51 protein-coding genes and 1 pseudogene (1 of these 52 only partly in view) are annotated in these 55708 nt (G+C 70.0%); 26 read left to right on the top strand and 26 right to left on the bottom strand.

The window, feature by feature from the left end; translation table 11 throughout:
• The 3 genes from GTZ93_RS21055 to GTZ93_RS21065 all read left to right on the top strand — a co-directional run.
• Nucleotides 1–1303 carry the 3' portion of a peptidase MA family metallohydrolase gene (locus GTZ93_RS21055; protein WP_167548262.1) on the top strand. Its footprint begins 458 nt before the window's first position, so only the last 1303 of its 1761 coding nucleotides appear in the window; its start codon lies off the left edge, out of view; the stop codon is at nt 1301–1303.
• Between the two features lie 334 nt (nt 1304–1637).
• The gene (locus GTZ93_RS21060) at nt 1638–2351 is read left to right on the top strand and encodes a DUF4142 domain-containing protein (protein WP_139920927.1); all 714 of its coding nucleotides are present in this window, start codon (nt 1638–1640) and stop codon (nt 2349–2351) included.
• 79 nt (nt 2352–2430) lie between these two features.
• The gene (locus GTZ93_RS21065; protein ID WP_120598838.1) at nt 2431–2709 is read left to right on the top strand and encodes a hypothetical protein; all 279 of its coding nucleotides are present in this window, start codon (nt 2431–2433) and stop codon (nt 2707–2709) included.
• A 55-nt stretch (nt 2710–2764) separates the two neighbouring features.
• Here GTZ93_RS21065 and GTZ93_RS21070 read toward each other — a convergent pair whose 3' ends face one another.
• Entirely contained in the window at nt 2765–4795 is a 2031-nt protein-coding gene (locus GTZ93_RS21070) for a S9 family peptidase (protein WP_139920925.1), read from the bottom strand.
• Between the two features lie 182 nt (nt 4796–4977).
• On the opposite strand from GTZ93_RS21070, the pseudogene GTZ93_RS21075 reads away from it, so the two are divergent.
• Nucleotides 4978–5541 (top strand): annotated as a pseudogene (locus GTZ93_RS21075) (DsbA family oxidoreductase); the annotation flags it as partial.
• Between the two features lie 4 nt (nt 5542–5545).
• Here GTZ93_RS21075 and fliB read toward each other — a convergent pair.
• Both fliB and GTZ93_RS21085 read right to left on the bottom strand, forming a co-directional pair.
• Nucleotides 5546–6907: a flagellin lysine-N-methylase gene (gene fliB, locus GTZ93_RS21080; RefSeq protein ID WP_139920923.1), complete on the bottom strand. Its 1362-nt coding sequence runs from the start codon at nt 6905–6907 to the stop codon at nt 5546–5548.
• Nucleotides 6908–6917: 10 nt separating this feature from the next.
• Complete coding sequence (locus tag GTZ93_RS21085) at nt 6918–10634, bottom strand: TIGR02266 family protein (protein ID WP_161662951.1); 3717 nt, start codon at nt 10632–10634, stop codon at nt 6918–6920.
• A 179-nt stretch (nt 10635–10813) separates the two neighbouring features.
• Here GTZ93_RS21085 and GTZ93_RS21090 point away from each other — a divergent pair, with 179 nt between their 5' ends.
• From GTZ93_RS21090 to GTZ93_RS21105, 4 genes are all read left to right on the top strand, one after another.
• The gene (locus tag GTZ93_RS21090; RefSeq protein ID WP_139922839.1) at nt 10814–11956 is read left to right on the top strand and encodes a hypothetical protein; all 1143 of its coding nucleotides are present in this window, start codon (nt 10814–10816) and stop codon (nt 11954–11956) included.
• A gap of 121 nt (nt 11957–12077) precedes the next feature.
• The gene (locus GTZ93_RS21095) at nt 12078–13103 is read left to right on the top strand and encodes an aldo/keto reductase (protein ID WP_139922840.1); all 1026 of its coding nucleotides are present in this window, start codon (nt 12078–12080) and stop codon (nt 13101–13103) included.
• A gap of 55 nt (nt 13104–13158) precedes the next feature.
• Nucleotides 13159–14154, top strand: a complete 996-nt coding sequence (locus GTZ93_RS21100; RefSeq protein WP_139922842.1) for an aldo/keto reductase — start codon at nt 13159–13161, stop codon at nt 14152–14154.
• A gap of 30 nt (nt 14155–14184) precedes the next feature.
• A complete protein-coding gene (locus GTZ93_RS21105) occupies nt 14185–15012 on the top strand; it encodes a helix-turn-helix transcriptional regulator (RefSeq protein ID WP_257979491.1) in 828 nt (275 codons plus the stop codon).
• Nucleotides 15013–15073: 61 nt separating this feature from the next.
• Here the strand turns inward: GTZ93_RS21105 and GTZ93_RS21110 are convergent, their stop codons facing one another.
• Both GTZ93_RS21110 and GTZ93_RS21115 read right to left on the bottom strand, forming a co-directional pair.
• Nucleotides 15074–15469 carry a winged helix-turn-helix transcriptional regulator gene (locus tag GTZ93_RS21110; protein ID WP_139922845.1) on the bottom strand — a complete coding sequence of 132 codons (396 nt, stop codon included), beginning with the start codon at nt 15467–15469 and terminating at the stop codon, nt 15074–15076.
• The gene (locus tag GTZ93_RS21115) at nt 15415–16428 is read right to left on the bottom strand and encodes an NAD(P)-dependent alcohol dehydrogenase (protein ID WP_139922847.1); all 1014 of its coding nucleotides are present in this window, start codon (nt 16426–16428) and stop codon (nt 15415–15417) included. The genes GTZ93_RS21110 and GTZ93_RS21115 overlap by 55 nt, the downstream gene beginning before the upstream one ends.
• A 67-nt stretch (nt 16429–16495) precedes the next feature.
• On the opposite strand from GTZ93_RS21115, the gene GTZ93_RS21120 reads away from it, so the two are divergent.
• The gene (locus GTZ93_RS21120; protein ID WP_161662952.1) at nt 16496–17413 is read left to right on the top strand and encodes a LysR family transcriptional regulator; all 918 of its coding nucleotides are present in this window, start codon (nt 16496–16498) and stop codon (nt 17411–17413) included.
• Between the two features lie 19 nt (nt 17414–17432).
• Here GTZ93_RS21120 and GTZ93_RS21125 read toward each other — a convergent pair whose 3' ends face one another.
• Nucleotides 17433–18713, bottom strand: a complete 1281-nt coding sequence (locus GTZ93_RS21125) for a hypothetical protein (protein WP_161662953.1) — start codon at nt 18711–18713, stop codon at nt 17433–17435.
• Between the two features lie 378 nt (nt 18714–19091).
• On the opposite strand from GTZ93_RS21125, the gene GTZ93_RS21130 reads away from it, so the two are divergent.
• The 4 genes from GTZ93_RS21130 (at nt 19092) to nagZ (ending at nt 24312) form a co-directional block, all read left to right on the top strand.
• The gene (locus GTZ93_RS21130; protein ID WP_120561185.1) at nt 19092–20120 is read left to right on the top strand and encodes an AAA family ATPase; all 1029 of its coding nucleotides are present in this window, start codon (nt 19092–19094) and stop codon (nt 20118–20120) included.
• Nucleotides 20121–20133: 13 nt separating this feature from the next.
• Entirely contained in the window at nt 20134–21015 is an 882-nt protein-coding gene (locus GTZ93_RS21135; protein ID WP_120580093.1) for a DUF58 domain-containing protein, read from the top strand.
• On the top strand, nt 21012–23111 hold the full coding sequence (locus GTZ93_RS21140) for a BatA domain-containing protein (protein WP_139919550.1): 2100 nt from the start codon (nt 21012–21014) through the stop codon (nt 23109–23111). The genes GTZ93_RS21135 and GTZ93_RS21140 overlap by 4 nt, the downstream gene beginning before the upstream one ends.
• 136 nt (nt 23112–23247) lie before the next feature.
• On the top strand, nt 23248–24312 hold the full coding sequence (nagZ, locus tag GTZ93_RS21145) for a beta-N-acetylhexosaminidase (RefSeq protein WP_167548300.1): 1065 nt from the start codon (nt 23248–23250) through the stop codon (nt 24310–24312).
• On the opposite strand, the gene GTZ93_RS21150 is transcribed toward nagZ, so the two are convergent.
• From GTZ93_RS21150 to GTZ93_RS21165, 4 genes are all read right to left on the bottom strand, one after another.
• Nucleotides 24309–24683, bottom strand: coding sequence for a hypothetical protein (locus GTZ93_RS21150; RefSeq protein ID WP_139919552.1), 375 nt, complete (start codon nt 24681–24683; stop codon nt 24309–24311). The genes nagZ and GTZ93_RS21150 overlap by 4 nt on opposite strands.
• 136 nt (nt 24684–24819) lie before the next feature.
• The gene (locus GTZ93_RS21155) at nt 24820–25341 is read right to left on the bottom strand and encodes a hypothetical protein (protein WP_126933910.1); all 522 of its coding nucleotides are present in this window, start codon (nt 25339–25341) and stop codon (nt 24820–24822) included.
• Nucleotides 25342–25570: 229 nt separating this feature from the next.
• Entirely contained in the window at nt 25571–26218 is a 648-nt protein-coding gene (gene bcp, locus GTZ93_RS21160; protein ID WP_139919553.1) for a thioredoxin-dependent thiol peroxidase, read from the bottom strand.
• Between the two features lie 57 nt (nt 26219–26275).
• Nucleotides 26276–26779 (bottom strand): hypothetical protein, encoded by a 504-nt coding sequence (locus GTZ93_RS21165; RefSeq protein WP_139919554.1) that lies wholly within the window; start codon nt 26777–26779, stop codon nt 26276–26278.
• A 57-nt stretch (nt 26780–26836) separates the two neighbouring features.
• On the opposite strand from GTZ93_RS21165, the gene GTZ93_RS21170 reads away from it, so the two are divergent.
• The gene (locus GTZ93_RS21170) at nt 26837–27478 is read left to right on the top strand and encodes a hypothetical protein (protein WP_139919555.1); all 642 of its coding nucleotides are present in this window, start codon (nt 26837–26839) and stop codon (nt 27476–27478) included.
• 62 nt (nt 27479–27540) lie between these two features.
• On the opposite strand, the gene GTZ93_RS21175 is transcribed toward GTZ93_RS21170, so the two are convergent.
• A complete protein-coding gene (locus GTZ93_RS21175; protein WP_120580085.1) occupies nt 27541–28863 on the bottom strand; it encodes a response regulator in 1323 nt (440 codons plus the stop codon).
• A gap of 125 nt (nt 28864–28988) precedes the next feature.
• Here GTZ93_RS21175 and GTZ93_RS21180 point away from each other — a divergent pair, with 125 nt between their 5' ends.
• From GTZ93_RS21180 to GTZ93_RS21195, 4 genes are read left to right on the top strand one after another with little or no spacing between them, the layout of a single operon-like run.
• The gene (locus GTZ93_RS21180) at nt 28989–29321 is read left to right on the top strand and encodes an MXAN_6627.5 family MYXO-CTERM protein (RefSeq protein ID WP_120594458.1); all 333 of its coding nucleotides are present in this window, start codon (nt 28989–28991) and stop codon (nt 29319–29321) included.
• Between the two features lie 33 nt (nt 29322–29354).
• Entirely contained in the window at nt 29355–30395 is a 1041-nt protein-coding gene (locus GTZ93_RS21185) for a class I SAM-dependent methyltransferase (RefSeq protein ID WP_120594459.1), read from the top strand.
• A gap of 51 nt (nt 30396–30446) precedes the next feature.
• Entirely contained in the window at nt 30447–31028 is a 582-nt protein-coding gene (locus tag GTZ93_RS21190; RefSeq protein WP_139919556.1) for a Uma2 family endonuclease, read from the top strand.
• A 52-nt stretch (nt 31029–31080) separates the two neighbouring features.
• On the top strand, nt 31081–31671 hold the full coding sequence (locus GTZ93_RS21195) for a Uma2 family endonuclease (RefSeq protein ID WP_139919557.1): 591 nt from the start codon (nt 31081–31083) through the stop codon (nt 31669–31671).
• Here the strand turns inward: GTZ93_RS21195 and GTZ93_RS21200 are convergent.
• The 4 genes from GTZ93_RS21200 to pdxR form a co-directional block, all read right to left on the bottom strand.
• Entirely contained in the window at nt 31668–32570 is a 903-nt protein-coding gene (locus tag GTZ93_RS21200) for a tetratricopeptide repeat protein (protein WP_161662954.1), read from the bottom strand. The two genes, GTZ93_RS21195 and GTZ93_RS21200, sit on opposite strands and share 4 nt — an antisense overlap.
• A complete protein-coding gene (locus GTZ93_RS21205) occupies nt 32557–33642 on the bottom strand; it encodes an MBL fold metallo-hydrolase (RefSeq protein ID WP_139919559.1) in 1086 nt (361 codons plus the stop codon). The genes GTZ93_RS21200 and GTZ93_RS21205 overlap by 14 nt, the downstream gene beginning before the upstream one ends.
• On the bottom strand, nt 33615–34190 hold the full coding sequence (locus GTZ93_RS21210) for a hypothetical protein (protein ID WP_139919560.1): 576 nt from the start codon (nt 34188–34190) through the stop codon (nt 33615–33617). Before GTZ93_RS21210 ends, GTZ93_RS21205 begins: the two co-directional genes overlap by 28 nt.
• Before the next feature lie 197 nt (nt 34191–34387).
• Nucleotides 34388–35926 (bottom strand): MocR-like pyridoxine biosynthesis transcription factor PdxR, encoded by a 1539-nt coding sequence (gene pdxR / locus GTZ93_RS21220; RefSeq protein WP_139919561.1) that lies wholly within the window; start codon nt 35924–35926, stop codon nt 34388–34390.
• A gap of 66 nt (nt 35927–35992) precedes the next feature.
• Here pdxR and GTZ93_RS21225 point away from each other — a divergent pair, with 66 nt between their 5' ends.
• The 4 genes from GTZ93_RS21225 to GTZ93_RS21240 all read left to right on the top strand — a co-directional run bounded on the left by GTZ93_RS21225 (nt 35993) and on the right by GTZ93_RS21240 (nt 38324).
• Nucleotides 35993–36700, top strand: a complete 708-nt coding sequence (locus GTZ93_RS21225) for an NIPSNAP family protein (protein WP_139919562.1) — start codon at nt 35993–35995, stop codon at nt 36698–36700.
• A gap of 13 nt (nt 36701–36713) precedes the next feature.
• Nucleotides 36714–37202 (top strand): hypothetical protein, encoded by a 489-nt coding sequence (locus GTZ93_RS21230; protein ID WP_139919563.1) that lies wholly within the window; start codon nt 36714–36716, stop codon nt 37200–37202.
• Nucleotides 37203–37280: 78 nt separating this feature from the next.
• Complete coding sequence (locus tag GTZ93_RS21235) at nt 37281–37520, top strand: hypothetical protein (RefSeq protein ID WP_139919564.1); 240 nt, start codon at nt 37281–37283, stop codon at nt 37518–37520.
• Nucleotides 37521–37640: 120 nt separating this feature from the next.
• Nucleotides 37641–38324, top strand: a complete 684-nt coding sequence (locus GTZ93_RS21240) for a RibD family protein (protein ID WP_139919565.1) — start codon at nt 37641–37643, stop codon at nt 38322–38324.
• A 47-nt stretch (nt 38325–38371) separates the two neighbouring features.
• Here GTZ93_RS21240 and GTZ93_RS21245 read toward each other — a convergent pair whose 3' ends face one another.
• The 8 genes from GTZ93_RS21245 to GTZ93_RS21280 all read right to left on the bottom strand — a co-directional run bounded on the left by GTZ93_RS21245 (nt 38372) and on the right by GTZ93_RS21280 (nt 46381).
• Nucleotides 38372–39823, bottom strand: coding sequence for a DNA/RNA non-specific endonuclease (locus GTZ93_RS21245; RefSeq protein WP_139919566.1), 1452 nt, complete (start codon nt 39821–39823; stop codon nt 38372–38374).
• 145 nt (nt 39824–39968) lie between these two features.
• Entirely contained in the window at nt 39969–40529 is a 561-nt protein-coding gene (locus GTZ93_RS21250) for a gamma-glutamylcyclotransferase (protein ID WP_120575879.1), read from the bottom strand.
• A gap of 90 nt (nt 40530–40619) precedes the next feature.
• On the bottom strand, nt 40620–41717 hold the full coding sequence (locus GTZ93_RS21255) for an NAD(P)/FAD-dependent oxidoreductase (RefSeq protein WP_139919435.1): 1098 nt from the start codon (nt 41715–41717) through the stop codon (nt 40620–40622).
• Between the two features lie 13 nt (nt 41718–41730).
• Nucleotides 41731–43488, bottom strand: coding sequence for a fatty acyl-AMP ligase (locus GTZ93_RS21260; protein ID WP_139919434.1), 1758 nt, complete (start codon nt 43486–43488; stop codon nt 41731–41733).
• A complete protein-coding gene (locus GTZ93_RS21265; protein WP_167548303.1) occupies nt 43485–43745 on the bottom strand; it encodes an acyl carrier protein in 261 nt (86 codons plus the stop codon). The genes GTZ93_RS21260 and GTZ93_RS21265 overlap by 4 nt, the downstream gene beginning before the upstream one ends.
• A 7-nt stretch (nt 43746–43752) precedes the next feature.
• Complete coding sequence (locus tag GTZ93_RS21270; RefSeq protein ID WP_139919432.1) at nt 43753–44328, bottom strand: isoprenylcysteine carboxyl methyltransferase family protein; 576 nt, start codon at nt 44326–44328, stop codon at nt 43753–43755.
• Nucleotides 44322–45407 carry a type III polyketide synthase gene (locus tag GTZ93_RS21275; protein WP_139919431.1) on the bottom strand — a complete coding sequence of 362 codons (1086 nt, stop codon included), beginning with the start codon at nt 45405–45407 and terminating at the stop codon, nt 44322–44324. The genes GTZ93_RS21270 and GTZ93_RS21275 overlap by 7 nt, the downstream gene beginning before the upstream one ends.
• Before the next feature lie 179 nt (nt 45408–45586).
• A complete protein-coding gene (locus GTZ93_RS21280) occupies nt 45587–46381 on the bottom strand; it encodes an SDR family NAD(P)-dependent oxidoreductase (RefSeq protein WP_139919430.1) in 795 nt (264 codons plus the stop codon).
• A 110-nt stretch (nt 46382–46491) separates the two neighbouring features.
• On the opposite strand from GTZ93_RS21280, the gene GTZ93_RS21285 reads away from it, so the two are divergent.
• Nucleotides 46492–47430, top strand: coding sequence for a LysR family transcriptional regulator (locus tag GTZ93_RS21285; protein ID WP_139919429.1), 939 nt, complete (start codon nt 46492–46494; stop codon nt 47428–47430).
• 114 nt (nt 47431–47544) lie between these two features.
• On the top strand, nt 47545–48762 hold the full coding sequence (locus GTZ93_RS21290) for an FAD-dependent monooxygenase (protein WP_139919428.1): 1218 nt from the start codon (nt 47545–47547) through the stop codon (nt 48760–48762).
• On the opposite strand, the gene GTZ93_RS21295 is transcribed toward GTZ93_RS21290, so the two are convergent.
• Nucleotides 48759–50432, bottom strand: coding sequence for an SH3 domain-containing protein (locus GTZ93_RS21295; protein ID WP_139919427.1), 1674 nt, complete (start codon nt 50430–50432; stop codon nt 48759–48761). The genes GTZ93_RS21290 and GTZ93_RS21295 overlap by 4 nt on opposite strands.
• A gap of 132 nt (nt 50433–50564) precedes the next feature.
• Complete coding sequence (locus GTZ93_RS21300; RefSeq protein ID WP_139919426.1) at nt 50565–53774, bottom strand: beta strand repeat-containing protein; 3210 nt, start codon at nt 53772–53774, stop codon at nt 50565–50567.
• A gap of 342 nt (nt 53775–54116) precedes the next feature.
• Here GTZ93_RS21300 and GTZ93_RS21305 point away from each other — a divergent pair, with 342 nt between their 5' ends.
• Nucleotides 54117–54809, top strand: coding sequence for a lysoplasmalogenase (locus GTZ93_RS21305; protein ID WP_139919425.1), 693 nt, complete (start codon nt 54117–54119; stop codon nt 54807–54809).
• 15 nt (nt 54810–54824) lie between these two features.
• Nucleotides 54825–55100, top strand: coding sequence for a hypothetical protein (locus tag GTZ93_RS21310; RefSeq protein WP_139919424.1), 276 nt, complete (start codon nt 54825–54827; stop codon nt 55098–55100).
• A 63-nt stretch (nt 55101–55163) separates the two neighbouring features.
• On the opposite strand, the gene GTZ93_RS21315 is transcribed toward GTZ93_RS21310, so the two are convergent.
• Nucleotides 55164–55691, bottom strand: coding sequence for a hypothetical protein (locus GTZ93_RS21315; protein ID WP_139919423.1), 528 nt, complete (start codon nt 55689–55691; stop codon nt 55164–55166).
• Nucleotides 55692–55708: the final 17 nt, after the last annotated feature.

Genomic DNA, 55708 nt, shown 5'->3' on the forward strand with positions numbered 1-55708 from the left:
CGCGGAGGACCTGGGCTGGACGCCGCCGGGCAAGGTGCGCGTGGAGGTGGTGAACAACGCGCGCGAGCTGTCCCGCGTCAGCACGCTGACGGAGAAGCAGATCCGCACCACGGGCACCATCGCCATCTGCAAGTTCAACAAGCTGATGGTCACGAGCCCCAAGGCCGTGGCGCAGGGCTACGACTGGCAGGACACGCTGGCGCACGAGTACGTGCACCTGGTGGTCAGCCAGATGTCCCACAACACCGTGCCCATCTGGCTGCACGAAGGCCTGGCCAAGTTCCTGGAGTCGCGCTGGCGCGGCAAGGGTGGCCTGGCCATGACGCCCTCCACGCAGGCGCTCTTGGGCAAGCGCGTGAAGGAGGACAAGCTCATCCCCTTCGAGAAGATGCACCCCTCCATCGCCATGCTGCCCACGGCGGAGGACGCGGCCACCGCGTTCGCGGAGGTGTTCTACGCCATCGACTACATCCACGGCACCAAGGGCACCGCGGGCCTGCGCGCCCTCTTGCAGGAGCTGAAGGCGGGCCAGCCGGACAAGAAGGCGGTGGAGGTGGCGACGGGCATGCCCTTCCCCCTCTTCGAGAAGACCTGGCTGTACTACGTGAAGAAGCAGCCCTTCCCCCAGGAGCTGGTGCCGCGCGACGACCGCGTGGTGCTCAAGGAGGACGCCAAGGGCGCGCAGAAGGACAGCGAGAAGAAGGGGCGTGAAATCTCCTTCGGCGGCTTCTCCGAGGTGACCGAAGTCCCCGCGCGCAAGTTCGCGCACCTGGGTGAGGTGCTGCGCGAGCGCAACCGCGTGAAGGCCGCCGCGGAGGAGTACTCGCGAGCGCACAAGCTGGTGGGCGACAAGTACGAGTCGGTGTCCAACAAGTTCGCGCTCGCGCTGCTGGAGCTGCGCCGGCTGGATGAGGCGGAGTCCGTGCTGCGCGGCTCGCTGCGCATGCACCCGGGCTCGCCCTCCACCAACGTGCACCTGGGCCGCATCCTGCTGTTCCGCAAGGACTACCCGAAGGCGAAGACGGCGTACCTGGAGGCGCTGGCGTCGGATCCGTTCGACCCGGAGATCCATGTGGCCCTCACGCGCATCCACGGCGCGCTGGGGGAGACGGCGCTCGCGGCGCGCACGCGCGGGGCCGCCGCCAACCTCACGGGCCTCAAGCCCGACGACGTGGACCGCGCCGCCCAGGCCTTCCTGCGCGCAGAGGACGAGCTGTCCGAAACGAAGAACGTCCCCGCCGGCACGCCCGACGCCCCGAAGCCGAAGGCCGCTCCGAAGCCGGCGCCGCAGCCCGCGAAGTAGCCCTCCTCCCCGGCGGCCAGCCAGCCGGGGCCCTGCCTCCGTTCTCTTCCCTCCCTCGCGGGATGCCTGGCTTTCCGGGCACGAGGAGGACGGGATGGCGTTCCCAGACAGCCGTGTGGTGCTGAACGTCCGCGCCCGCTCCCGGGGGCAGTGGTGCTGTCCACTGCCGCACCGGGTCCGGGACGCAACGTGAATTGGCACACGTCCGTCCTCCCACCCTCTGGGTTCGCTGTCGCGCCCTGCTCCAACGTGCGCCGCGCGGATCCGGAAGTGTGTCCGGTCCACCGGCCTTGACCCGCCTCACATCCGAGGCTCTGAAAAGGAGCAGCACCCAATGAAGCGCACCCTGCATGGAGTCACCCTCGCCGCGGTCCTCTTCACCGGCGGCGTCTCGCTGGCCCAGAGCGCCACGTCCGCCAACCCGCCAGTCGGAGAGAAGACGCCCACCGTCGCCAAGGGCACGGTGGAGTTCAAGGGCTTCATCGTCCCCGCGGATCCCAAGGCCTTCCTGGAGCGCCTGCACTACATCAACCAGTCGGAGATCAAGCAGGCGAAGCTCGCGCAGCAGAACTCGCAGAACCCGGACGTGCAGAGCTACGCCAAGATGATGGTGGACGCGCACACGACCGCTGACCAGAAGGTCATGGACTATGCGAAGTCGCAGAACATGAAGCTGGCGGAGATGCCCAAGGCCACCAACGACATGGAGAAGAAGGCCATGGCCGCGGACAAGGCGGACATGGAGAAGCTCCAGGCGCTGAAGGGCGCGCCGTTCGACTCGACGTACATGGCCGGACAGGTTGGCGCGCATGACGCCGCCATCGGCAAGGTGATGGCCGCCCAGCAGGGCATGGGCGCCACGGGCGAGCTGGCCACGCTGCTCACGAACCTCACCCAGGAACTGCCCCGGCATCGCGACATGGCCTACCAGACGCTGGGCAAGCTGGACGACGCCATGGGCGTGGGCGGCGCCGGCACGCAGGGCGGCACCATGGAGCACGGCTCCATGGACCACGGCTCCACCGGCGGTGCGACGAAGACGAAGTAATGCAGCAGCGGTGAAGTGCGCGGCGCCTCCCTTGAAGTGCATTCACGGGAGGCGTCATCCGCGTGCATAGTGCCGGGCCATGTCCCGACTGATTGCCCTGGCCTCCTGTGTCTCCGTGCTGCTCCTCACCGGCTGCTCCAACGACGCCGACGCCATCTGCGACTACCGCAAGCAGTGCTTCGACTCCGACCTGGACACTGGCAAGTGCGCCGAGAAGGTTGGCGCCTGGGAGGAAGAGAAGGAGAGCGAGCAGGACAAACGCCGCGAGCGCACCGCGGAGTGCTCGCAGTGCATCTCCGACCGCACCTGCGCGGAGGTCATCGCCAGCTGCATCGACGACTGCTTCGGCATTCCCTGAAACGTGCATGAAGCCCTGGGGCGCAACGCCCCAGGGCTCACTTTCGCCGGGCGCGCTACTTGCGCGTCCAGCGGTCCAGCCAGCCCAGCACCTCGTCGTGCCACTGGATGCTGTTCTGCGGCTTGAGCACCCAGTGGTTCTCGTCCGGGAAGTAGAGGAAGCGGGACGGGATGCCGCGGCGCTGGAGCGCGGTGAAGGTGGCGATGCCCTGCGTATCCACCACGCGGTAGTCCTTGCCGCCGTGGATGACGAGCATGGGCGTCTTCCACTTCGCCACCTGGTTCACCGGGTTGAACTTCTCGTACGACTCCGGCTTCTCCCAGGGCAGCGCCTTGTGCTCCCACTCGGGGAACCACAGCTCCTCGGTGTCGTAGTAGGCGGCGCGCTCGTCGAAGATGCCGTCGTGGTTCACGAGGCACTGGAAGCCGTCCGCCCAGTTACCGGCGATCCAGTTGATCATATACCCGCCGTAGCTGCCGCCCAGCGCGCACCGCTTCGTCTTGTGGATGAAGGAGTACTTCTGGAGCGCGGCGTTCAGGCCCTTCTGCAGGTCCTCCAGCGGCTTGCCGCCCCAGTCCCCGGAGATGGAGTCCGTGAAGGCCTGGCCGTAGCCGGTGGAGCCGTGGAAGTCGATCATCACCGCCACGTAGCCGCGGCCCGCGTACACCTGCGGGTTCCACCGGTAATGGAAGTGGTTGCCGAAGCTGCCCTGCGGTCCGCCGTGGATGAGGAAGGCCAGCGGGTACTGGCGCTTCGGGTCGAAGTCCACGGGCTTCACCACGTAGCCGTGCACCGTCTCGTTGTTCCAGCCCGGGAAGTTGAACTGCTCGAAGGCGCCGAACTTCAGGCCCGCGAGCGCGTCCTTGTTCACCTGGGTGAGCTGCCGCGTGCCGGTGCCGTCCGCCTTCACCGCGTACAGGTCCGCAGGCGAGTCCAGGTCATCCATCGCGTAGACGACCTGGCCGTCCGCCGCAGGCTGGGCGCCGTCCGCGTTGCCACCCTGGGTGAGGCTGCGCGCCTTGCCGGTGGCCACGTCCAGGGCGAACACGGTGTTCTGCCCCACGTCGTTGGCGGTGGTGAAGAGCGTGGCGCCGTCCTTGCTCCACGCGAGCGAGCCAGCCGAGCGGTCCCAATCCTGGGTCAGCACGCGCTCCTGGCCACCCGGCCACGTGCGCAGGATGACGCGGAAGCGGTCGGCCTCGAAGCCAGGGCGGGACATGGCCACGTACGCGAGCGTCTTGCCGTCCGGGCTGAACACGGGGCTGGTGTCCGTGGCGCGGTTCTTCTCCGTGAGCTTGCTAGGCTTCGTCTTGCCGTCGACGGACGCGAGGAACAGGTCCAGGTCGGTGGACCACGACTCGGTGCGGCCCACGTCGCGCGCGGCGAAGACGATGCCCTTGCCGTCCGGAGTGAAGGTGAACTCCTCCGCGCCGCCAAAGGGCTTGCTGGGCGCGTCCGCGTCCATGCCCTTCATCACGTCCACGGCCGTGCCGCCGGCCACGGGGACGACGAACAGGTGCGAACGCGTGCCGTCCTTCCAGGTGTCCCAGTGGCGGGCGAAGAGCTGATCATACGCGCGGCCGGTGGTCTTCTTCTTGGAGGCCTCCGCAGCGCGCTGGGTGCTGCACGCGAGGTCCGCGCAGTCAGGGCGCGCGTCCAGCGCCACCGCGAGCTGCTGGCCATCACGCGACAGCACGAAGCTGTTCACGTCCAGCGGCAGCTTCGTGACCGGAAGCGGTTCGCCGCCATCCAACGGCAGGCGCCACACCTGTGACGAGCCGCCGCGCGACGACAGGAAGAAGAGGCTCTTGCCGTCCGGAGCCCAGACGGGGTCGGTGTCGCTGTCCGGGTGGGAGGTGAGCTGGCGCGGCGCGGAGCCATCCAGGTTGGCGAGCCACAGGTCGGTGCGGCCGCGGTTCGCCTCCATATCGGTGGAGCGCAGGACGTAGGCGACCTGACGGCCGTCGGGCGAGACGCGCGGGCTGCTGAGCCGGCGCAGCGTGACCAGGTCCTGTTGATTGAACGGATGAGGCGCGGGCGCGGGGTTGGCGCCGAGCGCCAGGGCCGCGAGGAGCGACAGGGGCACGGAAGGTTCCTCCGGAGAAATGGAACCCGGACCGTGCCTTCGGGAGGGCGGACTGTCCACCGATGGATGCGGGCCCCGGTGGAAGGGGTGGAAGGCCCTGACGCACGGTGCTAGAGATTCAGCCCATGAGCGCACCCATCGTTGTCCACATCTGGTCCGACTTCGTTTGACCCTGGTGTTACGTCGGCCTCGGTGAGGTCGAGAAGCTGAAGAAGGAATACGACGTCCAGGTGGAGTGGCACCCCTACTTCCTGCGCCCGGAGACGCCTCCGGAAGGGCTGCCGTTGCCCGACTACGTGCGCCAGGGGATGAAGGATCCCAACAACCCGCTGAAGCTCCGAGCCGCGAAGGCCGGGCTGACGATGGTGCAGCGGGACATCATCCCGTCCACGCGCCGAGCGCACGAGGCGGCGGAGTACGCGCGCGCCCAAGGCAGGCTGGAGCCCTTCCAGGCCGCCATCCTGCGGCGCTACTGGAGTGAAGGTCAGGACCTCTGGCAGTGGGACACGCTGCGGGCCGCGGGCGTGGAGGCCGGGTTGGATCCGGACGAACTCCAGCGCGCGGTGGAGGAAGGCCGCTACCGGCAGGTGGTGGAGGAGTCCGTGCGCGAGGCCCAGGAGATGGGCATCCGCGCGGTGCCGACCTTCATCCTGGGGGAGAAGGTGGCCATCCAGGGCGCGCACGAGTACCCGTCATTCCAGCGGGCCATGCAGCAGTTGGGCGCGAAGCCGAAGCAGCAGGGCTGAGGAGCTACAGGCCCTTCACCAGGATGAGCAGCCGCGCGAAGGTCTCCGGACCTTCGCCGGCCAGCCCCTTGGCGAAGTCCAGGAACGAGGGCGCCTGTTCCACGTGCTTGGCGACGACCTGGAACGCCTCCACGGCGGCGTCGTCCAGCGCGGCCTCGGGCGTGCCAGGAGCCTCCAGCAGCGCCACCACGGCCGGGTGCCCCAGCAGCACCCAGCGCACCACGGAGGCGCGCAGCACGAGCAGGAACACGGCGTTCAGGAGGCTCTCGGCCTCGGTGAACGGGTGGCGCAGGAAGTGGTTGAGCGCGTGGTGCAGGAAGTACTGGTGCACGCGCTCGCCGTGCAGGGACTCCAGGGCGGAGCGCCGGGCGGCATGGAGTTCCCACGCCTGGTCTGGATGCGTGTCCGCGCCACCGTAGGACGCGCGCACGGCGCTCATGAGCGAGAGGAAGCGCGGACTGCTCACGGCGGCCTCACGTGAACGGAGCACTGCGCCGCAGATGCCGGCCCACGGGCCTCCGGGCAACTCCAGCGCTTCGAGCTGCGCGCTCAAGGACGCGAGGGTGTCCGTGGATTCGTACTCGCGCAGGACACGCGCGAGCCGCGCTTCGGCCGCTTCCGCGCGGGTCTCGCTCGCATCCGGTGCGGAGTCCGTCATGGGCCCGCGCACCTCGGGCTCGGAGGCGTCGCTCGCGCTGGGATGCCGCGATTCCTCGCCTGCCGCTGAAGCGAACGCCGTGGTCCCCGGGAAGTAGAAGTCGCCCAGGTCCAGCGCCATGCGGCCCAGCGCGTACAGCCTCGCGGCGAACGGGACTTCGCGCCGCTGTAGGAGCCGCAGCATCGCTTCGCGCACGGTGTCCGCGTGGGCCGTCCACGCGTCGTCTCCGGCCGCCACCTGCCGCGCGACCTGCGGGCGCAGGGCCTGTTCCTCGGGCACGGGCTCGCGCACCAGCGCGTCCTCCGCCAGCAGGCACAGGCGCGCCGTCTCCGGACACGCGAGCGACCCGGCCATCTCCACCTGCGCGCCCCAGCGCGTCAGCACTCGCGGGAAGACCGAGCAGCCGTCCGGCAGCACTGCTTCACCGTAGCGGCGCTGGAGCGAGCACAGCTTCGCCTCATCCAGGAAGGCGCAGTGCCCGTCCGCGCGCTTGCCCAGGATGCCCGCCTGCTGACCCGTGGCTCCATCCGGGTTCGGCTTGATCAGCGCCGCGACGTTCGCTTCGTCCGGTGTGCCCGCGACCTTCTGGCGCAGCAGGCTCCAGCGCGACTCGCTGATGGGCACGGTGAGCCCCGCGCAGCAGGTGTCCTCGCACGCTTCCGCGATGCAACGGAAGCGCGCCATGTAGCGGGGGGCCGAGGCGGTCATGGAGCCCAGTCTACTTGCGACCCAGCGCCTTCTTCACGAACCCCCAGAAGCGGCCCGCGCGATCCTTGAGATCCGCGCCCCGGCGCTCCTCGGCGGCGCTCACCGCCTCCTTGCTCACCTGGAGCTGCTTCTGGAGCTCCTCCGGCGAGTAGCGCGTGGCGAGCGTCGCCTTCACTTCCTTGCGCGTCGAGTACTCACGCGCCTCCACGTGCAGCACGCATTCGGAGTCGAGTTTGAGCGTGACGGCGACGCGCACGGAGCCCTTGGGGCCTTTTGGGAGACCTTCCATGCGCACAGTGCCCAGGTACTCGTTGGCGGAGATGTGGTTGTCCTCGCCCTGGAAGACGGACAGCTCCATCCGCTCCTCGTTGTCCTGCGACGTGCTGATGGCGAACGAGCGCTGCGTGGGCAGCGGGCTGTTGCGCTCGATGACGCGCTTGAAGCCGCCACCGGGCATGGCCACGCCAATGGTCATGGGCAGCACGTCGATGAGCACCACGCTGCTCACCTTGTCCACCGAGCCCGAGTACAGCGCCGCGCCCAGCGCCACGGCCTCGTCCGCGTTGACGCTCGCCTGCGCGTTCTTGATGAAGAGGCCCTTGAGCTTGTCGCGCACCAGCGGCATGCGGCTCATGCCGCCCACCAGGATGATGTCGTCCACCTCCGAGGCCTTCAGCTTGGAGTCCAGGAGCACGTCGCGCACCACGTCGATGGTGCGGTTGAGCAACGGGTCGCAGATCTTCTCCAGGTCCTGGCGCGACATCGTCACGCGCAGGTCCCGGGGACGGCCCGCGTCGTCCATCATCAACATGGGGATGTGGACCTCGAACGTGCTGCGCTCGGACAGCGCCATCTTCGCGCGCTCGGCGGCGTCACCCACGCGCGACAGGGCGATGCCGTCCCCGTTGAACGCGATGCCTTCCTTCTCCTGGAAGCGCTCCAGGAGGAAGTCGACGATGAGGTTGTCGAAGTCGATACCGCCCAGGAAGATGTCGCCGCCGGTGCCCAGCACCTCGAAGACGTTCTTCTCGATGCGCAGGATGGTCGCGTCGAAGGTGCCGCCGCCCAGGTCGTAGACGAGCACCTTCTTGTTGAGCTCGCGGTTGAGGCCGTACGCGAGCGCCGCGGACGTGGGCTCGTTGAGGATGCGCTCCACCTTGAGGCCGGCCATCGCGCCTGCCTTGCGGACCGCTTCACGCTGGGGCTCGGAGTAGTAGGCCGGCACCGTCACCACGGCGCGCTCCACCTTCTGGTTGAGATGGGTTTCAGCCATCTCCTTGCACTCGCGCAGGATGAGGCCCTGCACCTCTTCCAGCGACAGCACGTCGGTGCCCAGGCGCACGGCGGCGCGGCCGGCGGCATCCGGAGTGATTTCGTAGTGGAAGCGCTCGCGCACCTGCTTCACCACGGCGCTGTCGTAGGGACGGCCCACCAGGCGCTTCGCGCCGTAGATGGTGTGCGTGGGCCGCAGGACGAGCTGGTTCTTCGCGCGGTGGCTGATGAGCAGCTTGTTCTGCGCGCTCAGCGAGATGACGGACGGGATGGTGTTGTAGCCCTCGCGCGAGCGCAGCACGACGGGACGGCCGTTGGACAGGAGCGCCACGCAGGAGTTGGTGGTGCCCAGGTCGATGCCGATGACCGGCCCCGTACCGGCGATTGTCTGCGGCGGCGTGAGGTAGATGGGACGCACCTGCCCATTGGCATCCAGGGGAGGCGGCGCGGAGGCCACCGGCGCGGCGGCGGGCGCGAGCGTCGCGGGGGCCACCGGAGCAGCGGGCGCGGGCGGGGCCTGACGCACAGAGGGAGGAAGCGTGCTCGGTGGCGGCTGCGGCGGAGGAGCCATGGGCCGCGCGGCGGGACGGCCCGCCGAGGACACGGGCTCGCGCGCCAGTTCCAGCGGCCCGTCGTCGTCGATGGACAGGTCCAGGTCGAACTCGGCGCTGCCGCCGGACGGGCGCGGCGCGGGAGGCGGCTGCGGCGCGGGAGACTGCTGCGGGACAGCGCGGCCCCAGGACGACGCAGGCTCCTGGGAGAGGTCGGGAGCGCGGCCCGCGGCGGAACCGGGCTCGCGGCCCAGGCCGGGCGCCGCGGGACGATTGGCGAAGGAGCCGGGCTCCAACGGCAGCTCACCGGGAGCGCGCGCCGCGGGACGTCCCGCCACGGATCCAGGCTCGCGGCCCAGTCCAGGTGCACGCCCCGCCGCGGATCCAGGCTCCAGTCCCAGACCCGGCACGGAGGGACGTCCGGCGGCGGATCCGGGCTCACGTCCCAGGCCCGGCGCTGCGGCACGGCCGGCGGCGGAGCCAGGCTCAAGTCCCAGGCCTGGCACCGCGGGACGACCTCCAGAAGAGCGAGGCTCAAGTCCCAGACCCGGCGCCGCGGGACGACCTCCAGAAGAGCGAGGCTCAAGTCCCAGGCCCGGCACGGTGGCGCGACCCGCCGCGGATCCAGGCTCGCGTCCAAGACCCGGAGCACGGCCGGCGGCGGATCCAGGCTCACGCCCCAGACCCGGCGCCGCGGCACGGCCGGGCGAGGACGCGGGCTCACGCCCCAATGGCCGCTGACGGCCCGGCGAGGACGTGGGTTCGCGCGCCAGCTCCAGCGGAGCCTCGTCGTCCAGGGACGACAGGTCGAAGTCGAACTCGGCGCTGCCGCCGGAGGGCTTGGCGGGAGCCACCGGCGGCACGACCGGCATCGCGGCGGGCGGAGGCGGAGGGGCCGCGCGCTGCACAGGCGGCGGAGGCACCGGGGCGGCACGAGGCGGCGGCGCGGGGGCGACATCCGAGAAATCCAGCTCGAAACCACCCGCGTCGCCCGCGTCCAAAGCCGCGTCGTCCTCCACGGAGAGCCCCACTTCGATGGGCACCTCCTCCAGGGGCTGGCCCATGGCGATGGGCTCATCCACGACCGGAACCTCGAACTCGAAGTCGAGCCCCGGCAGCGGCTCGTCGCCTCCCGACAGCACGCCCTGCACGGTGGGCGGAGGCGTTCCCGCGATGAGCTCATCCAGCGGGATGTCCACGTCGTTCGCGGAGTCCGCCTGCGCCAGCCCCATGTCCTCGTCCGGAGACCCCAACGAGAACGGCTCGTCCTCGCCGCCCAGCGACAGCGGCTCGTCCGCGGAGGGAGCGGGGCTGGAGGACGGGGCATCCAGATCATCGAACAGCGAATCGAGCGCGGCACCACCCGCGGCCGGCTGCGCGGGACGCGTGGGCGGTGCGACGGCGGCGGGGCGCGCGGGGACGGCGGCGGGTCGGGGCGCGGCGGCGGCAACCGGCGGACGCACCGGCGCGGTCAACGGCGCGATTCCTGGCGCGGCCAACGGCGCGATGCCCGGCGCCACGACCGGAGCAATGGACGGCAGCGGCGCGGCGGCGGGCACGGCACCGCCGCCCGGCTTGCGCTGGAGCATCAGATCCACGAGCGCGCGGCTCGCGGTATCCAGCTCCTGGAACTGCAACCCCATGCCCGGAGGCCCCGCGGGGTCGTTCACATCGCGCACCCAGCGCACGGTCGCGGTGCCCTGGAGCACGCGCACGCCGTTGGCGATCTGCACCTCGAAGCGCACGGGCGTGCCCACCGGCTGCGGCGTGCGCGAGCGGATGAACATGCCCCCAGGGCTGAGGTTGGTGGCGAACTCCTCGGTGAAGCTCCCCACGGTCTCATGCTTGAGCTTCACCAACAGACCGACCGACTTGCGGTCCGAGGTACGCCGACCTTGATCCATGGTTCAGCACTGTCGCGTCCGGGGGCCATTCCCTCAAGGGGGTTCTGGCCCCCTGCCCGTCCGGCCGGTGCCCGTTCGAGACCTTCAGGTGCGCATCTGACTTACCTGTATGTCCCCGCTATCCTGGGACTTCGTTTCCCCCAGGAAGAAGTCCGGGTCCGCCGGACGGGAGTCCCCCGATGAACGTGGTTCCCCATTTCGCCCCGGTTCCCCTGCAAGCGCGGTGGTTGGTGGACCGACGGCACGACCTGCTCTCCACGGTCGGGGGACTGGGCGCGAGCCTGGCGCTGATGGCGTTGCACGTGCTGGGGGGCGTGAGCGGTCCACCGCTGTGGTGGGCCTGGGTGCTGCTGTTGGATGGGCCGCACCTGTTCGCGACGGTGTCGCGCACGTACCTGGACGCTCGGGAGCGGAAAGCGCGAGCCCGGTTGCTCTGGGGCAGCCTGGCGTGGTTCGCGGCGGGGCCGACGGTGTTCGCGGCGTCGGTGCTGTCCGGGCAGCGTTGGCCGTTCGCGGTGTTCGTGACGATGGCGGCGCTGTGGGCGTACTGGCATGTGGTGCGGCAGCACTACGGCATCATGGTGCTCTACCAGCGCAAGGCCGGAGAACGGGACGAGTGGGACCGGCGGCTGGACAGCGTGACCCTGTACGTGGGGTTGCTCGCGCCGTTCGTGGCGTTCGCGCTGACGCATCCGGGGGCGCGGCGCCGGTTGGGGCTGATGGCGGAGCCGACCTGGGAGGTCGGGGTGGCGCACGCGTGCTTCGCGCTGGTGCTCGCGGTGGTGGGGATGCTGGCGGCAAGGCAGGTGTGGCGATGGCGCCAGGGGCTGGGGGTGAACGGGCCCAAGTTGTTGATGCTGGGCGCGGCGCTGGGGCTGACGTCGCTGGTGTTCTGGCCGTCGGTGTCGCGGCGGATGGACTTCCTGATGTTCACCGTGGCGGTGACGGCGTTCCACAACGTGCAGTACCACGGCATCGTCTGGTTCTTTCACCGCAACCGCTACCACTCGGAAGGCGTGGACCGCGCCGCGTTCGGTTGGGCGCCGAAGGTGAGCCAGCGCTTTGTCATCTACGCGCTCTGCGGGCTCGCGTTCACGCTGGCGTACCGGACGCTGGGCTGCGGCATGGGCGTGCACCCGGGCTGCGGCGCGTTCGACGCGAAGGTGGCGCTGGGAGGCAGCGGGCTCACGCTGCGAGATTTGATGGAAGGCTTCATCTGGGGCTTCGCGCTGCACCACTACTTCCTGGACCAGTACATCTGGCGCGTGCGCAAGGACGCGGGGCTGAACCAGGACCTGAAGCTGGACACCGCGGCGGCTTAGCCTGGTGGTGGCAGTCCCAGGATAAAGTCTCCCTCTGGCAACCCTTCACGCCGGGCGCATCATGAGCGCCGTGAACAGGCCGACCGGGTCATCCGGTGGCCTGCGTGAAGGAGCATTTCGCATGCGTTATAGACTGTTCGGCCGCACTGGCCTTTACGTCTCTGAACTCTGTTTCGGAGCGATGACATTCGGCGGGAAGGGCTTCTACGAGCCCATTGGCAAGACGGCCCAGGCCGAGGCCGACCAACTCGTGTCAATCTCGCTCGAGAGCGGCATCAACTTCTTCGACACCGCTGACGTCTACTCCGAGGGCGAGTCCGAGAAGATCCTCGGCAAGGCCCTCGGCGCGCGCCGCAAAGACGTCGTGCTCGCCACGAAGGTGCGCGGCAAGGTCGGCCCGGGTCCGAACCAGCAGGGCCTCTCCCGCGCTCACATCATGAGCTCCATCGATGGCAGCCTGAAGCGCCTCGGGACCGACTGGGTCGATCTCTACCAGATCCACGGCTTCGACCCGGTGACCCCCTTCGACGAGACACTGCGCGCCCTCGACGACGTGGTCCGTTCAGGCAAGGTGCGTTACGTCGGCTGCTCGAATCTCGCAGCATGGCAGCTCGCCAAGGCCAACGGCATCGCGGCGCGCCATGGTTGGGCCCGCTTCGAGTCATTGCAAGCCCACTACACGATCGCCACCCGCGATCTCGAACGCGAACTCGTGCCTCTCCTGAACGACGCCCAGATGGGGCTTATGGTCTGGAGCCCGCTCTCCGGGGGCCTGCTGTCCGGAAAGCATGGTCGTGACGGCAAAGGCCCTGACGGCTCGCGCCGAGCCAGCTTCGACTTCCCGCCCGTCAACAAGGACCGCGCCTTCGACTGCATCGACGCAATGCGGAAGATTGGCGACGCCAAGGGCGCGAGCGTCGCATGCGTCGCGCTTGCGTGGCTGCTCGCAAAGCCCCACGTCTCTGCAATCATTGTCGGCGCGAAGAACGAGGAGCAGCTCAGGGACAACCTGAAGGCGAGCGACTTCGTGCTCGACCCCGCCGAGATCGCCGAGCTCGACAAGGTGAGCGCACTGCCCGCCGAGTACCCGGGCTGGATGATCGATTTCCTAGGCAACCTGGGCAGAGCGCCGAAGAACGCTCGCTAACGTCAACGGTTGCCGTCTGGAAGGCATTCGAGCAGTCAATAACAAGTGAGGATGTATGACTCAAAAGCGCAAGCTTGGACGGGGACTGGAAGTATCAGCTCTCGGCCTCGGCTGTATGGGCATGAGCTTCTTCTACGGTCCGCCCAAGGACACCGCGGAAATGACGAAGCTGCTGCGCGCGGCGGTTGACCGCGGCGTCACGTTCTTCGACACCGCGGAAGTCTACGGACCTTTTCTCAACGAGGAGTTGGTCGGTGCGGCACTTGCGCCAGTGCGCGACCAGGTGGTGATCGCCACCAAGTTCGGCATCAAGCACGGCGAGAACGGGCCGAGCCCGCTGTCGGGGGTTGACAGCCGACCCGAGCAGATACGTCGAGTGACGGACGCATCCCTGAAGCGTCTGCGGACCGACAGAATCGACCTGCTCTACCAGCATCGTGTCGACCCGGAGGTGCCCATCGAGGACGTAGCCGGCACCGTGAAGGACCTCATCGCCGAAGGGAAGGTCAAGCACTTTGGCCTATCGGAGGCCGGCGCGGCGACGATCCGCCGCGCGCACGCCGTGCATCCCGTGACGGCGTTGCAGAGCGAATACTCGCTCTGGATGCGAGAGCATGAGGCCGAAATCATTCCGACTCTGGAAGAGCTGGGCATCGGGCTGGTGCCCTACAGCCCCCTTGGGAAAGGCTTTCTGACCGGCAAGATGGACGCCAGCACGCCGTTGGCCGACGACGACCTCCGCCGGCTGCTGCCGCGCTTCTCCCAGGACGCGATGGAGGCGAACCAGGCGCTGGTCAGCCTGCTCCAGCAAATCGCCGACGACAAGCGAGCCACGCCGGCCCAGATTGCGCTTGCCTGGGTGCTGGCCCAGAAGCCTTGGTTCGTTCCAATCCCTGGCACTACGAAGCTGCACCGGTTGGAAGAGAACCTGGGCGCGCTCGACGTCGAGCTGACGCAGGGCGACTTGCAGCGCATCGAGGAGGCCTCAGCTAAAATCCGCATTCAGGGCGCGCGCGTGCCCGAACGGCTCCAGGCTCGGTTTGGACGATAACTCTCTCAGAGTCGCGCTAGACTGCGGCCCGTGACCGCCGCGTCCCTGTCGTCTCCGCGCTCCGAGCTGGGGCACTTTCTCCGGACCCGCCGGGCGCGGTTGCGGCCGTCCGATGTGGGGCTGCCCGAGGGCGCGCGGCGGCGCACGCCGGGACTGCGGCGCGAGGAGGTCGCGCAGCTCGCCGACGTGGGGGTGAGCTGGTACACGTGGCTCGAGCAGGGGCGCGACATCCAGGTTTCGGAGGCGATGCTCGAGCGACTTTCGAGCGCGCTGCGCCTCGATGGGGCGGAACGTTCGTACCTGTTCGAGCTTGCCCAAGGTCGCTCGCCCCGTCCGGTTGCCGCAACACCGCCGATCGTGAGCCCCCTGCTCGCGCACACGATCGAGGCGCATCGTCATCCGGCGGTTGTCTCGACCGTGCGCTGGGACGTCGTCGCAATGAACGGGCCCGCGCTGAAGCTTTGGGGTGATCAGCGTGGCGCGAATGCCCTGCGGAACACCTTTCTCGGCCAGGTACCGCCGCTCACCACGGTGGAGCACGAGACACACGCACGAAACCTCGTTGCGCGCTTTCGCTCGGAAGCCGCGCGCGCGAGTGCTCATGAGCAGTTCCAGGAGATTACGGACGAGTTGATGGCGAGGAGCCCCGAGTTCCGCCGACTCTGGACGCAGCATGACCTGTATGCCGAGCCCGAGGGCACGAAGATCGTCAACATCCCCGGAACCGGCCGCATCGAGCTCGCGCACGTGACGCTGATGCACATCGAGCCGGACGCACGCACTCTTCGAGTCCTCTTCTATTCTCCTGTCGGCCCCGAGAGCGCGCAGCGAATGGCGCGTGCTCTCGCAGAACGTTGAAAGCACGAGGGACGTGCTGCGCTGCGTGGACTGATGCCATCGCCTCCAATGGTCCAGGCCGTCAGCGCTCTTGGTCCCGAGCGCGGCGGGCCTTGCGCGCCATGGCCTTCTCATAGGTGGCCTGCAGCTCCTGGAACACCGAGCGCGCCGGGCGCGGCGCGTTCAGGTGCAGGTGGCGCAGCTCATCCATGAACGCGTCCCAGAGTGGCGGCCCCCCCTTCTCCAGCAGCTCCGCGCGCACGGACAGCTCCTCGCTCGGACGCGTGTGCCTGCGGCCCCAGGCCCCCATGTGCGCAAGCAGGGGCACCAGTTGGATGGACACCTCCGTGAGGCTGTAGATGCCCTTCTGCCGGTGGTTCGGATCCTGTCGCCGCGACAACAGGCCGGACGCGGTCAGGCGCTTCAGCCTGTCCGCGAGGATGTTGGACGCGATGCCCTCCTCGCTCTGCTCCAGCAAGGCGACGTGGGAGCGGGGGCCGTGCGGATGACGACCTTGCCGATGACGCCGCCTCGCTCGGACCGCTCGAACGCGCTTCGAGCGTCGGACAGCTCGAACACCTCCGTGGGCGGCGGGAGGAGCTCCCGGGCCTGGAGCATTCCCGCGAGCTCCGTGAGGTCCCGGGCGGATGGCTTGGTGACGAGCACCAGTTGCTTCTGGCGACGGAAGGGACCGAGCAGCGCGGAGGACATCAACAACAAGGGGGAAGGCTCGAACGCCACGTGCCTGCCGCGAGGCGCGAGGAGGTCGCGCGCATCAGCGAAGGGCAGCTTCGTACTCAGGTCGAAGACCACGTCGAACCGCTCGCCGAGCATCGAGAGCGGACCTGTGCGGTAGTCGTGGCCCCTCTGAGCACCGAACTGCCGTGCCGTCGCCAGACCGGCGGCGGAGGTGACGGCGGTGACGTGCGCGCCACGCGACCGGGCGAATTGGATCAACATGAGCCCCACACCGCCCGTCGCGCCGTTGACAAGGATTCGCTCGCCGGGAGCGACGCGCGCGACGTCACGCAAGGCCTGGAGCGCCGCGAGCCCCACCGTCGAGACCGCCGCGGCCCCGACGTCATCGAGCCCTGACGGAATCCTGGCGACGGACTTCGCCGCGACCGTGATGAGTCCGGCGAGCGTTCCCTCGCGCATGCTACCGGGGAAGCCGAACACGCGGTCTCCGACAGAGAAACCCTCGACGCCCGCCCCCACCTCCTCGACGACACCGGCGAAGTCCGAGCCGGGCGACTTCGGGAAATGGGCACCGCTGAGCAACTTCAGCTCGCCACGCCGGATCTTCCCGTCGATGGGATTCACCGAGACGGCTCGGACGCGGATGAGGAGGTGGTGGGCGCGGACGCGGGGCGCCGGCTGCTGGGTGTGCTGCAGGAGTTCGGGACCGCCGAAGCGGCTGTAGGTGAGTGCGTTCATGGGCCTCAAGGTACGAGGCGGCGTGAATTCGCGGAACTTGATGGTGGGAAGTCCTATTGTTCATGCCGTGAAACTCTCGGCCTTCGACCTGAACCACGTGCGCGCGCTCCATCACCTGCTCGAAGAAGCTCACGTCACGCGCGCGGCGAAGAAGCTGGGAATCACGCCCGCGGCGGCGAGCAATGCCCTGCACCGGCTGCGCGTCGACTTCGGCGACCCGCTCCTGGTCCGCAACGGAAGGTCGCTCGTGCGAACGCAAAGGGCCGAGGAGCTTCGCGCGCCCGCCAAAGAGGTGATGCTGGCGGCCGAGCGTCTGTTCAACCAGGGGCGTCCCTTCGATCCGGCGACCGCGACCTGGGACATCTACGTGACGACGTCGGACCGCGTCGCGGAGCTGCTCCTGCCGACGTTCGACCATCTCCTCGGGACGCGTGCTCCCGGGGCCCTGCTCACGCTCCGGACCCAGACGCCGGACCTGGGGGCGTTCCTGCGTGAGCACGGCGGGATTGCCATCGTCCCGGAGGTCGCGAAGGAGCGAGACCTGCGCTCGCAGCGCCTGTTCGTCGACGACTTCGTCTGCGTCATGCGCGGGGCGCATCCCCTCGCCACCGGGCGCATGTCCCTGAAACGGTTCACCGAGTGGGAGCACGTCCTGGTGGCCCCACTCGCGCAGTCGCGACGCGGCGGCATCGACGTGCTCCTGGGGAAGGAGGGGTTCTCGCGTCGCGTGACGCGCGTGGTGACCACGTTCTCCCTGGCACTGCCGCTCGTTCTAGGCTCGGACCGGCTCGCTGTCCTTCCGCGCAGCTTCGCCACCTCGCACGCGAAGGCACTCGGGCTCGCGCTTCGGCCGCTGCCTGTCCCGATGCCTCCCATCGAGATGCTCCTGGCCTGGCACCTTGGGAACGAGGGCGACCCGAAGCACGCGTGGGTCCGCGGTCTCGTGCAGGACGCGGTACGCGCCGTGGGCCTGGCGACTGGGTAGGCCCACGGCTCCGTCAGGTTCAGGGCGTCACGAGCCGCAGGAACGCATCCTGGTTCCACGAGTCGCCCGCGCCGTCGCGCTGCCAGCCGGACACCACCAGCCCGGACTCCGGCGCCGCCACCAACGTGGTCGTCGCCAGCGAGCACGTGCCGCTCTCGCACGCCTCCGGCGCCAGCGACTTCGTCCCCAGCAACGCGCCATCCGCCGCGTAGCGCGTCACCGTGTTGCCGCACGCCGTGGCCACCGGGCCCGCGGGCTCCACCGCCGCCACCGTGCCCACCGACGTCGCGCCGCACGTGGGCTGCTTCACCCAGCGCTCCTGCCCGTCCGCCGTCGCCGTCAGCACGAACGGGCCGCCCTCATCCAGCGTCACGCCGTTCCACACCAGCAGGCCCACCGCCTCGCCGGCCACCGCCACCGTGCCGTCCGCGCCCACCGACACGGAGCCCACGCGGCCGTTCACTCCCGGCACCTCGCGGCCCCACGCCAGCGCGCCATCCGCGCCGAACGCCAGCACCACGAAGCCGCCCGTACCCCGCGCGTCGAACGTGCGCCCGTCCACCGTCACTGGGCCCACCAGCCGTCCGGCCACCACCGACGTGCCCGTCCCCGACAGCGCCACCGCCGACAGCAGCGTGCCCTCCCTCGCGCCGTCGAACGTCTTCGTCCAGCTCGCCGTGCCGTCCGCCGCGTAGCGCACCAGCTGGGGCGTGTGGGCCTCCGTCGTCCACTCCTCGCCCAGGGCCACGACCCCGCCCGCCGCGTCCGCCGCCACCGCGTAGACCTTCTGGCCCACGCGGCGCTGCCACTCGGGCTCGCCGGCCTGCGTGAACTTCACCAGGAAGCCGTCCTGCGCCTCGCCCAGCCCGAAGTCCGCCGAGTACAGGAACGCGTTGCCGGACAGGAACACCGCGCCGTCAGTGCCCGTGGAGCCCGCCACGCGCAGGTCCGACAGGCGGTTGCGCTCGAACTCCTTCGCCCACTGCTTCGTCCCATCCGCCGAATAGCGGGACAGCGTCAGCACCAGCCGCTCCCCGTCCACCTGGTCCCGGTCCTCATCCGAGCGCGGCGTGCCGGACGTCACCCACAGCACATCCCCGCCCCGCCCCACCGCCAGCCCCGCGCCCGTGTCGTCCTGCGGGCCGCCCTGCTTGAGCGACCAGGGGCTCGCCGCCGGGGCCGCGGGCGCCGGAGTCTCGGCGGAGGGCGCCTGCGTGGGTGCCTGGGTTCCGGGCGAGGGAGCAGCCGTCTCCGGGGCCGGCGCGGGGACGGTTCCCTGGGCTTCCGTACCGCCAGTCACATCCCCAGTTTCGTCCGCCGGAGCACCACCGCCACACGCAGTGCTTCCCAGCCCGAGGAGTCCCGCGCCCAGAAGTGCCCACCCGCCCCAGATGACTCGCCGTGCTGAACGCATGCCGTGCTCCCATGCCTGCCCTGCTGAATCGCAGGTGCCTTGGGAACGTAAGCAGTGTGTCCACGGAACGGCATTCCCCCCTCCCCGGGGGGACTTGAAACAGGCCGGGGGGCGAACGGGGGGCCAGGCGCGGGGCCGGGCGGACCCGTAGCCATTCCTGGCGGAATACCGGCCCCCTGGAACGGTTGGCACCCCACGCTCGGGGCCCCAGGGCGACGGAAACCGTTGGTCCGCCCCCTCCGCGCCGATTAAGAGAACCCTTCCATGGAAAGCGCCGCCCCCGCCCCTCTCCCCCCGTCCGACGCCACCCCCGAGGACCTGCGCGCCGTCGAGGAGCTTGCCCAGGCCCGCAACGCCATCGTCGAGCAGATTGAAAAGCGCGTCGTCGGCCAGCGGGACGTGGTGGAGCACCTGCTGATTTCGCTCTTCAGCCGCGGCCACTGCCTCTTCGTGGGCGTGCCGGGCCTGGCGAAGACGCTGCTCATCTCCACGCTGGCGGACGTGCTCAACCTGTCCTTCAACCGCATCCAGTTCACGCCGGACCTGATGCCGTCGGACATCACGGGCACGGACATCCTGGAAGAGGACAAGACCACGGGCCGCCGGTCGTTCCGCTTCATGCAGGGGCCTCTGTTCGCGAACATCATCCTCGCGGACGAGGTGAACCGCACGCCGCCCAAGACGCAGGCCGCGCTCCTCCAGGCCATGCAGGAGTACCGCATCACCGCCGGCGGCCGCACGTACCCGCTGGAGCTGCCCTTCCTCGTCTTCGCGACGCAGAACCCCATCGAGCAGGAGGGCACCTATCCCCTCCCCGAAGCGCAGCTGGACCGCTTCATGTTCCTGGTGGACGTGGGCTACCCCACCGCGGAAGAGGAGGTGCAGATCGTCAAGAGCACCACCGCGGGCGCGCCTCCGAAGCTGGAGAAGATTCTGTCCCCCGAGCGCATCCTCGCCCTCCAGGAGCTGGTGCGCCGCGTGCCGGTGCCGGACCACGTGGTGCGCTACGCGGTGGAGCTGGTGCGCCACACGCGTCCCAAGGAAGCGGGCGCGCCGGACTTCGTGGCGAAGAACGTGTCCTGGGGCGCGGGCCCTCGCGCGAGCCAGTACCTGGTGCTCGCGGCCAAGGCGCGCGCCATCCTCAACGGCCGCTTCGTGGCCACGGTGGAGGACGTGCGGGCGCTGGCGAGGCCCGTGCTGCGCCACCGCGTGCTCCCCAACTTCACCGCGGAGAGCGAAGGCATCACGTCCGTGAAGCTCATCGACCAGCTCCTCACGGTGGTGAAGGGCTAGGCGCTTCCACCCCATGTCGCTGCTCGACGCCCAGACGCTGTCCCGCCTCCAGGGCGTGAAGCTGCGCGCCCGCGCCGTGATGGAGGGCGTGCTGTCCGGCCTCCACAAGAGCCCCCATCAGGGCCAGAGCGTGGAGTTCGCCGAACACAAGGAGTACGCCCCCGGCGACGAGCTGCGCCACCTGGACTGGAAGGCCTACGGCAAGTTCGACAAGTACTACGTCAAGCGCTTCGAGCACGAGACGAACCTGCGCTCGGTGATGGTCGTGGATGCGTCCGCGTCCATGGGCTACCAGAGCGGCGCCATGTCCAAGCTGGAGGTGGCCAAGACGCTCGCGGGCGCGCTCAGCTACCTGCTCGTGCGCCAGCAGGACGCGGCGGGCCTGGCCGTCATGGTGGGCGGCGCGTTCAAGGACGTGCCGCCCCGCGCCTCCGCCGGACACCTCAACGTGCTGCTGGACGCGCTGGAGCACACGGAGGCCAAGGGCCCCACGGACCTGGGCAGCGCGGCGGATCACCTCGCGGAGGTGCTGCCCCGGCGCTCCACGGTCATCGTGCTGTCGGACCTGCTGGATGAACGGCAGGAGGCGCTCAAGCGCATCCTGGCCCTGCGGCAGCGCAAGAACGACGTGGCGGTGTTCCACCTGGTGGACCCGGCGGAGCTGACGTTCCCCTTCGACGACCCCACGCTCTTCCTGGACATGGAGGGCGAGGGCCGCATCGAGGTGAACCCGCGTGAAATCAAGCAGAGCTACCTGGAGGAGTTCGGCGCGTTCCTCGCGGACGTGAAGGCGAAGTGCGCTGAAGCCGACGTGGACTACGAATTGGTACGCACCGACGAGCGGCTGGATGAGGTGCTGCTGCGCTTCCTGGGACGCCGAGGGAGGCGCCGGTGACGTTCGGCAACCCGTGGTTCCTGTTGGGCGCGCTGGGTGCGCTCATCCCCGTGCTGGTGCACCTGTTCGACCGGCGCCGGCCGAGGGCGCATCCGTTCGGGCCGCTCGCGTTCGTGCTGCGCAGCCAGAAGCGCACGGCGAGCCGGCTCAAGCTGAAGCGGTTGCTCCTGTACGCGCTGCGCACGCTCATCCTGCTGGCGATTCCCATCGCGCTGGCTCGGCCGGAGCTCACCCGCGACGCGCAGGCGGCCACGGTGACGCGCGGCCCTGCGGCCACGGCGGTCATCCTGGACGCATCGCTGTCCATGCGCTGGTCGGACGGCACGTCGAACTTCGAGAAGGGCCGCGACGAGGCGCGCGACGCGCTCAAGGACCTGCTGCCGGAGGAGCCCGCGACGGTGATGGTGTGCACGGCGTCGCCGGAAGCGCCCCAGCCGCCGGGCTTCGACCGGGCACGGCTGCGCGCGCTGGTGGACGAGGCGAAGCCCACCTACGGCACGGCGGACCTGTCGCGCTGTCTGGACATGGCCGCGCGGTCGCTGGAGGAGAACCCGATGCCGGGCAAGCGCCTGGTGGTGGTCTCCGACATGACGGTGTCCGGCTTCCGGCTGGAAGCGCCGCCGCCCACGGTGAAGGGGCCCACGGGCGCCATGGTGAAGCCGGAGGTCGTGCTGCGCGACGTGGCGTCCGGGCGCGAGTCGCTGGACAACCACGCGCTGGTGGACCTGCGGGTGGAGCCCGCGCTGCAGGCGGGACCGCGCGCGTACCAGTTCACCTTCACGGTGCGGAACTTCGGCGCGAAGGCGGCCAAGGACCTGGAGGCCGCGGTGCGCGTGGGCGAGTCCACGCTGGCCAAGGGCTTCGTGGACGTGCCCGCGGGCGGCACGACGCAGAAGACGCTGACGGTGCGCTTCCCGCAGGGCGGCACGGTGGTGGGCCAGGTGACGCTCGCGCCGGACTCGCTGGCGGAGGATGACCGGCGGTCCTTCGTGCTGCCGGTGCCGCGCGGATTGAAGGCGCTGGTGGTGAACGGCTCGCCGCACGCGACGCGCTACCGGGACGAGGCCTTCTTCGTGGAAGCGGCGCTCACGTCGCCGGGTTCGCCGGTGGACGTGGCGGTGCGCGACGCGGAGGTGGGGCTGCGCGAGGACTTCAGCGCGTATGACCTGGTGCTGCTGCTCAACACGACGGCGCCGTCGGCGGAGGAAGCCCAGAAGCTGACGGCCTTCGTGGAGAACGGCGGCGGCCTCTTCGTGAGCGTGGGCGACCACGTGAACCCGGAGGCGTACAACCAGCGGCTGGGCACGCTTCTACCGCGCCCCCTGCGCCTGGTGCGCACGAGCGCCGAGCGCGAGGACCCGGACGCGGAGACGAAGACTGCGAAGCTGGCGCAGGTGAAGGTGGACCATCCACTGTTCGCGCCCTTCACGGGCCGCGCGGAGGAGGGGCTCATCGGGGCGCGCTTCTACAAGTACATGCTGCTGGAGGCGGACAGCCCGTCCGCGCCGGGCACCAGCCAGGTGCTGGCCACGTACGAGGACGGAGCGCCCGCGGTGGCGGTGGCGCGCCGGGGCAAGGGGCGCGTGGCGCTGTTCACCAGCACGGTGGACCGCGACTGGAGCGACTTCGCCATCCGCACGAGCTTCCTGCCGCTGATGCAGCGCTTCGCCGCGTACCTCACGGGCTCACTGGAGGAGCGCGAGGAGGTGCGAGTGCGCGTGGGCGAGACCGTGACGCTGCGCCCGGAGGGCACGCAGAAGGTGGCGGGCGTGCGCGCGCCGGACGGCAGCGAGTTGCCGGTGAAGGCGCAGCCGGACGGTTCGTTCGTGGCGGGGCCCACGGTGGAGCCGGGTGTGCACGCGGTGCTGGGCTCGGACGGGAAGCCCGTGGCCGCGCTGGACTTCGCCGCTACGCTGGACCCGGCGGAGAGCGACCTGACGCGCGTGCCGCAGGACACGCTGACGGCCTACTTCGGCGAGGACACGGTGAAGGCCTCCACGGGGGACGCGGACAAGCCCGCGGTGCCGCTGTGGACGTGGCTCATCCTGGCCGCGTGCCTGGCGTTCTTCTTCGAGGGCACCCTGCTCCGGAAGTAGCCCCGGCCGCTCCGCGCCTTGACAGGCAGCCGACGCTCGGTGTGCGCATCCACTGCCCCACGGGCGTCGGGCTCTGCCACACTGCGCGGCCGTGAGCCCTGCTTCCGCCCTCTATCGCGACTGCGCCCGCCTCTTCATGGTGGGCTTCCCTGGCACCCGCATCGACGCCGACCTCGCGGCGCTGATGGACGACGGCATCTACGGCGCCATCCTCTTCAAGCGCAACGTGGGCACCGCGGAGGAGACCGCGGCGCTGTGCCGTGACATCAAGACGCGCGCGGGCCGGCCCTTCATCCTCTCCGTGGACCAGGAGGGCGGCCGGGTGGCGCGCCTTCGCGGTGAGCCCTTCACCGCCCTGCCTCCCATGCGTGAGCTGGGACAGCGCGGCGACGAGGCCCTGGCCGAGCGCGTGGGCCGGCTGCTCGCACACGAGCTGCGCGCCGTGGGCTTCGACTGGGACTTCGCGCCCGTGCTCGACGTGGACACCAACCCGGCCAACCCCGTGATTGGCGACCGCAGCTTCAGCCGCGACCCGGTGGAGGTGGGCCGGCTGGGCGTGGCGCTCGCGAAGGGCCTGGAGGCCGGTGGCGTGGCGTCCTGCGGGAAGCACTTCCCCGGCCACGGCGACACGACGACGGACAGCCACCTCACGCTGCCGAAGCTGCCGCACGACCTGGAGCGCCTGCGCCGCGTGGAGCTGGTGCCGTTCCAGGCCTTCGCGAAGGCGGGGCTCGCGTCGCTGATGACGGCGCACGTGCTGTTCGACGCGCTGGAGCAGGGCGTCCCGGCGACCATGAGCCACCGCGCGCTGCACGACCTGCTTCGCAAGGAACTGGGCTTCGACGGCGTGGTCGTCAGCGACGACCTGGAGATGAAGGCCATCGCGGACCACTACTCCGTGGCGGAGGCCGCGGTGCAGGGCACGCTCGCGGGCGTGGACCTGTTCCTCGTGTGCCACCAGGCGGACGTGCAGCGCACCGCCATCGAAGCGCTGGTGAAGGCGGTGGAGTCCGGCCGCGTCCCGCGCGAGCGCATCACCGAAGCGCACCGGCGCCTGGACGCGCTCGCCGCCCGCTTCGCGCACCCCGCCGAGGACCGGCTCGCCACGCTGGGCGATGCGGAGCACCGCTCGCTGGCGCAGGGCCTCGCCAGTGCCTTCATCGGCAAGGACCCCACGGAGGTCATGCTCGCGTCGCGTTAGTGGGTGGCCCTCCTGGAGCCCAGCTCGGAGCCCTCCCCCATGGGTCCCTGGAAGCGGTCCGCCCCGCCCCGGTCTCCGGGCACCGGCTCCTGGGGCGTGCTGAAGCCGGGGGCGCCAATCTGGTTCTGCTGGCCCATGTGGGCTCCGGTGCCGGCCGGTTCCGGCGCGGTCGCCTTCGCGTTCGTGGACGTGCTCGCGCCCGAGCCGCCCGTTCCCGGCGGCGCGGGCTGCTGCGTGTTGGCGACGCCTTCGTAGCGACTCCCCGCGCGCGGCATCGTGGGCTTGTCACGGTTGCAGCCGGGGCCGACCAGCGCGGCCGTCGCGGCGCACACCGCCACCAGCGTCCAGTGATGAAGCGTTCTTGAGTGCATGGCCTGCTCCTCCCGGAAGCCATCACGGCCTCGACAGAAGGAGTGACCACCCCAGCGCCCCACCGGGAGTGGCGGGGCTGGGGTCCGGACGCCCGTTGGCACGCTGGCCTGCGGGCGCCCCTGGACTTCCGTCCAACTACCGGTCGTGCAGGTAGACGGGCGGGCTGACGTAGGAGTACGGCGCCTCGAAGCCGCGCGTGGGCTCGTTCGCGGTGGAGACGTGCCAGCCGCCCAGTCCTTCGGCCGCGGGCGAGTAGGTCGCCCCGCCGAACAGGCCATAGCGGTGCGCCATCATGCCGCCCGCGTCGTCCCACTTGGAGTTGTCGGACTTGCCCGACTTCGCCGGCGTGCGCGGGTCGATGCTGGAGCCGATCTTCTCGATGGTGGAGTTGTAGCCCCGGTCCACCGTCAGCACGTGGGCGGGCAGCTTCGCGGCCGCGTCACCGTGGTGCGCGTCGGCGGGGTTCTCGTGCCCCTGCTGCTCGGCCACGTTGTAGACGGCCTCCGGCTGCGTCCCACGCTGCGCGAAGGCATTGCCCCGCGGCTCATCCGGCTGCTTGCCGCCCGTCTCCGGCAGCCCGCCACAGGCCGTGCCCAAGAGCACGCCCGCCGTCAGCGCCGCCGCTCCCATCCACCGCTGAATGCCTCGCTCGCGCATGTTCGTCGTCTCCGCCATCCCCGAGGAATGGTCATGCCGACCTCGCCTACCACCGGGCATCCACCCGAGGGCAGGCCCTGCCGGCCGCCCGCTGTCCGGCCCAAGGGCCGTCAGGGCTTCATCGTGAACGGCCAGCCCCGCCCGGAAGGAGAGGAGCCAGCCACGGGCGCAGGCATACACGGTCCCGGTCTCCCTGTCCCGCCAGGAGTGCACCGGCGCCCGCCCCGCTTCAGGCGCGCGCGCCCTTCCGGGCCGTCTTCGCCGCCGGGGCCTTCTTCGCCGCCGGTTTCTTGACAGTCGCCGGCTTCGCCTCCGCCGGAGCCTTCTTCGCCGCAGGAGCCTTCTTCGCCGCAGCAGCCTTCACCGGAGCCTTCGCCGGAGCTTTCGGGGCCGGAGCCGCGTCGGAGGACGACCCGCCCTGGAGCGTGGCCAGGACCTCCGCGACGTGCCCGGCCACCTTCACCTTGGGCCACACGCGGACGACCTTGGCGTCCGGACCAATGAGGAAGGTCGCGCGGATGAGGCCCATGAACTTGCGGCCATAGAGGGACTTCTCCCCCCACACGCCGTACGCGTCCGCCAGCGCGTGGTCCGGATCCGCCAGGAGCGAGAACGGCAGCCCCTGTTTCGTGGCGAACTTCTGGTGGGACGCGACGCTGTCCGGCGACACGCCCAGCACCACCGCTCCGGCTTTCACCAGCGCGGAGTGCTCGTCGCGAAAGTCGCACGCCTCCGTGGTGCAGCCGGGGGTCGCGTCCTTCGGATAGAAGTAGAGGACGACGTGCCGTCCCTTGAACTGCGAGAGGGAGACGGTGGCGCCGCTCTGGTCGGGGAGCGAGAAGCCGGGGGCCTTGTCACCTGATTGGGGCATGGGCATGCGTCGGCTCCATACCCAGACCCCGAGGGCTTCTCAACTCCACGCACGCCAGGAACTTCAGCGCGCGCCCTCGCCCTCGCCCGGCGCATGGAGCTCTTCGCCCGGCGGGTGGTCGTGGGCCTCCAGCCGGACCAACTCCGCCTGGCAGCTCTCCAGCACCTTGCGCAGCACGCTGCGCGTCGCGTCCGTGTTGGCCTCGCCCATCTTCTTCGCGAGCGACTCACACGCGGCGCGCTTGGCCTCCACGTCGCTGGCGCCCTTGCCCGTCGCACCGGGCCGGGCCAGGGGGCGCGGTGGAATCTTCTCCTGGGCGGCCTTCAGCGCGGCCAGGCGCTTGTCGGCCTCCGGACGGACCTTGGAGTCCTTGGGGACGGCCTCGAACTGGGCGGCGACCTCCGCCCACGCCGGGTCCTGGGCGCCGAGGTTCTTGTTGATCAACTCCTGGTAGCGCGCCTCGGCCTGCTTCAGCTGCTCCGGACCGGGGTCGGTGGAGCAGCCCGACAGTGCGAGCAGACCCGCGAGCAGCAGCGCGGCGGAAGTTCGGGGATGGGCAATGCGCATGGTGTGGGACGTCCTCCTGCTGGCCACAGGGTTAAACCACGGCTAGGGTGCGCCGTCGTGGCTCCCATCCTGCTCGCCTTCCTGCTCGGCCTGACTCAAGGCCTGCTCCACGCCCTGGGGCCGGACCACTGCGCCGCCATGGCCACGCTCGGCACCCTGGGTGGCGGTCGGCGCCGTGTCGCCATCATGACGGCGCTGCGCTTCGCCCTGGGCCACGCGTCCATGCTGGGCGGCATCGCGGCGGTGTGCCTCTTCGCGGGCGTGGGCCTGTCGGAGACCTTCGAGCGGTGGGCGGAGGTGTTCGGCGGCGCGGTGCTGGTGGCGCTGGCCGTCACCGCCCTGATCTTCCCGCACAGCCTGGACCACGGCCACCCGCACCTGCCCGGCCACGACCGCGAGCCGCACGAGCACGTGCACACCGTGAGCACCGCCGCGGGCGCCTTCATGGCCGTGAGCGGCGTGCGGTCGCTGCTCATCGCGCTGCCCCCGCTGCTGGTGGGCGGCAGCATGAGCCTGTCCGCGTGGACGTACCTGCCCGGCTTCGCGCTGGGCATCCTCATCGGCATGGGCGCGGTGGGCCTGTTGTTCGCGGAAGGCCTGTCGCGCGCCAACGCGCGCATCAGCCTGTGGATCCAGCGCGGCGTGGCGCTGGGCTCCGGCGCGCTGGGCCTGTTCTGGATCGGCTCGCGGCTCGTCTGAAGCGCCGCACGGCACACTGCGGGCCCTGAAGCACCCAGGCCCGCTTCCAGGCACCGGAAGCGCTACGAGCGCTTGTCCAGGATGCCCAGCGCCATCATCGACACCAGGAAGCCGTAGACGACGTGCTCCGGGCGGTTGGCGAACGCGAGCAGCTCCGCCACCACGCGGTTGCCATCGATTTTCGGCAGCAGCTCCGCCTCCCAGCGCTCCAGCTCCACCTCGTTGAGACCGTAGGCAGGGGCGACGGCGGGGATGAGCCGGTCCTCTGGCTGGAGCAGGCGGCGCAGGCGCTCCGGCTTGTAGAGCTTCTTGATGCCCCGGACGATGAGGTTCGCCGGGTGCACGTCCAGCTTGATGGACTCCGCGGAGGCCTTCTCCTTGAAGCTCATCACGTACGTGCCCTCCTCCCAGGAGAAGAGCGAGTAGATGATGGCCTTCACCTGCTGGCCCACGTAGTACAGCCGCTCCGTGTCCTTGAGCAGCGCGCGCTCCACCAGCACGTCGCCGGTGCGCCGGTGGCTCTGCGCGGCGACGGCGGATGCGTCCTGGAGCTGCTCGGGTTTGATCTTCCCCACGCGCACCAGGAACTGCCCGAAGCGGTCCGCCAGCAGGTTGGAGAGCGCGAACACCGGGGTGCCGTTCTCGAAGTAGACGACCTTCTTCACCTTGCCGCGCTGCACGCCCAGCTCGCCCGTCTCGCGCGACAGGTAGAAGGCGGTGAGCAGCGAGGGCAGGTTGTCCTTCAACTCGCCCCGGCGGCTGCCCGGAGCGCCCGCGCCCACCGGCAGCGGATCCGGCGGGCGGCCCGGCGTGGGGGGCCGCACCTGGGTGGTGGACACCTTCTGCATGGGCGTGGCGGTGAGGTTGGCGCCGCGGATTTCGGCCGTGAGGTTGCCGCCGCCGGTGACCTTGATGCGGCCGGTCAGCTCCATGGCGTCCTGCGGGCCCTCCTCCTCCACGTCGATGTCCAGCTCCACCTCGAAGGCGTCGGCCATGGAGGCGGCGGGGACCTTCTTCTCCGCGGGCAGGACCTTGGCCACCGCTTCCAGCAGCTTCTGGGCCTCGAAGGGTTTCTCGAAGTAGCCGGCGGCCTGGTACTTCTGGCGCGCTTCGGTGGCGTGCTTGCCGCCCTTGAAGACGCCGGTGATGAAGAGCAACGGCAGCTGGGGGTTGTCCTTCCGCAGCGTGTCGGCCAGGTGGTAGCCCATCATGTCCGGCAACAGGATGTCCAAGACAGCACAGCCGGGGGGCTGGGCGCGGGCGGCCTCGATGGCCTGCTTGCCACGGCTGGCGCCCACCACCTCATACCCGGCGTCCTCGAACAGCTGCGTGAGGAGGGAGAGGAGCTCCTGGTTGTCGTCCACGACGAGGATTCGAGGCGCCATCGCGGGGGGACCGTAGCAGATTCGGACGCCGGGGCGGCCAGCGTTTCCAGGGAACCCCGGAAGGCCGCCCGCTTCAGACGATGGATGCAAGCGCCCCGCTGGGGCGTTAGGGTGTCGCCCGCCTCATGTCCTCCCTCCTCGCCCGCATCCACCCGGCAGCGCTCCTGGCCGGACTCCTCCTGTTCTCCCCCCTGGTGGCGTTGGCCCAGGAGGGCCCGCAGCAGGACGCGGGCCAGCCGGACGATCCGAACTCGCCGGAAGGGGACGACAACACCGGCCGCGTGCCCACGGACTGCCGCAGCACCAGCGACTGCGCGCCGCGCTTCAGCTGCGTGGCGACCAAGTGCAAGTACACCGGCATCCGCCAGGCGGAGACGCAGGGCTGTCTGCTGGGCCCGCAGGCCGCGCTGATGGTGCTGGGCGTGGCGGCCGTGGCAGGCTCGCGGCGCCGCCGGTAGCCGGCAGGCCCCCACTCCAAGGAGCGACGCGCGATGCGGCTGGGCCTGAAGGCAAGCAACCTCCTGGAGCGGGTGGCGGACTTCCTCAACCTGGCGCCCCAGCCCCTGGCGCACGCCTTCTTCGGGATGATGGCGTCGCGGACGCTGATGGCCGGGGCCCGGCTGGGCGTCTACGCGGCGCTGGCGGATGGCGCGGCGACGGCGGAGGCGCTGGCGGCGCGGCTCAAGACGAGCACGGAGGGCATGCGTGCGCTCCTGGAAGCGCTCATCGCCTGCGAGGTGGTGGAGCTGAGCCGGGGCCGCTTCCGGCTGGCGCCCCGGGCGCGGCGGTGGTTGGACCCGCGCTCGCCGCAGGCCATCACGGCGTTCCTCGAGTTCAACTACGCGCAGTGGGACTGGTGGGGGCAGCTGGAGAACGCGGTGAAGAGCGGGCAGTCGGTGGACATCCACCAGTTCGCTCCGGACGACCCGCGTTGGCGCGACTACATCCAGGCCATGTACCAGCTGGCGCGGCTGGCCTCGCCGGAGGTGGCGTCGGCCATTCCCCTGCCCCGAGGCGCGAGGCACCTGTTGGACCTGGGCGGCGCGCATGGCTGGTACGCGGCGGAGCTGTGCCGGATGCACCGGGGGCTGAAGGCCACGGTGGTGGACCTGGAGGGCAGCGTGCGCGTGGGGCGGGACATCATCGCCCAGGCGGGGCTGTCGCACCGGGTGACGCACAAGGAAGGGGACGTGCTGACCGCGGAGCTGGGCGGGCCGTATGACGGCGCGCTGCTGTTCCAGGTGATGCACCACCTGACGCCCGCGCAGAACGTGGCGCTCCTGCGGCGCGTGCGCGGGGCCATGGTGTCCCGGGGCACGCTGGCGGTGCTGGAGTACCTGCGCGAGGAGCGGGACACCGAGGGCACGTCCGCGCCGCTCATCGGGTTGCACTACTTCCTCACGTCGGGAGCAGCGTCCTACACGCCCGCGGAGGTCGAGGGCTTCCTGGATGACGCGGGTTTCAAGGTACAGAGCACGCGGCCCATCCGGCATCTGCCATTGCAGACGTTGATCATCGCGCAGCCGGACTGACGGTCCTGGCGCCGGCTTGTCAGACGGTGGAGGTAACTCCACACTCCAGGCATGGCCTATGGCGCGAAACCACTCGGGGGTCCGGCGACCCTCGCTGACATCGAGGCCCTGCCCGAGGGCGTGGTGGGCGAGATCATCGATGGGACGCTGTATACGCATGCACGGCCCCGGGCCGGGCACATGGACCTGGTGGGTGCGCTGATTGAAGGGCTGCGAGGCCCCTTCCAGCGCGGCCAGAATGGCCCGGGCGGTTGGTGGGTGTTGGTGGAGCCAGGCATCCAGATGGAGGGGGCGCCGGAGTTCAGTCCGGACCTCGCGGGCTGGCGGCGCGAGCGAGTGCCCGTGCTCCCCGGCGGAAGATGCAAGATCGCGCCAGACTGGGTCTGCGAAATCCTGTCGCCGTCCACGCGGGCGTATGACCAGCGAATCAAGCGTCCGTTCTACGCGCGCATCGGCGTCCAGCACCTGTGGTTCATCGACCTGGAGGTGCGCACGCTCACCGTGAGCGAGCTGCACGATGGGCGCTGGGTGGAGATGGGCGTGTACGGAGAGGACGACATCATCCGAGCAGCACCGTTCGACGCCATCGAGCTGCGGCTCGGTGAGTGGTGGCCGGTGACCGAAGCGTCCTGAGCGCCCGCCCGGCCTGCTTGTCAGACCGCGCTGCTAACTCCACACTTCGGGCATGGCCTATGGCGCGAAACCACTCGAAGGTCCGGCGACCTTCGCTGACATCGAGGCCCTGCCCGAGGGCGTGGTGGGCGAGATCATCGATGGAACGCTGTATACGCAGGCACGGCCGCGTGCCGCGCATGGCTATTTCGAGCTGAGGCTCTTCCGGGAGCTGGATGATGCATTCCAGCTGGGTGGAGAGGAGCTGCCGGGCGGCTGGTGGATCATGGCCGAGCCTGGCATCCGGGTGGGCGGATCCCCGGAGTTCAGTCCGGACCTCGCGGGCTGGCGGCGCGAAAGAGTGCCCACCTTTCCCAAGGGGCAGTGGACGGATGTTCCCGACTGGGCGTGCGAAATCCTGTCGCCGACCACGCGGGCCTACGACACGCGCATCAAGCGGCCGTTCTACGCACGCATCGGCATCAAACACCTGTGGTTCGTGGATCTGGACGCACGCACGCTCACCGTGAGCGAGCTGCGGGACGGGCGCTGGTTGGAGATGGGCGTCTACGGCGAGTCCGATGACCTCATCCGAGCCCCGCCCTTCGAGGAGCGGGACCTGCGGCTGGGCTGGCTCTGGAAGTCCCTTCCGCCTCCAGGCTAACGCGGCTTCGGCCTGCGCGCGGCTCGTTCGCGCTCGAGTTGCAGCTCGCGTTCGACGACTTCGCGGTGGAACTTCGCGAAGTTCACGGGCTCCATCAGACGCCGTCCCGGGTTCGGGCCCGCGTGTTCCAGGATGGCGTCAATCGCGCCCAGCGCCTCCGGGAGCAGCTCTTCCCGGAGTAACACGAGGGCGCGGCCCATGAGCGCGGTGGACACCAGGGCTCGCATCCTCGGGTCCGTGTCCTCGCAGTAGCGCACGTCGATTTCGTCGAACGCCTCCAGCGCTTCGTCCACGTGCCCCAACCCCTGGAGCGCGGTGGCCCGCCCCAACATCGCCACCGCGGTCTGCTCCACCAGGAACGGCTCGGTGTTTCCGTCGTACTCCTTCAGGAGCGCCTCGGACTGGCTCAGCGCTTCCTCGAAGCGCAGCCCCTGGTTGTGGGTGGCGACCACCACCGTTCGCGCCATCTCCACCGGGATGCGCAGGTCGGACCGCTGCGCGAACGCCTTGAAGCGGCTCAGCATCCGCTCCAGCCAGTTGCGGCTCATGTCCTCCTGGTCCATCTCCAGGAGCACGCGGGCCCGGTACAACATCCCCCACGCGACGCCCTCCCAGAGCTCCGGCTTGCGCGGGCTCCAGAAGCGGCGCTCCACCTCGTCGAAGTGGACCAGCGCCTCGTGGAACATCCCCTTCTCCGCGATGGCCACGCCCCGGTGCCCCAATGCCCGCGCCACCTGGACTTGGAGCGCCGGTACCTTCGACAGCGTGAAGCGCCGGTACACCTCGTCGCAGAGCGGAATCGCCTCTTCCACCTCGCCCGCGCGGATGCACGCGCGCGCCCGGTCCATCTTCTCCTTCGCGTCCACCTCCGGCGGCACCACGCCGTCAGCGTCCGGCATCGGCACGCCCGTCATTCCCCGGCGCCAGCGGCGGCACGTCCCGGCCCTCGCCGAAGCCGAGCGCCCAGAAGCGCGGCCGCACCTCCTCCTTCAGCAGGAGCCGCAACAGCAGGTACTTCGCTTCGTCCTGGCCATCCCACGCCATGGGGAAGGTGCCGTAGTGCATCGCCACGGACGTGCCCGAGCGCAGCACGTGGTGCGCCTTCAGCGCGTCCTCCGGCCCCATGTGCACCGGATGCAGGACGCGCGGACGGAACGCGCCGATGGGCAACACCGACAGGCGCATGGGCCCGAAGCGCTCCGCGATGCGGTCGAAGTGCGGACCCAGCCCCGTGTCACCCGCGAAGAGCACCGGGCCTCCGGACGTCTCCAGCACGTAGCCCGCCCACAGCGTCTCCTCCTGGTCCGTCAGCCCCCGGTTCGACCGGTGCTGCGCGGGCACCGCCCACACCTTCAACGCCTGGGGACCGCTCTTCGCGGACTGCCACCAGTCCAGCTCCTCCACGTGCTGGAAGCCCTCGTCCACGAGCAGCTCGCGGTTGCCCAGGCCCACGAGGAAGAGCGGATGGTGCGCGGCCTCCAGCTGCCGCAGCGTGGGCAGGTCCATGTGGTCGTAGTGGTTGTGGCTCACCACCACGACGTCGATGGGCGGCAGGTCCTCGAAGCGGATGCCCGGAGGCCGCACGCGCTTGGGGCCCACGAAGGACACGGGGCTCGCCCGCTCCGAATAGATGGGGTCCGTCAGCACATTCACCCCGTCCGCCTGGAGCAGCACCGTGGCGTGGTTGATGAACGTCACGCGCAGCGCTCCCGGGCCCACGCGCTCCGGCGGCTTCGGGCCTGCGGGCTCCGCCGCGTAGTCGCGCCAGGTGCCGCGCCGCTCCTCCATCACGGCGGATATCAGCGTGAGCGGGGACAGCTTCGGCGCGTCACCGATGTTCTGGAACGACTCGCCGTTGAAGTGGTCCGTCACCGGACCCCGGTGCACGGTGCCGGCGAAGCAGCCGGTGAACAGCGACAGGGCCAGCACCGGCCACAGCCGCGTCACTTGATGACGATGGTCCAGTCGCATTCGAAGGGGTCTCCGTCGAGGGTGGGCAGCGCGTAGCGCGAAGCCTGGATGCTTGTGAGCGCCTGCGCCAGCAGGTCCGGGGGCAGCGTCGCTTCCCGCACCTCGCATTGCTGGGGCATGCCGCCCTGAACCAGCCGGCACGTCACGCGCACGTGGTGCTTGCGGCCTTCGCGCCAGTGCTCGAAGGCCTCCTGGAACACGGGGTCGTCCGGCGGGCCGCCGCGCACGCGCCGGGGCTCCTTCACGTGCTTGGACAGCCAGGAGCAGGCGTCCTTCACCTGTCCGTCACAGGCCTTGCCCATCAGGGACACCGCGCGCAGCCGCTCCGGGCCTTGCGCGTTCGTGGCCAGCAGTGTGAGCGCCTGGTCGAAGCACTGCTTCGCCGTGCGCACCGTGCAGTCTTCCGTGGAAACGGGAGGCGTGCCCGCGGCGAAGGCTCCCAGGGGCGCGGGGCGCATCAGGTCCTCCGCCACGCGCGCGGGGTCGCTTCGTCGCTGCCCGCATGCGGACAGCAGCACCAGCGAGAGGAGGAGGGAACGCCAGGTCATGGCGCCATCGTAGACGGCCCGCGCCCGGGAAGGGATGTCAGCGCGACTGGATGGTGGCTGGGGCTTCGTACAGCCACGAGTCCAGCGCAGCCAGCATCTTGGACCACCCCTTCTGGGTGCTGTCCTTCCACTTCTCGCCGTCCGGGCCCATCTCGTGGGTCAGGGCGTGACGGTCAGCTTCACGGGGAGGGAGTCGCTCATCGGGTGCGTCCTTTCATTTGGGGAGGACGGAGGCGCGCGGCTTCGAGTGCCCGGGCCAGCGTGCGAGTCCCTTCGCGGAGCGCGTCCGGGCGCACGCCGCCGAAGCCAAAGATGAGGCCGGACTCGCGGCGTCGGCCAAGGAAATAGTCGGACAGGGCCGCGACCTCCACGCCCAGGCGCGCGGACTCATCGCGGACGCACAGGTCGGACAGCGGCACGGCAAGGGATGCGCACACCTGCATGCCGGTGTCACAGGGACGGGGCATGAGGACGCCCGAGCAGTCGGCGTGCAGGGCTTCGAGCAGGGCTTCGCCGCGCTCCCGATAGGCCGCGCGCATGCGGCGCAGGTGACGGGCGAAGTGGCCTTCCGCGAGGAACAACGCGAGCGCGGCCTGCTCCAGCGTGGAGGCGGGCGCGGGCGCAGCGGCGCGAGCGGCGGAGAAGACGTCCACGAGCGAGGGCGGCACGACGAGGAAGCCCAGGCGCAGGCCAGGGAACATCGACTTGCTGAACGTGCCCACGTAGACCACGCAGCCGGCGTCATCGAGTCCCTGGAGCGCGGTGAAGGGACGGCCGCGGTGGCGAAACTCGCTGTCGTAATCGTCCTCGATGATCAGCGAGCGGGTGCGTTCGGCCCACTGGAGCAGCGCCATCCGCCGCGCCAGGCTCAGCGTGACGCCCAGCGGGTATTGGTGCGAAGGCGCCACCAACGCGACCCGCGCCCGAGGCGCGCGAGCCAGGCCCTCGCCCACGTCGAGTCCGTCCCCATCCACGGGGATGGGCACCGGACGTCCTCCAGCGGAGAGCACGGCGCGACGGGCGCCGGGATAGCCAGGGTTCTCCACCCAGACGGAGTCACCCGGATTCAGCGCGAGCCGGAGGACCTCATCGAAGGCCTGCTGGGTGCCCGCCGTGATGAAGACCTGCTCCGAGGAGCAGCGCACGCCCCGCGACACGGACACATGGATGGCGACGGCTTCGCGCAGTGGCGCATGGCCCGAAGGGTCACCCCCGTCGAGCAACCCCGTGCTCGCGCGAGCATGGACGCGAGACACCGTGCGAGCCCAGAGCGCGGTGGGGAACAGGTCCAGCGCGGGCACACCCGGCCGGAACGCGCGAGGCGCGGCCCCGAGGCGCGGAGCACCGACTGGTGTGGACTTCAACGCCCGTGCGGAGGCAGCAAGCCGAGGCCCCCTCCCAGAGATTGAGACACGTGCGGCAGCAGGGAGCCCGGGTTCACGGCTCCGGTCTCCGGAGAGGATGGGCAGCTCGGGTGCGACGCGCGTACAGGAGCCCGCCTGGGCCACGAGGTAGCCCTCCGCCGTGAGCGCATCCACCGCCTGGAGGACGGTGCTGCGGGCCACATCCAGCTCGGTGGCGAGCTGACGGGAAGAGGGAAGCCGCAGCCCGGGTGCCAGCGCCCCCGTGAGGATGCGCGCACGGATGCCCTCGAAGAGCTGCTCATGGAGCGGCGTGGGACTCCGCGAATCGAGCCGTAAAAGGAGCGATGACGCGACGCCGGTGGAGGTCTTCAACTGGTATGGCCGATTCTGGCGGAAGTGGTCTTCATGACCCTACCAGTTCCCTGGCAAGAAGCCCCCATGCCGTCTCCGTCTCCCTGCTGCTCGGTCCTCGAACTGCGCCAGTACACGCTGCATCCCGGTCAGCGGGACGTCCTCATCTCGCTCTTCGAACGGGCCTTCATCGAGTCGCAGGAAGCCACGGGCATGCACCTCGTCGGTCAGTTCCGTGACGAGGACCGTCCAGACCGGTTCGTGTGGCTTCGAGGCTTCCGCGACATGGCTTCACGGCGCGAGGCCCTGAGCGCGTTCTACGGCGGCCCGGTGTGGAAGGAGCACCGCAACGCCGCGAACGTGACCATGCAGGACTCCGACAATGTCCTCCTCCTGCGGCCGGTGCGGCCAGACACGGGCCTCAAGCATCCAGGCACGCCCCGACCGCCACCGGGCGCGGACGCACGTCCGGACTCCCGGGTGGAAATGACGCTCTGCTACCTGAAGGCTCCCGCCGATGAAGCACTCATGACCTGCTTCGAACAGCACGTGCGTCCGGTGCTCACGGAGTTGGGCGCCTCACCGCAAGCCCTGTTCCAGACCGAGCCCGCGGAGAACACCTTCCCTCCCCTGCCCGTGCGCACGGGTGAGCACGTCTTCGCCTGGCTCACTGTGTTTCCGGATGCGCGACGCAGAGCTGCGGCGAAGGGCTGGGCGGAGCCGCTTCAACCGTGGCTGAGCGCGCCGCCCGAACACCTGACGTTGTCCCCCACCGCACGCTCCGAGCTGCGCTGAAAGGATCCGCACCATGAAGCCCCTTCCCTCCTTGCCCACGGGCGACGTGCACGACTTCGACTTCCTCATGGGCGAATGGACGTGCGTGAACCGGAAGCTCAAGCAACGACTGACAGGCAACGATGACTGGGACGTGTTCACGTCCAGGATGCGCTGCCAGCCCCACCTGGGCGGCCTGTCCAACGTCGAGGAGACCGTCTTCGAGCGAGGCTTCTCCGGCATGGCCCTGCGCCTGTTCGACGCGCGGGAGCGCCGCTGGTCCATCCACTGGATCGACAGTCGCCACGCGGTGCTCCAGCCACCCGTGCACGGAGGCTTCACCGGCGACCACGGCCGCTTCTACGGCGAGGACACCGAAGGAGGCCGACCGGTCCAGGTCGTGTTCCACTGGACCCGCCTGGGCAACGACCGGGCCCGGTGGGAGCAGGCCTTCTCCCTCGACGGAGAGACGTGGGAGACCAACTGGGTGATGGATTTCACCCGGACGACGGCCGCCGGCTGAACACCACCGTGGCTGGACTTCCCACCAGGACGTCCGCTTGGATGCGCGTGCGTTCCATCCTGTCCCGGGGGTTGTCTCATGCGCCGATTGATTGCCGCCGTCTCGCTGTCCACACTGGCTGGCTGTGCCTACGTGGGAATCGGCCAGACGCCCACAGGGAGCCGGTTCTCACCCCAGAGCAGCGGATCCGGCCCCGTAGTCATCCGGGTGGGCACGGCGGAGCCCGCCCCCCTCGAGACACCGAAGACGGAGGAGTCCACTCCTTCGAAGAAGTCCTCCACCGCCGAGGTCTCCGACGCTCCCGGCGCGACGCAGTAGCGGCTCGCGGGATTGTGAACGGACCGGCGCGGAATCGGTTCGACAGTCCGTGGCGCCTCGGGAACCATCCGCGCTCCGCCGCCCGCCACCTGAAGGCGGGCCGTGCTCCGGAGTCACCCGATGAAGCCCCATGTCATCTGCCACATGATCTCGTCCATCGACGGGCGCATCGTCGTCAAGCACTGGCCCGACCCGGCATCGATGCGCGGTGAATACGAGCGCACCGCCGACACCTTCGACGCGGACGCATGGATGTGCGGCCGCATCACCATGGAGGACTTCGCCGCGGAAGGGGACGTGCCCAAGCCCGCTCCCGCGTCTCCTCTGCCCCGCACGGACTTCGTCGCTCGCAAGGACGCGGAGTCCTATGCCATCGCCCTGGATGCCCACGGCAAGCTGAACTGGGAGTCCGGCGCCATCGATGACGACCACCTCGTCGTCGTGCTCACCGAGTCCGTCACCGACGCGCACCTCGCCCACCTGCGTGAGCGCGGTGTCTCCTATGTCTTCGGCGGCAAGCAGGACATCGACTTCGCCCGCGTGCTGGAGAAGCTCGGAGACACCTTCGGCATCAAGACCGTGCTGCTGGAGGGCGGCGGTGGCATCAACGGTTCCTTCCTCGCTGCGGGCCTCATCGACGAGGTGAGCCTCCTCGTGCACCCCACCGCTGACGGCCTGCCCGGCACTCCGACCCTCTTCGACCGGCCCCAGGGTTCCACCGGCGCGGGCGCCGCGCTGGAACTCACCCACGTGGAGCGCCGCGACTCCGGCATCGTGTGGCTCCGGTACCGCGTGCGGCGCTGAGCCTTCCCTGTTCCCTCTGTCCAGCGCGTGCGGCCCCCGACAGAGGCTCAGGGAGCGCGCAGCAGCGTGGCGGACTCGTAGAGGCTCTGCTGCTGGAAGACGCCCGCGGCGGACGTGTCGTTCTCCAGCTTGGACTGCACGCTCTTGGGCAGCTGCGCGTAGAGGTCCTGGCCCAGCAGGCCTTCAATCTGGTCCACCGGCACGCGCGACTGTTGGAGCAGCGGGAGGATGTCCTCCTTCTTGGACGGGCCTTCCTTCGCGTTCGGCACCATGTACGCGAACATCGACAGGTTGCCGTTGGGCAGCTCCAGGAGGACCGTCTTGAAGTTGTGCGTGGGGACCGCGATCTGCCGGTCCGCCTTCGAGCCCGTCGTCTGGAGGGACTCGGGCGGCAGCGGCTTGCCCTTGTCGTCCAGGTACAGGTTGCCCGTGACGATGTAGGCCTTGCCGCCGGTCTCCTTGATCATCTCCGACACGCCGCGCTCCAGCGTGCGCCACACCTGCTGGTTGTGGTTGCCGTGCTGGGGCGCGATGTTGGTCATGTAGTGGCTTTCGTTCATCGCCGCCTGCGTGGGCGAGTCCTCGGCCGGCTTCATGTGCCCCCGGTCGAAACCGGTGTTGTTGTAGTCGGAGTCCACCACGCCGCCCTGCTTCAGCTCCGGGTCGCGCACGAAGGTGCTGTTGAGCCGGCTGACGTCCGCGGGCGTCTCCTTCACGTCCGCCGCTGACAGCATGTAGCTCACGAACGTGGGCACGTTCTTGTCCGTGTCCATGAGCGTGCGCGAGTACTCCTTCACCAGGTTCAGGCCGGGCGTCGCGCCGCTTCCGCCCACGCCCTGGAGCGGATCCACCTCGCCGGCCACTTCCGCCACGCGGCTCTGGAAGGTGGCCATCTGCTGATCCGGCACCCACTGCGTGTTCGCGGCAGTGCCCGTGCCCTTGGCCTGGTTCGCCTTGGACGCGTTGATGTAGGCCGTCAGCTCGTCCGCGGAGAGCTCACCGTCGCCGTTGCCGCCCAGGAGGTCCGCGCGCTTCGCCACGGACTGCTGCCAGGGGCTTTCGAAGCTGTCCACCTTCGCGGACTGCGCGCCCCCCTGAAGCTTCGCGTCGAGCGCCGCGCGCTGCTGCTGGATGGCCGTGGACGTGAGGAACTGCGCGTCCGTGGGCGCGGAGAGATACGACTCCAGCTCCGCCGCGGACACCTGGCCGTTCGAGGCCCGGCTTCCATCAACGCCCTCGTCCGCCGCGTGCAGCAGGCGCCCCTGCCAGCTTTCGTCCGTCCAGCCGAACTTCTGCTGGAGGTCGGAGATGGCCACCTCCTTGGTGGCGGAGCGCTTCCAGCTGCCCCCGGTGGGCGCCACGACATTCGACGCGGGCGCGCTGACGGGAGCATCCGCCCCAGCGGGCACCGCGGTGTTCGCGGGCGCGGCGGTGGGGACAGCCGCGTTCGCGGGCGTGGGGCGCGGGGTGGAGACTCCCGTCGGGATTCGCAGCGACATGCGGTGAACGTCCTCGGGGCCGGCGGGGGTGACGATCGGGGAGGGCCCCTGTTCTTCATCGTCGGAGTGACGCGGCACCCGGTTGCGTCACTCCGCCCTTTTTCTCAGCAGGCAGGGCGTTTTTCGGTCCGGCTGGACCCGGCTGTCACTTAATGCCGGACTTCGAGGGGGGCGGAGGGCGGTGTCCGTCGGGCCGGGCGTGCTGGACGGCGTGGACGATGCGGGCTTCGGCCTGGAGTTTTTCGACGACGGCGGCAGGCAGTCGGGCGCGCTCGGCGGCGACAGCGAGGGTTATCAGGAAGGCCTCGCTGACGGGCCCCTGCGTGGAGGCGTTGCGCTCGGCGGGGGTGAAGGCGTGGGCATCCACCACGGTGCCAGAGGCGGTGCGCACCTTCACGGGGCGCTCCTCGGTGGCCAGAGCGAGCGCGGTCTCCAGGCGGGCGAGGACGGGCCAGGACTCGGTGGCGACGGGGCGCAGGCGCCCGGACAGCCGGTGTCCGGGAGCATCCACCAGGCGTGCGACCCGGCCGCCCCAGTTGGGCACGTGCACGTCATAGACGACGTCCACGTCCAGGGCCTCGGCGAGTTCGCCCTCGGGGAAGTCGGGCACGGGGGGCAGGCCGTGCAGGTGCCGGCTCGCCGCGGCCGGAGCCAGGTCGAGGGAGAACGCGAACCAGGGACGCGAAGCCGCGGGGCCAGATGCCATGGGGGCGAGTGTCCCCGGCGCGCGGCGGTGGAACAAGGGCCAGGCCGTGCGGATCCGCGTCCGGGTGCCAGGGGGTCCGGGCTTTCCGGGTCACGTCACCACGGCGGCGAGGATGCGCTCGAAGAGCCAGGGGGCTCGGCCCAGCAGGCGCACCACGGGCCTTCGCAGGCGCGGGCGGCGCGCGAGCATCAGCAGGCCGTGCGTGGTCCAGGCGTACTTGCGGAACACCTGCTGGAAGGTGTGCTCGTAGGGCAGCAACGTGTCGCGGCCAGCGCCCTTCGCCAGTGCGTCCGGGAGCAGCGCTCCCAGGGACTCCGCGCAGGCGAAGGCGAGCGTGAGCCCTTCGCCTGTCAGCGCGTCCACGTAGCCGGCGGCATCACCGACGAGGGCGAAGCGATCCGCGATGCGAGTGCGGGCCACGCGGGCCAGGGGTCCGGCACCGCGTGGCTGGGAGTCCGGCTCCGCGCCGGTGAGCTTCTCCGCGAGGCGGGGGAAGCGCTCCAGCATCGCGTCGAAACCCACGCGGCCTGGCACCGTGCCGTCCTCCCACAGGAACGCGATGCCCACGCGCTCCGCTCCGGCGGGCGTCACGTATGCCTCGACGCCGGAGGCGAAGTGCACTTCCACGTAGGGTGTCCACGGCACGCGCCGGAAGTGGCGCCGCAGTCCGTAGCGCCGGGGCACGTCCTGCTCCACCTCCAGGTCCTCGGCCTTGCGCAGCGGTGAGTTCAGGCCGTCCGCAGCGACCAGGAAGCGCGCGGACACGCGGCCCACGGGCGTCTCCAGCGTCACCCCGTCCGGCGTCCGCACGTGCGACACGACATGCGTGTGCTCGCGCAGGTCGACGCCCACCTCGCGCGCACGGGTCGCCAGCGCATGGGACAGGGCCAGCCTGCGGACTCCCAGTCCTCCAGGCGCGGGCAGTTTTCCCTCCGCCGTGCTGCCGTCCTCCTGCACGTAGCGGATGCCGACGAAGGGCGAGCTGTCGCTCCGGTCCAGGTGCGCGAGCGCGCCCAACCGCTCCAGCGCCGCGAGGCCGGATGGCATCAGGCCTTCACCGCACGCTTTGTCCACGGGCGTGGACGCGCGCTCCAGCACCACCGTGTCCAGCCCGCGCCGTGCCGCGGTGATGGCCACCGCGAGACCGGCCGGGCCTCCGCCCACCACGACCACGTCGTGCTGCTTCACGTGTCCAGCCACATCACGAGTCGTGCTCCGCGCGCACCATCGCCAGCGCGCTCTTCGCCATCTCCACCGCGAGCCCCACCGCGCCCACCTTCTTCGGTGCCGTCAGCTCTCCGGCCAGATAGCGCCGCAGCGCCTCGCTCCTGCGCAGCTTGCCGCTGGACGTGCGAGGCAGCGTCCCAGGCTCCAGCAGTTTCACCGTGTGCGGCTGCACGCCCGTCGCCTCCACCACCGCCGCGCGGATGTCCGCCTCTACTGATGCCACGTCCGCGCCCCGCTCCGCGCGCTCGGCCAGGATGAGCAACGCTTCGTCCTCGCCGCCCTTGGGCGTGAAGCCCAGCGCCACCGCGCAGCCCGTGCGCACGCCGTCCACCTTGAGCAGTGGATCCTCGAAGGCCTGCGGCGCGTGGTTCGCGCCCCGGATGATGACCAGGTCCTTCGCGCGGCCCGTCAGGTACAGCTCCCCGTCCACGCTGAAGCCCAGGTCTCCCGTGTCCAGCCAGCCCTCCCCCACCAGCGCCCGCGCCGTCGCCTCCGCGTCCTCGAAGTAGCCGCGCATCACCGACGGCCCCTTCGTGAACACGCGACCCACCTGGCGCTCCGGCAACACCGTGCCGTCCTCGCCGCGCACCTCCACCTCGAAGCCCGCCACCGGCGCGCCCACGCTCACCAGCGTGCGTGCCCCATCACGCGCCTGCCCTTCGCGCGCCAGCACGTCCGCATCCACGCCCAGCTCGCGCGGCCCCCGGCCCGCAGGGGGGAACGTCACCGCCAGCGACGCCTCCGACAAGCCATACACCGGCCGCAGCGCCCGCACGGAGAAGCCCCACTTCTCGAACCGCTCCGCGAAGCGACGCAGCGTGTCCGCGGACACCGGCTCCGCGCCGTTGAGCGCGTGCAGCCACCCGGACAGGTCCACGCCCTGCAGGTCCGCGTCCTTCACCCGCTTCAAACACAACCCATAGGCGAAGTTCGGCGCGGGCGACACGAAGCCCCGATGCCTCGACAGCGCGCGCAGCCACAGCGCCGGCTTCACCAGGAAAGTCTCCGGCGGAATCAGCACCAGGCTGCCCGGGTAGTACAGCGCCGCGAGCACACAGCCGATGAGCCCCATGTCGTGGTACAGCGGCAGCCAGCTCACGCCCACCGGCATCACGCCCGGGGCCAGCGGCATCGCCACCTCCAGCGCCGCCACCTGCGCCAACAGCGCCCCGTGCGTCAGCGCCACCGGCTTCGGCTCCACCGTGGAACCGGAGGAGAACTGGATGAGCCCCAGCGCATCGGGCCCCACCTCCACCTCCAGATCCTCGTCGCCGTGCATCACCGCGTCCACCGTGTGACAGCCCAGCTTCGGCCGAGCCAGCGCCATGCTCGGGCCCAGGAGCAGCCGCACGCGCGTGTCCGTCAGCACCACCACCGCGCCCGTCAACTGGAGCATGCGCGCCGTCGAGCGGTGGTACTCGTCCAGCCGCCCCAGCCGCACCGGCGGATACAGCGGCACCGGCACCGCGCCCGCCAGCAGCGCGCCGAAGTACGCATCCATGAACGCGGGCGACGTGGGCAACAGCAACGCCACCCGGTCTCCCGGACGCACGCCCAGCCGAGCCAGCCCCGCCGCCGCGCGCTTCGCCCGCCGGTAGACCTGGGCCCACGGCAGGGACGTCTCGTGCTCTGACGCGTCCACGAACACCAGCCCCAGCGACGTGTGCGACGTCGCCTTCAGCATCGCGTTCACCGTGGCGTGCTTCAGCGCCGGCAGGGGCGGCCCCTTCACGGATGCACTCCCACGTCCGGCTTCGCGGCTTGAACCCGCGCAGCCACCAGCCGCGCCAGGTCCTCCACCGTCCGCACGCCCTGCGCGTCCTCTTCCGACAGCAGCACCCGGAAGCGATTCTCCAGGCCCACCGCCAGCACCGTCAGCCCCAGGCTGTCCAGGTGCAGGTCGCGCAAGAGGTCGTGCGCGGGCTCCACCGCGCCCTCGAACTCCAGCTCCTCCCGGGCGATGCGGCGGATCTCCGCCACCGCCTCCATCTCGATGTCAGCCACGGCGAACCTCCGGAATGAAGCGGGGACGGTGGGCGAAGGCCTCGGAGTACATCGCTCCGAGCGCCGCCTCCTCCGCGCGAATGCGCACGTAGAGCAGCGCCGCGTTGCCCACCGTGAATACCACCGCCGTCACCCACGCCCCGTGGATGAGCGGCACGCAGAACAACTCCAACACCACCGCCACGTAGTTCGGATGACGCAGGAACCGGTACGGCCCGCCCGTCACAGGCGCCAGCCCCGGCACCACGATGATGCGCGAGTTCCACCGGTCGCCCAGCGTCCCGATGGCCCAGTACCGCAGCCCCTGAGCCACCGCCGCGCCCGCCAGCGCCGCCCAGCTCCACACGCCCCAGAAGGGACGCTGGAGTCCAAACACCTCCGCGACGCACGCGACGAGGAAGAGCGTGTGGAACACGACCATGAACCGGTAGTGCCCCTGCCCCGTCTCCACCCCGCCCCGCTCGAAGGCTCGCGCCGCGTTGCGCTTGGAGAGCACCAGCTCCAACAGCCGCTCCGCGACGAGCAGCACCATGAAGCCCGCGAACAACGCCTGCGTTCCGGTCACCATCGCACCAGCACCATCTCCGCGCAGAAGCCCGGACCCATGGCCATCACCACGCCCCAGTCGCCCGGCACCGCGTCCGCTTCTTCCAGCGTCTCACCCAGCACGAAGAGCACCGATGCGCTGGACAGGTTGCCCACCTGCCGCAGCGACTTCCACGAACGCTCCAGCGCGCCGGGCTCCAGCTCCAGCGCGAACTCGAAGCCCTCCAGCACCTTGGGCCCGCCGGTGTGCGCCACCCAGTGCTTCACGTCCTGTCGGGTCAGCCCATGCTCCGCGAGGAAGCCATCCACGTTGCCCCGGATGTGCTCCTTCACCAGCTGCGGCACCTTCGCGGACAGCACCACCTTGAAGCCCGTGTCCACCACGTCCCAGCCCATCACCCGCTCGGTGTCCGGGTAGAACACCGACCGCGAGCCCACCACGCGCGGGCCCGCGGCATTGGCCTCCGCGCCCCGCAGCACCACGCACGCCGCGCCGTCCCCGAAGAGGCCGGAGGCGATGATGTTGGGGATGGACAGGTCCTCGCGCTGGAGCGTGAGCGAGCACAGCTCCGTGGCGATGAGCAGCGCCGTCTGCTTGGGGAACGCGCGCAGGTAGTCCGACGCGCGCGCCAGGCCCGCCGCGCCCGCCACGCAGCCCAGGCCGAAGATGGGCGTGCGCTTCACGTCCTCGCGCAGGCCCATCCGGTTGACCAGTCGCGCATCCACGCTGGGCGTGGCGATGCCCGTCACCGTGACGAAGAAGACGTGGTCCACGTCCTTCGGCGTGAGCCCCGCGCGCGACAGCGCCTCGCGCGCCACCTTCTCCGACAGCTCCGTGGCCACGCGGATCCACGCATCGTTGCGCTGCTGGAACGTCGCGAGCGCCGGATACTCCTCCAGCGGCAGCGCCAGGTGCCGGCCGCCCACCTGCACGTTGCGGTGCAGGTCCTCCAGCCGCTCCAGGTTGAAGTGCTTCGTCGCCCACAGGTCGCGCAGCGCCGCGATGAGCTGTTCCTGGCTGGCGTAGTGCGAAGGCAACGCGCGTCCCACCGCGCTCAACGAAGGGGATGGCGCGGGGTCGTGATGGGGTGTGCTGGGCATGAAGTCCTGGAGGCTCCCACCCGGGGAGTCGAGTCCCCAGGCATAATCAGCCGCAGGGCGGGATGCGATGGACTATCGCCAGAGCTGCCCGTCCCTGAACCCCACCGGCTGCCCGCACTGTTGCACACGCGACGCCCCACCGCCGGCTCCGCGACCGGAGGGGCCCTTTTTCGTCGCGCTCAGGCGATGGAGTCCACCACGCCCCCGTCGACCCGCAGCGCGGCGCCGGTGGTGGCGGAGGCCTGGGGTGACGCGACGTAGACAATCATGTTCGCCACCTCCTCCACGCTGGACGGGCGGCGGAGGATGGAGCTGGGCCGGTTCGCCTGGATGAAGTCCACGGCGAGGTCCTCGAAGGACCGGCCCGACTTCTCGTGCTCCTCGCGGAACATCGTGCGGACACCCTCGGAGAGGGTGGGCCCCGGCAGCACGGAGTTGACCGTGACGCCCGTCCCCGCCATGCGCTTGGCCAGGCCGCGCGCGACGGACAGCTGCGCCGTCTTGGTGACGCCGTAGTGGATCATCTCCGTGGGGATGTTCAGCGCGGACTCGGACGAGACGAACACCACGCGGCCCCAGCCCTGCTTCTGCATCCCCGGCAGGTACGCGCGCGACAGCCGCACGCCGGACAGCACGTTCGCCTCGAAGAAGTGGCTCCAGTCCTCGTCCGTCACATCGAAGAAGTCCTTCGGCCCGAAGATGCCCAGGTTGTTGATGAGGATGTCGCAGTGGGGGTGCGCCGCGACGAGCGCCGCGGTGGCCTCCGCCGTGCTCAGGTCGCCCGCGAAGCCCTTCACGGTGGCGCCCGGGGCCGCCTCGCGCACCGCCGCGATGGCCCGGTCCACCGCCGCCTGCGTGCGGCCGTTGACGATGACCGTGGCGCCCGCCGCCGCCAGCCCCTTCGCCGTGGCCAGGCCGATGCCGGCCGTGGAGCCGGTGACGAGGGCAATCCTTCCAGTGAGTTCGATGCGCATGGGGTGTCCCGGGAAAAGAGGAGTACGACTGAAGGCTCCTGGGTATGCGGTCCGCGAGCCTCCGAAACAATGGCCACGCCGCGCAAACCAGCATTCGATAGTTTCGAACAATGGATCGCTTCGACGAGATGGAGCTGTTCCTCGACATCGCCCGGCGGGGCAGCTTGTCCGCCGTCGCGCGAGCCCGGGGCGTGGCGCCTTCCACGGTGACGCTGGGACTCCAGCGCCTGGAGGCACGGCTGGGGGTGCGGCTGCTCGCCCGGTCCACACGGCGACTGTCGCTGACCCCCGAGGGCGAGGGCTACCGCGCGGACTGTCAGCGCATCCTCACCGACCTGGCGGAGAGCGAGGCGGGCGTGGGCGGGCGCGAGGGTCCCCTCACCGGCCTCCTGCGCGTCACCGCCACCAACGACTTCGGCCGCGCGCGGGTGGCCCCGCTGGTGGACGCATTCCTCCGGCTCCATCCGGGGGTGCGCGTGGAGCTCGTGCTGAGCGATGGGGTGCTGGATCTCATCGAGGAGGGCATCGACGTGGCGCTGCGCTTCGGGCCGCTGGCGGACTCGCGGCTGACTGCGCGGCGCATCGTCTCCGGCCGGCGCGTGGTGTGCGCGGCGCCCGCGTACTGGGCCCGCAACCCGCCGCCTCGCAAGCCCGCGGACCTGACGCGCCACAACTGCCTGGTGCTCGCGCGTCCGGGCGCGCCGCAGACGAGCTGGGCGTTCCGCGACGAGGACGGCCGCGTCTTCCACGTGCGCGTGTCCGGGGACCGGACCGCCAACGACGGCGGCGTGCTGAAGGACTGGGCCCTGGCGGGCGCGGGCGTCGTGCTCAAGTCCACCTGGGACGTGGAGGGGCTGCTCGCCTCCGGCCACCTGGTGTCCGCGCTGGACCGCTTCATGCTGCCGGACATCGACCTGCACGCGGTCCACACCGCCGGGCGCGAACCGGGCCGCCGGCTCGCGGCGTTCCTGGCGTTCCTCGCTGAACACCTGCCCCCGTCACCGGGGCCCGGAGGCATGGGCCGGCGGCGCGCGGGCCGGAGCCGCTGACGCCTCTCATCCCCTTTTCTGTCCTGCCAGCAACGACAGACAGCGCTTCCGGCCAGCGTCGATTTCCCTGACAGGCCGGTAGCATCCGGGCCGTTCGCGCGCTGGGGGGATTCGATGAAGATGGTCTGTGTTGGCGGAGGCCCTGCCGGGCTCTATTTCTCGATCCTGGCGAAGCTGTCCAACCCGAAGCACGACGTCACCGTCGTCGAGCGCAACCCCGCGGGCATGACGTATGGCTGGGGCGTCGTGTTCTGGGATGACCTGCTGGACGACCTCTTCCGCAACGACCCGGTGAGCGCGCAGCGGATCGCCCAGGCCGCGGCGCGCTGGGACACGCAGGAGGTGCACCTGCGGGGCCGGTACGCGACACACATCGGCGGCTATGGCTTCGCGTTGGGACGGGACCGGCTGCTGGACATCCTCATCCGGCGGGCGAGGGGGCTGGGCGTGGACGTCCGCTTCGAGCAGGACGTCACGGACCTCGCCGCGTTCATGGACGCGGACCTCGTCGTCGCCTGTGACGGCGTCAACAGCCGGCTGCGCCAGCGCCACGCCCATCACTTCCAGACGCACGTGGAGGAGGGACGCAACAAGTACATCTGGCTGGGCACCGACAAGGTGTTCGACGCCTTCACCTTCGCCTTCGAGGAGACGCCCGCCGGATGGCTCTGGTTCCACGGCTACCGCTTCAACAGCGAGACCAGCACCTGCATCGTGGAGTGCCAGGAGTCGACCTGGAAGGCGTTGGGCTTCGACGCGCTGGGACCGGATGAGACGCTCCGGAAGCTGGAGGGCATCTTCCAGAGCCGGCTCCAGGGCAAGTCGCTGTTCAACCAGCTGAAGGGCATGGGCCGGGCGCCATGGCTCAACTTCAAGCGCATCACCAACGAGCGCTGGTACCACGACAACGTGGTGCTCATGGGTGACGCCGCGCACACCACGCACTTCTCCATCGGCTCTGGGACGAAGCTGGCCATGCAGGACGCCATCGGGCTGGCGCGGCAGCTGCGAACGCAGCCGGACGTGCCCACCGCGCTGGAGGCGTATGACGGGGAGCGGCGCGCCTCCCTGCTGGCCATCCAGCTGGCGGCGCGCAGCAGCTCCGAGTGGTTCGAGAACGTCCCCAGCTACGTGGACCAGGACGAGACCCGGTTCGCCCATTCGCTGCTGAACCGCCGGGGCAGCTCCGTGTGGAGCTACCTGCTGCTCATGGCCAGCCAGCAGCCCTCGCTGCGAGGCGCGCTGCGCAAGCTCCACTCCTCCAAGCAGTGGGTCCGCGAGCAGCGCCGGGGCCGCGGCGCGGTGGTGCTGGGGGCTCCACCGCCGGGCTAGGGAGTCGGCGCGGCGTCCGGCGGGGGCGGCGTGGCGATGAGCAGGCCGTAGGCGTTATTGCCCTCGGTCTGCGTCCACGAAGCCTTGAAGTCCTTCCACGAGTAGACCTCCTCGCGGTTCTGGTAGGGATTGTAGACGCGCACCATCCAGTCGCCGTTGCCATTCTCCTCCACCGCGCGGACGTTCACGAAGTGCGCCGTGCCCCCGGCGCGCAGCATTCCATCCGCGCCGTCCGGGTTGATGTTGACCAACGCGACCAGTGACTTGCCGTCGGCGAGGAACCGCGCGAAGTCCTCGGGAGGCAGCGCGTCTCCCGACGAGTAGTCCGCGGTCCAGTTCGAGGCCGTGTACATCGGTATCAGGTCGTCCTTGCCGGTCGTGTACCCGGTGTTGAGCAGGCCCTCGCTTATGTCTCCGTTGGAGGCCGCGAAGCGGGTCAACGCCTCCTGGGGCAGCACCCCCATCGACGCGCCCACGGCCAGCGGGCCGCACAGGTTCTTGTGGACCGTGCGCCAGTCGCCGCCCCACATCGAGTTGAGGTTGAGGTACTGCGCGGCGGAGTGGGGATGCACCGCGAACTCGCGCCATTCGCCCGCTTTGCCACGGCCCAGCGTGCTGGCCGTGCCGAGGAAGGAGTGCTCCGGCACCTCGCCGCCGTCCTTGACGCCGTTGAAGAGCATTTCGGTCTGCTCGTGCACGGCGGCCCGCCACTCTTGCTGGAAGAGGGCCTGCTTGCCCTCGGGCGGCAGGTGGCTCCACGCCATGGAGCTGACGGAGGACGGCGGCGGGCCGTTGACGTCGAACTCCGGCATCGGCCAGTTCTCCGCCACCACCTTCTCCCGGGCGGTCTGGATGATCTGATCGCGGCCCTCCTGCGGCAGGGCGTTCCAGAGATAGGCCTCGATATCCGGCGGGCGTGTGCCGTCCGCCATCCATTGAGGGAAGGGGGACTCATAGGGCGGCGGCAGGGGTTTCTCTTCCTTGACCAGGGGCGCGTACACCCAGGCCTCGGTTCCGTTCTCCAGTTCCACGTTCAGCCAGGTGCCATCCTCGTTCTCGCCAAGCACCTTCAGCTTGTCCTCCATGTTCACGGTGGCAACCCATGTTCCCTGCGTGCTCGGATTTTCGCGGGTGTTGATGCCGTTCTTGGTCGGCGTGGCCCACCGCTCACCGTCCGCCACCTGCCGGTCCGCCACGCCAGACAGCCCCAGCTTCTGGATGAGGGCTTCGCGCTGGGGTCCCGGGGGCGTGGAGAGGACCTGCTGCATCTTGCTCGCGGGCACCGTGACGGGCTGCGAGTAGCGAGGGTGCGTCGCCTGCCACTGGCCCAGCGTCTCGTAGCGCACCGTGGGGTGGTTGGGGTCCACCACGGAGCCATCCGGCCTGCGCACCAGGGCGTGCCCCACGCCGTCGCTCGCGTCACGCATGAGGACGATGGAGTCCCCCGGGCGCGCCAGGCCCACCGCCTTCTCCAGGCAGTTGGCGCTGCCGTCTCCCAACCGCTCCGTGTGCAGGTTGCTCGCGGGCGCGGGCGTGGCGTCGAACATGGACGTCGACCCGAACGGCTGTGGCTTGGGCTGGAGCGCCGGTTGCCCCCTCCCAGCCGGAGCGGGCAGGGGCTCCGGGCGAGGAGGGACGGCCAGGGGCAGGAAGCGCGAGAACTGAATCATCGGGAGCGGCCTCGGGGACGAAAACGTCGTTTCCCCAAGTCACGCGGAGCCGCACCCGAATTGAATTAAGCCGAGTTAAACGTACATCTCCGGCCCGCCGCCCCTGTCGCGCGGCGGGCCGGACGGACCGGGCTACGGAACGACGTACAGGTCGCCGTTCGTCTGGGTGATGGCCCCACCCACGACGTTGTAGACGTCGAAGAGGTCGGCGCTCTTGAAGCTCGCGCCCGCCGGCACGGAGGCCAGGAGGGGCGACGTCGTCAACTGCGACTGAGTGGTGCTGACGAAGGTGTTGCCAGCGACCGTGACCAGGTTGTCCGCGGGCAGCGTGCCGCTGTTCACGCTGGTGTCGGGCCGCAGCCACATGCCGGCGAGCAGCTGGTTGAAGGCGGCCGAGTTGTGGAGCGGCGTGCTGGCGATGTTGACGCTGAGCGACGTGTCACCGGCATTGGCCGCGCTGCTGACCGTGCCCGCGATGGAGACGAACGGGGTGTAGCCACCCGTGGCGTAGTGCGTCTGGTTGTTGTTGTTGATGATCAACTGGCCGTACGCCACGCCGCTGTGCTTGAGGAACACCGTGCCCGCGCCACCGTCGGTGTACGTGGCGTTGATGCCGGTGCCGCCACGCGCCTGGAGCTGCGCGCTGGTCGAAGGGTACGGATAGCCAATGGCCCCCACGAAGCTGGAAGCATCCCCCGTGCTCACCATCGCGATGCGCCCGCCACCGCCCGCACGCGTGGAGCCGACCGAGCTGGAGTTGTACGCATTCGCCCCGTTGGCGGTGAGGGTGCCGTTCCAGCCCGTGGTGTCGAAGCCGCCGCAGCGCAGGGAGATGGAGCCACCCGCCGCGCCGTACTGGGCGCCCGTGGTCACCGCACCCGCCTTGATGAGAGAGGTCCCGCCCAGCGTGCAGACACCGGAGGCATTGAGCCGGAAGACACCACCGCCAGGACTCCGGAAGCCCAGATACGACGGCGAGGCACCGACCGTCGTCCCCGCTCCGCCCGGATACCGGGGGTCTCGGTAGTCGTCGTAGACCATGCCGCGAACAGCGCCGGCCGCGTACCCACCACCGACACCGCCATGCCCCGCGCCGTAACCACCCGACGATCCAGTCGCGGATGAGGGCCCCGTCGCGCCAAAGCCCCACAGGGTCTGCGGCGCGCCCTGGGCATCCATCGCCGCCGGGTAGCCCAGGCCCGCGACGTCCACGGCGCCGCCCGTGAGGCTGAAGGTCCCCGCGAGCGTCATCTGGAGGCTGGACACCTGCGCGGCGGCCGGCGACGTCTTGAACACCGGCAGGTAGTGCTTGAGCGTGCCCGCGGTCTGCTCGTAGCGCGCCGCCTGGAGCGAGTTGGTGACCAGCGTGCCGCCGCTCAAGGTCACGTCACCGGACGCGATGATGGCGGGCACTGTCACCGAACCCGCGGACACCGTCACGTTGTCCGCGACGAGCGTCCCGCCTCCGAGGGGCGGCATGGCCTGCGTGGACTGCACGACGTTCACCGCGCCGGCCGCGTACTCGATGCGACCTGTCCTGCCGCTCGTCGTGTCGAAAAGCACCAGGCCATTCACGGTCATCGTGGGAGCGCCGGAGTTCGTCGTGTTGCCGGACACCACGTGGATGTCGCCGTTGGTCTCCAGGATGGCGTTGCCGAGCACGTCCAGGTGGTCCAGCACATCCACGCTGCGGAAGAACGCGCCGGACGCGACGCCGGAGGGCACGGCGCTCGTCGTCAGGGTTCCCACCGCGTTGGTGGTGACGCTCACCAGGTTGGACGGATCCAGCAGCGCCCCGCCCGCGGCGGTGACGTCCGGCCGCAGCCAGCCGCCCGCGAACACGCCGTTGTAGATGGAGGAGGACGACGGGGTCGTGACCTGGGTGAGCGCGGGGTTGAAGTTCAGCGGCGCGCCCGCGTTCTCGTAGTAGGTCGCGTTGAACATCGTGCTGGCGACGGAGACGGGAATGGCAGTGGCGCCCGCGGTGACGTTCGCAGTGACAGTGCCGGCCAGCGCGGGGAGCCGGGTGGTGCCCTCGTTCTGGTAATGCGCGGGCGAGTTGTTCGCGATGATGAGGTCGCCGTAGGTCAGCCCGCTGTGCTTCAGGAAGATGGTGCCCGCGCCACCGGCGCCCACCACGTAGCTGGAGTTGGCCGGAGCGCCGCCGAAGGCGTGGACCCGGGCAGTGAGGTTCACGGGCGGGTAGCTCACCGCGCCCGTCATCGTCGCGGCATCACCGGTGCTGACCAGGGCGATACGGCCACCACCGCCCGCGCCCAGCGGGATGGAGGAGTTCCCCGCGCCCTGGCCGCCGTCCGCGATGAGGGTTCCCGTCCAGCCCGTGGAGACGATGGCACCACAGCGGAGGTTGATGGAGCCACCCGCCGCATTGAACGAAGCGGACGCCGCGACAGTGGCCGAACCGCCCAGCACGCAGGGCCCGGTGGACGTGATGCGCACCACTCCACCGCCGTGGGTTCCCGAGTACGTGTCATTGGTGGCGCCGGGGAACTTCGGGTCGCGGTAGTCGCCGTAGGTCGTCCCCGCGTTGCCCGCCTGGTTGTTGTTGGCCTGCGAGATGTTCATGCGGTAGTTGCCGGAGCCCATGCCGCCGTGGCTGGCGCCGTACAACTTGCTGGTGCCCGCGAGCGATGCAGACGGCACGCCATTGGGGCTGAAGCTGACCAGGCCGTTGCCGCTGCACGAGCCATTGGCGAAGCAGGTCATGCCGTAGCCCTTGTTGGTGGTGTTGATCGCGCCACCCAGCAGGTTCCAGGAGCCCGTGAGCACGTCCAGCTTGAACATTGCGGCGTTGGTGGCCTGGAGGTGTGTCACGGTGCCGCCCGTGATGAAGACGTCACCAAAGGTCTGGCCCACCGTGCTGGCGTCGAACGTGACGGTGCCACCGGTGATGTAGAGGTTCCGGCCGCCCGCGTTGCTGGAGGTGACCGTGACGGTGCCGGTGGTGATGGTGGTGCCCGCGCTGCCACTGAACAGCGCCGAGTCGAACGCGACGGAGGCCGTGTCCGGCAGCGTGGTCGTGCCGCTGCCGTCCGTGACGGTGGCGGAGAACGTGGTGGGCACGGTCAGCGCCGTGGAGCTGCGCGCGGTGACGACATAGCTGCCCGCGCCAGAGTCCACCGCCGTGAGGCACGTCGCGCCCGGCGTGTTCACGGTGCAGGCGGAGGTCCCCGTGCCACCCAGCGTGACCGACCCGTCACTGCTCAGGACCTCCACATGGAGCCCCGTCCCCAGGGGTTCACCACTCGCGTCGCGAGGCGTGACGGTGAGGGTCACATAGGCCAGTCCGTCCGAGGGCGCGTTGGTTGCGGACGCAAGCAATTGGGGCTGCGGTGAAGTCAGACCCGCGCGCGAGTTCGCGGGGGCCGGCCCACTTTCTTCCAGCGGTGGAGGGGAACAGCTGATCAACGCGGCGAACACAAGCGAACCTGCGAATGGCAGACGCATGAAATTCTCCCTTTGAGTTGGAACAGCGGCCGGCTGGCAAAGCTTCAGCCCGGGCCGCTGGACGTCCGTATGCTTCAGCGGGGCTGCGTGATGGAAGGAATTACTGGAAACATTTTTCACGCAATCGAGTCTTTCTTGACCTGTCCACGAGACCTGGAACGCACTCACCTGAGTCCCGTCCCATGTCGTTGATGCAAAGGATTAAGGTGCCGCCCCATGCGCGAGTCGTGGACAGGTGGGACGAAGCTCCTGGCGGCGGCGAGCCTCGCGAGCGCGGTGGGCTTCCTCTTCGTCATGGACGTGGGGCCTCGGGAGGCGCGGCTCGTCACCAAGGCGCTGCCCATGGTGTGCCTGCTGCTGTGGCTGTGGCCCGCGCAGGGGCGCTATGCGCGACTCATCTTCGCGGGGCTGGCGCTGTCGCTGCTCGGCGATGTGCTGCTGGAGGTGAGCCCGGACCTGTTCCTTCCGGGCCTGGGTGCCTTCCTGTTGGCCCACGTGGGCTACACCGCCGCGTTCGTCTCCGTGACGCGGCGACTGGCCCTGCTTCGTGCCCTGCCCTTCCTGCTCCTGGCCGTGGGCGCCACCGTGGCGCTGTGGCCGGGCTTGGGCGGGATGGCGCCGCCGGTGACGGCCTATGTCGCCGTCATCTGCTCCATGGGCTGGCGCGCGGCGGCCATGATGAGCGCTCCGGAGCTTCCCCGGCATGAGCAATGGCTGGCATTCCTGGGCGCGCTGCTGTTCTCCGCCAGCGATGGGCTGCTCTCCATCCGGCTCTTCGTCACGCCCCTGCCCGGCCTGGGCTACGCCGTCATGCTGCTGTATTGGGCCGCGCAGTTCTGTATCGCGGCATCCACGCGGGTGGCGCACGCTCCAGCCGCGATGCCTATATCCTCCAGCAGTCTCACCTGACTCCTGGAGGCATCCATGTGGCGTTCCCTGTGTGTCACGGCGGTTTGTGTTTTCGGTCTCACGGCTTGCGGCGGTAGCACCGACGCGGACGTGGACCTCGGTTCGCAGGAGCAGGGCCTCGCGTGCGAGGCCGGCACCGGCGCCTGCCCGGGCACCACCGTCTGTGCCTATACCGGCCCCGGAGATGAGGGGCTCTGCCGCCCTGCCTGCATCAACGGCACGTGTTCCAACAGCCAGACCTGCTGCACCCAGCCTGGCGGCGCGCCGTACTGCAACAGCTTCTGTTACTGATTGCCCAACACCACTGGAGACGGAGCGCCCCACGACGCTCCGCCTCCGGCGGGCACGTCGAAACTACTGCAGCACGCCGATGGTCTCCGCGCGGTCCACGGCCTCACCCTTGGTGGTGTAGCCGGAGTACCAGCCGGTCAGGTTGCTGCCGGACTGGTCATACTGCATATGGACGTGGGCACCCGTGGCGTTGCCCGTACCGCCCTCGTTGCCCACCTGGCAGCGGTTGCACGTGCGGTCGTACGAGTCCGCCGTCTTGATGAAGTGCCACAGGCGGAACGTCTTGCCGTTGGAAAAGGCGTGCTTCGCCTCGTTCTGCGTGCCGCTGCCCGTGCCGTTGCAATAGACGCCCGAGGTACGGACGGTCACGTTCCAGGACAGGGACGCCATCACGCCCGTCTCCACGCCCCAGTAGTTGCAGCGGCCGCTGGAGATGTCCACCGCGCCGTGGAACGTGCCGCTGGAGTAGTTCGTCGTCGCCGTGACCGTGCCCGGGAAGGGCGACTTCACCGTGTACGAGTACGCAGCCGCGACCGAGGGAAGCGCGAGGGCCAGGATGGCCGCGAAGGCCTTCTTCTTCATGTGACGCATCGGGGGTGTTCCTTTCG

It is taken from the genome of Corallococcus exiguus (assembly GCF_009909105.1).
GTDB classification, from domain to species: domain Bacteria; phylum Myxococcota; class Myxococcia; order Myxococcales; family Myxococcaceae; genus Corallococcus; species Corallococcus exiguus.

Bases quoted from the DNA above. Each gene is read 5' to 3' on its own strand.
- GTZ93_RS21150 (WP_139919552.1), bottom strand. From the start codon at position 24,683: ATGCACTCAAGAACGCTTCATCACTGGACGCTGGTGGCGGTGTGCGCC.
- GTZ93_RS21130 (WP_120561185.1), top strand. From the start codon at position 19,092: ATGGAAAGCGCCGCCCCCGCCCCTCTCCCCCCGTCCGACGCCACCCCC.
- GTZ93_RS21175 (WP_120580085.1), bottom strand. From the start codon at position 28,863: ATGGCGCCTCGAATCCTCGTCGTGGACGACAACCAGGAGCTCCTCTCC.
- GTZ93_RS21280 (WP_139919430.1), bottom strand. From the start codon at position 46,381: ATGCGCATCGAACTCACTGGAAGGATTGCCCTCGTCACCGGCTCCACG.
- GTZ93_RS21205 (WP_139919559.1), bottom strand. From the start codon at position 33,642: ATGCGACTGGACCATCGTCATCAAGTGACGCGGCTGTGGCCGGTGCTG.
- GTZ93_RS21265 (WP_167548303.1), bottom strand. From the start codon at position 43,745: ATGGAGGCGGTGGCGGAGATCCGCCGCATCGCCCGGGAGGAGCTGGAG.
- GTZ93_RS21305 (WP_139919425.1), top strand. From the start codon at position 54,117: ATGCGCGAGTCGTGGACAGGTGGGACGAAGCTCCTGGCGGCGGCGAGC.
- GTZ93_RS21155 (WP_126933910.1), bottom strand. From the start codon at position 25,341: ATGCGCGAGCGAGGCATTCAGCGGTGGATGGGAGCGGCGGCGCTGACG.
- GTZ93_RS21060 (WP_139920927.1), top strand. From the start codon at position 1,638: ATGAAGCGCACCCTGCATGGAGTCACCCTCGCCGCGGTCCTCTTCACC.
- GTZ93_RS21275 (WP_139919431.1), bottom strand. From the start codon at position 45,407: ATGCCCAGCACACCCCATCACGACCCCGCGCCATCCCCTTCGTTGAGC.
- GTZ93_RS21100 (WP_139922842.1), top strand. From the start codon at position 13,159: ATGACTCAAAAGCGCAAGCTTGGACGGGGACTGGAAGTATCAGCTCTC.
- GTZ93_RS21185 (WP_120594459.1), top strand. From the start codon at position 29,355: ATGCGGCTGGGCCTGAAGGCAAGCAACCTCCTGGAGCGGGTGGCGGAC.
- GTZ93_RS21285 (WP_139919429.1), top strand. From the start codon at position 46,492: ATGGATCGCTTCGACGAGATGGAGCTGTTCCTCGACATCGCCCGGCGG.
- GTZ93_RS21245 (WP_139919566.1), bottom strand. From the start codon at position 39,823: ATGTCGCTGCGAATCCCGACGGGAGTCTCCACCCCGCGCCCCACGCCC.
- GTZ93_RS21310 (WP_139919424.1), top strand. From the start codon at position 54,825: ATGTGGCGTTCCCTGTGTGTCACGGCGGTTTGTGTTTTCGGTCTCACG.
- nagZ (WP_167548300.1), top strand. From the start codon at position 23,248: ATGGTGGGCTTCCCTGGCACCCGCATCGACGCCGACCTCGCGGCGCTG.
- GTZ93_RS21200 (WP_161662954.1), bottom strand. From the start codon at position 32,570: ATGCCGGACGCTGACGGCGTGGTGCCGCCGGAGGTGGACGCGAAGGAG.
- GTZ93_RS21210 (WP_139919560.1), bottom strand. From the start codon at position 34,190: ATGACCTGGCGTTCCCTCCTCCTCTCGCTGGTGCTGCTGTCCGCATGC.
- GTZ93_RS21270 (WP_139919432.1), bottom strand. From the start codon at position 44,328: ATGGTGACCGGAACGCAGGCGTTGTTCGCGGGCTTCATGGTGCTGCTC.
- GTZ93_RS21240 (WP_139919565.1), top strand. From the start codon at position 37,641: ATGAAGCCCCATGTCATCTGCCACATGATCTCGTCCATCGACGGGCGC.
- GTZ93_RS21295 (WP_139919427.1), bottom strand. From the start codon at position 50,432: ATGATTCAGTTCTCGCGCTTCCTGCCCCTGGCCGTCCCTCCTCGCCCG.
- GTZ93_RS21115 (WP_139922847.1), bottom strand. From the start codon at position 16,428: ATGAACGCACTCACCTACAGCCGCTTCGGCGGTCCCGAACTCCTGCAG.
- GTZ93_RS21195 (WP_139919557.1), top strand. From the start codon at position 31,081: ATGGCCTATGGCGCGAAACCACTCGAAGGTCCGGCGACCTTCGCTGAC.
- GTZ93_RS21250 (WP_120575879.1), bottom strand. From the start codon at position 40,529: ATGGCATCTGGCCCCGCGGCTTCGCGTCCCTGGTTCGCGTTCTCCCTC.
- GTZ93_RS21065 (WP_120598838.1), top strand. From the start codon at position 2,431: ATGTCCCGACTGATTGCCCTGGCCTCCTGTGTCTCCGTGCTGCTCCTC.
- GTZ93_RS21225 (WP_139919562.1), top strand. From the start codon at position 35,993: ATGCCGTCTCCGTCTCCCTGCTGCTCGGTCCTCGAACTGCGCCAGTAC.
- fliB (WP_139920923.1), bottom strand. From the start codon at position 6,907: ATGACCGCCTCGGCCCCCCGCTACATGGCGCGCTTCCGTTGCATCGCG.
- GTZ93_RS21180 (WP_120594458.1), top strand. From the start codon at position 28,989: ATGTCCTCCCTCCTCGCCCGCATCCACCCGGCAGCGCTCCTGGCCGGA.
- GTZ93_RS21095 (WP_139922840.1), top strand. From the start codon at position 12,078: ATGCGTTATAGACTGTTCGGCCGCACTGGCCTTTACGTCTCTGAACTC.
- GTZ93_RS21230 (WP_139919563.1), top strand. From the start codon at position 36,714: ATGAAGCCCCTTCCCTCCTTGCCCACGGGCGACGTGCACGACTTCGAC.
- GTZ93_RS21135 (WP_120580093.1), top strand. From the start codon at position 20,134: ATGTCGCTGCTCGACGCCCAGACGCTGTCCCGCCTCCAGGGCGTGAAG.
- GTZ93_RS21235 (WP_139919564.1), top strand. From the start codon at position 37,281: ATGCGCCGATTGATTGCCGCCGTCTCGCTGTCCACACTGGCTGGCTGT.
- bcp (WP_139919553.1), bottom strand. From the start codon at position 26,218: ATGCCCATGCCCCAATCAGGTGACAAGGCCCCCGGCTTCTCGCTCCCC.
- GTZ93_RS21290 (WP_139919428.1), top strand. From the start codon at position 47,545: ATGAAGATGGTCTGTGTTGGCGGAGGCCCTGCCGGGCTCTATTTCTCG.
- GTZ93_RS21315 (WP_139919423.1), bottom strand. From the start codon at position 55,691: ATGCGTCACATGAAGAAGAAGGCCTTCGCGGCCATCCTGGCCCTCGCG.
- GTZ93_RS21165 (WP_139919554.1), bottom strand. From the start codon at position 26,779: ATGCGCATTGCCCATCCCCGAACTTCCGCCGCGCTGCTGCTCGCGGGT.
- GTZ93_RS21190 (WP_139919556.1), top strand. From the start codon at position 30,447: ATGGCCTATGGCGCGAAACCACTCGGGGGTCCGGCGACCCTCGCTGAC.
- GTZ93_RS21085 (WP_161662951.1), bottom strand. From the start codon at position 10,634: ATGGATCAAGGTCGGCGTACCTCGGACCGCAAGTCGGTCGGTCTGTTG.
- GTZ93_RS21090 (WP_139922839.1), top strand. From the start codon at position 10,814: ATGAACGTGGTTCCCCATTTCGCCCCGGTTCCCCTGCAAGCGCGGTGG.